The organism is Candidatus Thiodictyon syntrophicum (assembly GCF_002813775.1).
Taxonomy (GTDB): Bacteria; Pseudomonadota; Gammaproteobacteria; order Chromatiales; family Chromatiaceae; genus Thiodictyon; species Thiodictyon syntrophicum.
Map to the genome: position 1 here is coordinate 2,517,391 of NZ_CP020370.1, position 57,671 is coordinate 2,575,061.

The 57,671-nt window shown below is 65.9% G+C and carries 43 protein-coding genes and 2 pseudogenes (2 of these 45 only partly in view); 26 read left to right on the forward strand and 19 right to left on the reverse strand.

Annotation, left to right across the window (positions count from 1 at the left end; genetic code table 11):
* Positions 1 to 344, reverse strand: partial view of a Uma2 family endonuclease gene (locus tag THSYN_RS10575; protein WP_100919107.1) — the 5' portion only. Its footprint begins 520 nt before the window's first position; only the first 344 of its 864 coding nucleotides appear in the window; it begins with the start codon at positions 342 to 344; its stop codon lies off the left edge, out of view.
* 185 nt (positions 345 to 529) lie between these two features.
* On the reverse strand, positions 530 to 2,308 hold the full coding sequence (locus tag THSYN_RS10580) for an AAA family ATPase (RefSeq protein WP_100919108.1): 1,779 nt from the start codon (positions 2,306 to 2,308) through the stop codon (positions 530 to 532).
* 696 nt (positions 2,309 to 3,004) lie between these two features.
* Between THSYN_RS10580 and THSYN_RS10585 the strand changes: the two genes are divergently transcribed.
* Positions 3,005 to 3,541, forward strand: coding sequence for a PEP-CTERM sorting domain-containing protein (locus THSYN_RS10585; RefSeq protein WP_157817591.1), 537 nt, complete (start codon positions 3,005 to 3,007; stop codon positions 3,539 to 3,541).
* Positions 3,542 to 3,756: 215 nt separating this feature from the next.
* Here the strand turns inward: THSYN_RS10585 and THSYN_RS10590 are convergent.
* Positions 3,757 to 5,536: pseudogene (locus THSYN_RS10590) on the reverse strand (AAA family ATPase).
* Between the two features lie 168 nt (positions 5,537 to 5,704).
* On the opposite strand from THSYN_RS10590, the gene miaB reads away from it, so the two are divergent.
* The 4 genes from miaB (at position 5,705) to THSYN_RS10610 (ending at position 9,791) form a co-directional block, all read left to right on the forward strand.
* Positions 5,705 to 7,051, forward strand: a complete 1,347-nt coding sequence (gene miaB / locus THSYN_RS10595) for a tRNA (N6-isopentenyl adenosine(37)-C2)-methylthiotransferase MiaB (RefSeq protein WP_100919110.1) — start codon at positions 5,705 to 5,707, stop codon at positions 7,049 to 7,051.
* A gap of 125 nt (positions 7,052 to 7,176) precedes the next feature.
* On the forward strand, positions 7,177 to 8,229 hold the full coding sequence (locus tag THSYN_RS10600; protein ID WP_100919111.1) for a PhoH family protein: 1,053 nt from the start codon (positions 7,177 to 7,179) through the stop codon (positions 8,227 to 8,229).
* A gap of 186 nt (positions 8,230 to 8,415) precedes the next feature.
* Positions 8,416 to 8,898 (forward strand): rRNA maturation RNase YbeY, encoded by a 483-nt coding sequence (ybeY, locus tag THSYN_RS10605; RefSeq protein WP_100919112.1) that lies wholly within the window; start codon positions 8,416 to 8,418, stop codon positions 8,896 to 8,898.
* On the forward strand, positions 8,895 to 9,791 hold the full coding sequence (locus THSYN_RS10610; RefSeq protein WP_100919113.1) for an HlyC/CorC family transporter: 897 nt from the start codon (positions 8,895 to 8,897) through the stop codon (positions 9,789 to 9,791). The genes ybeY and THSYN_RS10610 overlap by 4 nt, the downstream gene beginning before the upstream one ends.
* A 241-nt stretch (positions 9,792 to 10,032) precedes the next feature.
* Here the strand turns inward: THSYN_RS10610 and THSYN_RS10615 are convergent, their stop codons facing one another.
* Both THSYN_RS10615 and THSYN_RS10620 read right to left on the reverse strand, forming a co-directional pair.
* Positions 10,033 to 10,770 (reverse strand): LrgB family protein, encoded by a 738-nt coding sequence (locus tag THSYN_RS10615; protein ID WP_100919114.1) that lies wholly within the window; start codon positions 10,768 to 10,770, stop codon positions 10,033 to 10,035.
* Entirely contained in the window at positions 10,763 to 11,128 is a 366-nt protein-coding gene (locus tag THSYN_RS10620; protein WP_100919115.1) for a CidA/LrgA family protein, read from the reverse strand. The genes THSYN_RS10615 and THSYN_RS10620 overlap by 8 nt, the downstream gene beginning before the upstream one ends.
* Positions 11,129 to 11,274: 146 nt before the next feature.
* Between THSYN_RS10620 and THSYN_RS10625 the strand changes: the two genes are divergently transcribed.
* The 4 genes from THSYN_RS10625 (at position 11,275) to THSYN_RS10640 (ending at position 17,778) form a co-directional block, all read left to right on the forward strand.
* The gene (locus tag THSYN_RS10625; RefSeq protein WP_100919116.1) at positions 11,275 to 12,666 is read left to right on the forward strand and encodes a hypothetical protein; all 1,392 of its coding nucleotides are present in this window, start codon (positions 11,275 to 11,277) and stop codon (positions 12,664 to 12,666) included.
* A 123-nt stretch (positions 12,667 to 12,789) separates the two neighbouring features.
* Positions 12,790 to 14,931, forward strand: coding sequence for an McrB family protein (locus THSYN_RS10630; RefSeq protein WP_100919117.1), 2,142 nt, complete (start codon positions 12,790 to 12,792; stop codon positions 14,929 to 14,931).
* A complete protein-coding gene (locus tag THSYN_RS10635; RefSeq protein ID WP_100919118.1) occupies positions 14,928 to 16,214 on the forward strand; it encodes an McrC family protein in 1,287 nt (428 codons plus the stop codon). Before THSYN_RS10630 ends, THSYN_RS10635 begins: the two co-directional genes overlap by 4 nt.
* A complete protein-coding gene (locus tag THSYN_RS10640) occupies positions 16,201 to 17,778 on the forward strand; it encodes an AAA-like domain-containing protein (protein WP_100919119.1) in 1,578 nt (525 codons plus the stop codon). Before THSYN_RS10635 ends, THSYN_RS10640 begins: the two co-directional genes overlap by 14 nt.
* Before the next feature lie 31 nt (positions 17,779 to 17,809).
* On the opposite strand, the gene THSYN_RS10645 is transcribed toward THSYN_RS10640, so the two are convergent.
* From THSYN_RS10645 to dapC, 8 genes are all read right to left on the reverse strand, one after another.
* Positions 17,810 to 18,751 (reverse strand): glucosamine inositolphosphorylceramide transferase family protein, encoded by a 942-nt coding sequence (locus THSYN_RS10645; protein WP_100919120.1) that lies wholly within the window; start codon positions 18,749 to 18,751, stop codon positions 17,810 to 17,812.
* Positions 18,748 to 19,821, reverse strand: a complete 1,074-nt coding sequence (locus THSYN_RS10650) for a GNAT family N-acetyltransferase (RefSeq protein WP_100919121.1) — start codon at positions 19,819 to 19,821, stop codon at positions 18,748 to 18,750. Before THSYN_RS10650 ends, THSYN_RS10645 begins: the two co-directional genes overlap by 4 nt.
* 38 nt (positions 19,822 to 19,859) lie before the next feature.
* Positions 19,860 to 20,465, reverse strand: a complete 606-nt coding sequence (locus THSYN_RS10655; RefSeq protein WP_172965260.1) for a 3'-5' exonuclease — start codon at positions 20,463 to 20,465, stop codon at positions 19,860 to 19,862.
* A complete protein-coding gene (locus THSYN_RS33700; protein WP_157817593.1) occupies positions 20,455 to 21,255 on the reverse strand; it encodes a hypothetical protein in 801 nt (266 codons plus the stop codon). Before THSYN_RS33700 ends, THSYN_RS10655 begins: the two co-directional genes overlap by 11 nt.
* 46 nt (positions 21,256 to 21,301) lie before the next feature.
* Positions 21,302 to 22,429: a succinyl-diaminopimelate desuccinylase gene (gene dapE, locus THSYN_RS10660; RefSeq protein WP_100919123.1), complete on the reverse strand. Its 1,128-nt coding sequence runs from the start codon at positions 22,427 to 22,429 to the stop codon at positions 21,302 to 21,304.
* On the reverse strand, positions 22,429 to 22,773 hold the full coding sequence (locus tag THSYN_RS10665) for an ArsC family reductase (protein ID WP_100919124.1): 345 nt from the start codon (positions 22,771 to 22,773) through the stop codon (positions 22,429 to 22,431). The genes dapE and THSYN_RS10665 overlap by 1 nt, the downstream gene beginning before the upstream one ends.
* 254 nt (positions 22,774 to 23,027) lie before the next feature.
* On the reverse strand, positions 23,028 to 23,849 hold the full coding sequence (gene dapD / locus THSYN_RS10670; RefSeq protein WP_100919125.1) for a 2,3,4,5-tetrahydropyridine-2,6-dicarboxylate N-succinyltransferase: 822 nt from the start codon (positions 23,847 to 23,849) through the stop codon (positions 23,028 to 23,030).
* 191 nt (positions 23,850 to 24,040) lie between these two features.
* Positions 24,041 to 25,237, reverse strand: a complete 1,197-nt coding sequence (dapC, locus tag THSYN_RS10675; RefSeq protein WP_100919126.1) for a succinyldiaminopimelate transaminase — start codon at positions 25,235 to 25,237, stop codon at positions 24,041 to 24,043.
* A gap of 225 nt (positions 25,238 to 25,462) precedes the next feature.
* Between dapC and recC the strand changes: the two genes are divergently transcribed.
* From recC to recB, 10 genes are all read left to right on the forward strand, one after another.
* The gene (recC, locus tag THSYN_RS10680; protein WP_100919127.1) at positions 25,463 to 28,909 is read left to right on the forward strand and encodes an exodeoxyribonuclease V subunit gamma; all 3,447 of its coding nucleotides are present in this window, start codon (positions 25,463 to 25,465) and stop codon (positions 28,907 to 28,909) included.
* A gap of 364 nt (positions 28,910 to 29,273) precedes the next feature.
* The gene (locus THSYN_RS10685; RefSeq protein ID WP_100919128.1) at positions 29,274 to 30,443 is read left to right on the forward strand and encodes a toll/interleukin-1 receptor domain-containing protein; all 1,170 of its coding nucleotides are present in this window, start codon (positions 29,274 to 29,276) and stop codon (positions 30,441 to 30,443) included.
* A 198-nt stretch (positions 30,444 to 30,641) separates the two neighbouring features.
* Positions 30,642 to 32,531, forward strand: coding sequence for a tetratricopeptide repeat protein (locus tag THSYN_RS36890; RefSeq protein WP_100919129.1), 1,890 nt, complete (start codon positions 30,642 to 30,644; stop codon positions 32,529 to 32,531).
* A gap of 163 nt (positions 32,532 to 32,694) precedes the next feature.
* The gene (locus THSYN_RS10695) at positions 32,695 to 32,907 is read left to right on the forward strand and encodes a hypothetical protein (protein WP_100919130.1); all 213 of its coding nucleotides are present in this window, start codon (positions 32,695 to 32,697) and stop codon (positions 32,905 to 32,907) included.
* Complete coding sequence (locus THSYN_RS10700) at positions 32,852 to 33,439, forward strand: hypothetical protein (protein WP_216644725.1); 588 nt, start codon at positions 32,852 to 32,854, stop codon at positions 33,437 to 33,439. The genes THSYN_RS10695 and THSYN_RS10700 overlap by 56 nt, the downstream gene beginning before the upstream one ends.
* 506 nt (positions 33,440 to 33,945) lie before the next feature.
* On the forward strand, positions 33,946 to 38,301 hold the full coding sequence (locus THSYN_RS10705) for a tetratricopeptide repeat protein (protein WP_100919132.1): 4,356 nt from the start codon (positions 33,946 to 33,948) through the stop codon (positions 38,299 to 38,301).
* Between the two features lie 140 nt (positions 38,302 to 38,441).
* Entirely contained in the window at positions 38,442 to 39,020 is a 579-nt protein-coding gene (locus THSYN_RS10710) for a type II toxin-antitoxin system VapC family toxin (protein ID WP_216644726.1), read from the forward strand.
* A complete protein-coding gene (locus THSYN_RS10715; protein ID WP_100919134.1) occupies positions 39,017 to 39,220 on the forward strand; it encodes a hypothetical protein in 204 nt (67 codons plus the stop codon). The genes THSYN_RS10710 and THSYN_RS10715 overlap by 4 nt, the downstream gene beginning before the upstream one ends.
* 440 nt (positions 39,221 to 39,660) lie before the next feature.
* Positions 39,661 to 40,161: a helix-turn-helix domain-containing protein gene (locus THSYN_RS36970; RefSeq protein ID WP_335582502.1), complete on the forward strand. Its 501-nt coding sequence runs from the start codon at positions 39,661 to 39,663 to the stop codon at positions 40,159 to 40,161.
* Positions 40,162 to 40,248: 87 nt separating this feature from the next.
* Positions 40,249 to 44,046 carry an exodeoxyribonuclease V subunit beta gene (gene recB / locus THSYN_RS10730; protein ID WP_157817594.1) on the forward strand — a complete coding sequence of 1,266 codons (3,798 nt, stop codon included), beginning with the start codon at positions 40,249 to 40,251 and terminating at the stop codon, positions 44,044 to 44,046.
* A 17-nt stretch (positions 44,047 to 44,063) separates the two neighbouring features.
* Here recB and THSYN_RS10735 read toward each other — a convergent pair whose 3' ends face one another.
* Entirely contained in the window at positions 44,064 to 44,462 is a 399-nt protein-coding gene (locus THSYN_RS10735; protein ID WP_100919138.1) for a hypothetical protein, read from the reverse strand.
* 245 nt (positions 44,463 to 44,707) lie between these two features.
* Between THSYN_RS10735 and THSYN_RS10740 the strand changes: the two genes are divergently transcribed.
* Complete coding sequence (locus tag THSYN_RS10740) at positions 44,708 to 46,423, forward strand: hypothetical protein (protein ID WP_100918684.1); 1,716 nt, start codon at positions 44,708 to 44,710, stop codon at positions 46,421 to 46,423.
* Here the strand turns inward: THSYN_RS10740 and THSYN_RS10745 are convergent.
* Both THSYN_RS10745 and THSYN_RS10750 read right to left on the reverse strand, forming a co-directional pair.
* A complete protein-coding gene (locus THSYN_RS10745; protein ID WP_157817595.1) occupies positions 46,410 to 46,793 on the reverse strand; it encodes a hypothetical protein in 384 nt (127 codons plus the stop codon). The genes THSYN_RS10740 and THSYN_RS10745 overlap by 14 nt on opposite strands.
* 23 nt (positions 46,794 to 46,816) lie before the next feature.
* Entirely contained in the window at positions 46,817 to 47,023 is a 207-nt protein-coding gene (locus THSYN_RS10750; protein WP_100919140.1) for a hypothetical protein, read from the reverse strand.
* Between the two features lie 262 nt (positions 47,024 to 47,285).
* Here THSYN_RS10750 and THSYN_RS10755 point away from each other — a divergent pair, with 262 nt between their 5' ends.
* A complete protein-coding gene (locus THSYN_RS10755; RefSeq protein ID WP_100919141.1) occupies positions 47,286 to 49,043 on the forward strand; it encodes a hypothetical protein in 1,758 nt (585 codons plus the stop codon).
* Between the two features lie 51 nt (positions 49,044 to 49,094).
* Positions 49,095 to 50,120, forward strand: a pseudogene (locus THSYN_RS33705) (transposase).
* On the opposite strand, the gene THSYN_RS10765 reads toward THSYN_RS33705, so the two are convergent.
* Positions 50,076 to 51,191 (reverse strand): hypothetical protein, encoded by a 1,116-nt coding sequence (locus THSYN_RS10765; protein WP_157817597.1) that lies wholly within the window; start codon positions 51,189 to 51,191, stop codon positions 50,076 to 50,078. The pseudogene THSYN_RS33705 and the gene THSYN_RS10765 sit on opposite strands and share 45 nt — an antisense overlap.
* A gap of 130 nt (positions 51,192 to 51,321) precedes the next feature.
* On the opposite strand from THSYN_RS10765, the gene THSYN_RS10770 reads away from it, so the two are divergent.
* Positions 51,322 to 52,719 (forward strand): IS701 family transposase, encoded by a 1,398-nt coding sequence (locus tag THSYN_RS10770; RefSeq protein ID WP_157817576.1) that lies wholly within the window; start codon positions 51,322 to 51,324, stop codon positions 52,717 to 52,719.
* Positions 52,720 to 52,746: 27 nt separating this feature from the next.
* Here the strand turns inward: THSYN_RS10770 and THSYN_RS10775 are convergent, their stop codons facing one another.
* A complete protein-coding gene (locus THSYN_RS10775) occupies positions 52,747 to 53,334 on the reverse strand; it encodes a S10 family serine carboxypeptidase-like protein (RefSeq protein ID WP_100919144.1) in 588 nt (195 codons plus the stop codon).
* Positions 53,335 to 54,104: 770 nt separating this feature from the next.
* On the opposite strand from THSYN_RS10775, the gene THSYN_RS10785 reads away from it, so the two are divergent.
* Entirely contained in the window at positions 54,105 to 55,550 is a 1,446-nt protein-coding gene (locus THSYN_RS10785; protein ID WP_172965261.1) for a radical SAM/SPASM domain-containing protein, read from the forward strand.
* Between the two features lie 190 nt (positions 55,551 to 55,740).
* On the opposite strand, the gene THSYN_RS33710 is transcribed toward THSYN_RS10785, so the two are convergent.
* Positions 55,741 to 56,082, reverse strand: coding sequence for a hypothetical protein (locus THSYN_RS33710; RefSeq protein WP_157817598.1), 342 nt, complete (start codon positions 56,080 to 56,082; stop codon positions 55,741 to 55,743).
* 343 nt (positions 56,083 to 56,425) lie between these two features.
* Between THSYN_RS33710 and THSYN_RS10795 the strand changes: the two genes are divergently transcribed.
* On the forward strand, positions 56,426 to 56,914 hold the full coding sequence (locus THSYN_RS10795) for a hypothetical protein (RefSeq protein ID WP_100919148.1): 489 nt from the start codon (positions 56,426 to 56,428) through the stop codon (positions 56,912 to 56,914).
* 197 nt (positions 56,915 to 57,111) lie between these two features.
* A protein-coding gene (gene nifV / locus THSYN_RS10800; RefSeq protein WP_100919149.1) for a homocitrate synthase crosses the window boundary here: on the forward strand, positions 57,112 to 57,671 show its 5' end (the start). It continues 592 nt past the right edge of the window; only the first 560 of its 1,152 coding nucleotides appear in the window; the start codon lies at positions 57,112 to 57,114; the stop codon falls past the right edge of the window.

The following is a 57,671-nucleotide window of genomic DNA, read 5'->3' on the forward strand; positions in this document are numbered from 1 at the left end:
TTGTCCCTGAGTTCCTTGGGCCCGTTCGACGGCGACTGGACCTCGAAGACCACTTGGGGGGCGATGCCGTCCTCCTCCCACTGTTTGTAGGACCCGCGCGGTCCCTTGGGTCGGCCGAAGACTACCATGGCGTCCGGGGCCATGGGGTTGGCGAGGCGCCGGTCCTGGACCGGATACCAGAAGAGGTCACCGGCGACGAAGACATCCGGCCGGTCGGCGAAGAGGATCTCCAGGTTCTCCTTGATCTTGACGATCCAGTCGAATTGCAGCGTATTCTCCGCCATCGGGGCTCCGTCGCTGTCGGGATAGGGGTCGGCGGGGTCGAAACGGGGCACTGGATTCATGGTGCTGGCTCCGGGCCGGGGGCCCTGTGTCGGTCTGAACTCGCTCTCCAGCATAGCAGCGGCAAGGGGAGAACGACACGGCGTTCGCGGTGTGACCCGTAGGGCGGAACGCGCAGCGGTTCCGCCATCGCCATCATGGGCGCCGCGGCGGATCCCCCCGCGGGCCTGCGCTCCCCGCTCCCCACTCACAGCACCCGCCACACCAGCCGTTCCACCCCCAGTGCGACCACGGCGAGTGCGCGCAGATCCGTGAGACCATGCCGTTCGCGCAGGGTCGCACCATAGACCCGCGCCTGCGCCGCCGCCTCATCCAGCCGGGCCGCGACCACGGGCAGGGCCGCCAGGGTCTCGCGCGACTGCGCCCGCACCTGCTCGCCGGTGAGACCCAGGTCCTTGAGCCCCAGATATTTGAACTCCAGCAACAGGTCCAACGCCTGAAAACGGCGCATGTCCGGGCGCACGATCAGGGCGAGATCCGCATAGCCCCGGTCGGTTTCCAATTCCGAAACCGCCATATAGAGCCGGTCGTCGAACAGCAGGGTGAGGAAGGCGAACTTGACCAGGAGTTCATTGGTCCAGCGGTAGTCGCGGTTGGACAGCACCCGGAAATAGCGTGACTCGATGAAGTCGCACAGGGGGGCCGGGTCGCCGCGCACGTAGAGGGTCTTGGCTGCAGCCTGCGCCGTTTCGCGCTCCTCGTAGCCGGGGAGCCAGAGGTCCCGTAACCGCTCCACATAGAGTGCCCGGGCGACCAGATTGGGGATCTTCAGCGCCAGTTCCCCGAGCAGGCCCCGGTCGGCCAGGGTCAGGACCCCGAAGTAATAGAGCAGCGAGGCCATGAAGGGCTGGTCCTTGACCGCGCGCAGCATGTCCTCCACCCCGAAGCGTCGGGCCAATTGCGGAATAACAACCTGATCGTCACCGCTCAAGGCCGCCACCAGCAGGTCCTCGCCGTGGGGTAGGCGGGCGATATAGGCGAGTTTGTTGCGGTCCATCGCCAGGTTTTCGTCGAGGAGTTGTCGCGGAGGCTGCCCCCGAAGGCTCAGCGCCTTCAGGAAATAGAGGCTCAAGGTCGGATTATAGACGCTCTCGGTGCCGTCCTCGCTGAAGCGATAGCCGTTATAGAAGGTGCGCATGGTCGCCAGCGCCGCGGCGGGCGACCAGGACGCGCCGTCGGCGGCCAGTCGTTCCAGCACCGTGGCGATCTCGGGCTCGGAGAAACCGCACAGGTCGTTGAAGTCCGGCGCCAGATAGATGTTCTCCCCGACGTTATAGCCGCTGGTCATATCGCTCAGGACCACCGGCGAGACCCCGGTGATGAAGACCCGGTCCAACCCCATACCGCCCGCCGCCGCCTTCACCATCTTGAAGACGGTCTTCAGCAACCCCTCGCCATACAGCAGCGATTCATAGTGCCCCTGGCCCCCGCTCTGACCAGGCCCGGCCATCAGCGCCTCATTGGCGAAGTTGTCGTATTCGTCGATGAGCAGATAGAGCTTGTGGGGCGTCTGGGAGACCGCCATCAGGGCCGAGCGCAGCGACGAGAGGGCGTTGTCGGCCTGGATCGTGATGACCGGGGGCATCCGCGCCTGATAGCGCAGGGCAAACTCTGCGATACAATCATTGAGATGCCGATGCAGCGCCGCCTCGATCGCCGTCACCTCACCCTGCGCCTTGACCAGCGAGAAGTCCCACTTCATCACGTAGAACTGGTTGTGCAGCGGCGTCGGGTCCCGCCCGATGGCGAGCCCCCCAAACAGGGCGGCAAACTGGTCCGCCCGATTCAGGTCGTAATAATGCTCCAGCATCGACAGCAGCAGGCTCTTGCCGAAGCGCCGCGGGCGGATGAAGATCAATTGCCGTCCGGCGTCCTCCAATTGGGGAATCCGGTCGGTGCGGTCCTGATACCAGTAACCCTCCTGGATCAGGGTGCCGAAATCGCTCAGACCATAGGGAAATTTCATGATGCCGATGCTCGCGTGCTGGATCAGGGTTCGCCGGTCTTGATCATCACTGCGGCCGGGCTGGGGCGGCCGCGTCGTCAGGCCATTGCCGCCTCACTGCATCAGGGCTGGAAGCCCTGATGACGCGGGCACCGCGATGGACTGGCCGCAGCGCTGATCGCGGGCGGGCCCGCCCCGGTGCGCGCCCGCGCCGGGCAGGGTGCGCGGGCGAGTGCGGCCTTAAGACGCCGACTCAGCATAGCACCCCGGCCGGACCGGCCGGCCCCCCGGGCGGTTGCGGCAGCGCCAGGATTCGACCTCCCGGGGCCGGGCCGGCTCTGGGACGGCCGACTTCAGTCGGCGAAAAGCCGGGTCGGTGTCAGCTTTTTTTACAGCATGGATTTCGCGGTTGCGTCGGCTGGCGCTTCAGGACACTTTCCGTTTTCCTTATGCGTCTCGTAAAAAATTGTTTTGGTTTGTTATTCTTGATGGCAGGGCAGGGCAGGGCAGGGCAGGATGTGGCGCGGATATTGCTTACTTTAAGTAGGGATCGCTCTCACCCCCGCGGACGTCACCAAGGGCCTGGGACCGGCCTGATCCAAGAACGACAAATCCTTAACCCACGCTCACGCGGGAGCCCCCATGTCCAACCTGAACCCCACCCACCCTTACCCGGCTGGCCGATCCGCGGTCGCCGCCCCACTGCTGGCCTCGGTCTTGACCCTGGCCGCCTGGATGCCGGCCGGCCCGGCCGCCGCCGCCATCGTCAACTACAGCATCGCCAATCCGGCCGCCGACGGCTGGACGGGCGGCGCCCTCACGATCGGCAGTCTGAGCGATTCGATCAGCATCCTGCCGAGCCTGATCACCGGGACGGTCAATGGTGTGACCTCGAGCTTCGTTCCGAACCGTGTCGGAAATGGCGAAAGCGAGCTTTGGTATTACAACAACGTCTCGGGAAACCATCTGGATCTGTACAGCACGGATTTTGGTTCCCTGACGGAGACCGCCGCGACTACCTGGCAGAATATCATCACCACCCGTGGCGGCACCTATGCGAATAACTATTTGTATTTTGCCTTCTCTGGGGCCTCGCCCTCGGTAGGCTCGGTCTATTCCTACGATAGCGGCAAAGGCACCTCCGTCACCTTCTCCGTCGAAGTCCCGGTTCCCGCCCCGCTCGCGCTGCTGCTCGCCGCGGTGCCCGCGGTGTGGCTCACGCGTCGCCGCCAGCGCAGTGTTCGGGCGGGGTGAGGGGTGACGCCGCCGTGCGTTGGCCGCGTCGGATCGTGAACTGACCGTCCCCTTAGCCCTCTCTCGTTCCCACGCGGAAGCAGGGGAATGCCGTGCGGGCGCTCCGCGTCCGGTCTTGGCGCTGGACGCGGAGCGCCCGCGCTTGCTCCCGTGCAGGAGCGTGGGAGCCAGAAGGCGTTTCGGGACGGGGCCCATGTCCTGTCCCGCCCTTAAGTTCACAGCACCCGCCACACCAGCCGCTCGACCCCCAATGCCACCACCGCGAGGGCGCGCAGGTCCGTGAGCCCATGGCGCCCGCGCAGCGTGGCGCCGTAGCCCCGCGCCTGCGCCGCCGCCTCATCGAGTCGGGCCGTCACCGCCGGCAGGGCGGCCAGGGCCTCGCGCGGCTGCGCCCGCACCTGCTCGCCGGTGAGTCCCAGGTCCTTGAGCCCCAGATATTTGAATTCCAGCAGCAGGTCGAGCGCCTGAAACCGGCGCATGTCCGGGCGCACGATCAGCGCCAGGTCCGCATAGCCCCGATCGGTCTCCAGTTCCGAGACGGCCATATAGAGCCGGTCGTCGAACAGTAGGGTAAGGAAGGCGAACTTGACCAGCAACTCATTGGTCCAGCGGTAATCCCGGTTCGACAGCACCCGGAACAAGCGTGACTCGATGAAGTCGCATAGGGGGGGCGGGGTCGCCGGTCTGGCAGAGGTGACGCGCCACCGCGACCATGCGGCTGCGATCCTCGTACTCCGGCAGCCAGGTATCGCGCAGCCGTTCCACATAGAGCGCGCGGGCCACGAGGTTCGGGACCTTGAGTATGGTCTCATTGTAGGGCGTCAGCCCCGCCAGGGTCAGGACCCCGAAGTAATAGAGCAGCGAGGCCATGAAGGGCTGGTCCTTGACCGCGCGCAGCATGTCCTCCACCCCGAAGCGCCGAGCCAGTTGCGGAATGACGACCTGGTCGTCGCCGCTCAAGGCCGCGACCAGCAGGTCCTCGCCATGGGGCAGGCGGGCGATATAGGCGAGTTTGTTGCGGTCCATCGCCAGGTTTTCGTCCAGCAGCTGGGCCGGCGGCTGCCCTTGGCGCCGCAGGGCATCGAGGAAATAAAGGCTCAGGGTGGGGTTGTAGAGGCTCGCGGTCGCCTCCGCGCTGAAGCGATAGCCGTTGTAGAAGGTCCGCATGGTGTCCAAGGCCGCGGCGGGGGACCATTCGCCGCCGTCCGCCGCCAGTCGCTCCAGTACCCGGGCGATCTCGGGTTCCGTGAACCCGCACAGGTCGTTGAAGGCGGCCTCCAGGTAGATGTTCGTACCGACGTTATAGCCGCTGGTCATATCGCTCAAGACCACCGGTGAGACCCCGGTGATGAACACCCGGTCCAACCCCATGCCGCCCGCTGCTGCCTTTACCATTTTGAAGACGGTCTTCAGCAACCCCTCGCCGTAGAGCAGCGACTCATAGTGGCCCTGGCCCCCGCTCTGACCAGGCCCGGCCATCAGCACCTCATTGGCGAAGTTGTCGTATTCGTCGATGAGCAGATAGAGCTTGTGGGGCGTAGCGCGCACCGCGCCCAGCAGCGACTCCAGCGAGGAGACGGCATTGTCCGGGCAGAGGGTAATCGCCCGGGTCCACCAGGGCGCATAATCGGCCACGCATTGCGTCACCCGGTCGTTGAAATGCCGATGCAACGCCGCCTCGATCGCCCCGACCTCCCCCTGCGCCTTGACCAGTGAGAAGTCCCATTTCATCACGAAGAACTGGTTGTGCAGGGCCGTCGGTTCGCGCCCGATGGCCAGCCCCCCGAACAGGGCGTCGAACTGGTCCGCCCGGTTCAGGTCGTAATAGTGCTCCAGCATCGACAGGAGCAGGCTCTTACCGAAGCGCCGCGGGCGGATGAAGATCAATTGCCGCCCGGCGTCCTCCAATTGGGGAATCCGGTCGGTGCGGTCCTGATACCAGTAGCCGTCCTGGATCAGGGTGCCGAAGTCGCTCAAACCATAGGGAAATTTCACGGCGGACGTCTCCCGCGTGCCGAACCAGCGGTGCAGCATAGCACCGTCGTTGCGGTACTCGGCCGCCGTGGTGGGCGGGCTGGCCGGTCGCGGTGCCGTCCCCGCGGGACCCGGGTCGGGGCGCGGTGCGTCTGGACCAGGCGCCCGCCTTCCGTTACCCTCAGCGCCATGTCCCGCAAGCTCTACATCCAAACCCACGGCTGCCAGATGAACGAGTACGACTCCGCGCGCCTGGCGGACCTGCTGCGTGAGTCCCAAGGCCTGGTGCTGACCGAGCGGGCGGAGGACGCGGACGTGCTGCTGCTCATCACCTGCTCGATCCGCGAGAAGGCGCAGGAAAAGGTCTTCTCCCAGCTTGGGCGCTGGCGGCCCTGGAAGCTGGCGCGGCCGGACCTGGTGATCGGCGTCGGTGGGTGCGTGGCGAGCCAGGAGGGGGAGGCCATCCGCACCCGCGCCCCCTATGTGGACCTGGTGTTCGGCCCCCAGACCCTGCACCGCCTGCCGCAGATGCTCGATGAGCTGGCGGCGGGCCGGCAGCCCCAGGTCGATGTCTCCTTCCCGGTAGACGAGAAGTTCGACTGCCTGCCCGCGCCCCGGGCGGAGGGGCCGACGGCCTTTGTCTCGGTGATGGAGGGGTGCTCGCGGTACTGCACCTATTGCGTCGTGCCCTACACCAGGGGCGAGGAGGTCAGCCGGCCCTGTGACGAGGTGCTCGCCGAGGTTGCCGCCCTGGCCGGGCAGGGGGTGCGGGAGGTCAACCTGCTGGGCCAGAATGTCAATGCCTACCGCGGGCGGCGCGGTGACGGGGGCGTTGCGAATCTGGCGTACCTGATCCGCCAGGTGGCGGCGATCGAGGGCATCGGGCGCATCCGCTTTACCACCAGCCACCCGCTGGCCTTCTCCAAGTCGCTGATCGATGCCTACCGCGAGGTGCCGGAGCTGGCGAGCTTCCTGCATCTGCCGGTGCAGTCGGGCTCCGACCGTATCCTGGCGGCCATGCAGCGGGGCTACACGGCCCTGGAGTTTCGCTCGCGGATCAGGGCCGTCAAGGAGGCGCGGCCGGACATTCTGATCTCCACGGACTTCATCGTCGGCTTCCCCGGGGAGACCGAGGCCGACTTTGCGGCGACCCTGGCCCTGGTGGACGACTGCGCCTTCGACCTGAGCTACAGCTTCATCTACAGCCGCCGCCCCGGCACCCCGGCGGCGGACTATCCGGACGACTGCCCGCCCGCGGTCAAGAAGGAGCGACTGGCCCGCCTGCAACAGCGCATCGAGTCCAATGCCCGGGGCTACAGCGCCGCCATGGTGGGCACGGTGCAGCGCGTCCTGGTAGAGGGCCCGTCGCGCAAGGACCAGGCCCAACTCTGCGGGCGGACCGACAACAACCGGGTGGTCAATTTCAACGGCACCCCGGCCTTGATCGGCCGCTTCGTCGACCTGACAATCACCGAGGCGCTGCCCAACTCGTTGCGGGGGGTGCTGGCCCAGAGCGCGGCCGACCCTGATCCGTGACACCGGTGCCAAGCTCGGGCGGCCCCGACAGGCCTCGCCGCGCAACGGCGCCCCCACGGGAGCGAGACGGATAATTCACCCTTCACCCTTCACCCTTCACCCTTCATTCTTACATCCTGAAACTCTTGTCTGCCCAACCCCAATCACTCGACCTCGAACTGGCCCCCGCGGACAACCCGCGGCTCGCCAACCTCTGCGGACCCTTCGAGCAACACCTGCGGCTGATCGAGCGCCGGCTCGGGATCGAGATCAGCAACCGCGGCATGTCCTTTCGGCTCATCGGCGAGGGGGCGGCGGTGCACCTGGGGGACCGGCTCCTGCGCGACCTGTATGCCGACACCCTGGCGGAGGTCTTGAGTCCGGAGGCGATCCACCTGTCGCTGCGCGCGCTCGGCGCGGACGAATTGGCGCTGCCCGCGGACAGCCGACTGCCGGAACTGGTCATCAAGACCAAACGGGGGCTGGTGCGGGCGCGGGGGCCCAATCAGCAGGAATACCTGCATGCCATCGCCCACCACGATATCGCCTTCGGCGTGGGGCCGGCGGGGACCGGCAAGACCTATCTGGCCGTGGCCAGCGCGGTCGAGGCCCTGGAGTCGGACCGGGTGCGGCGCCTGCTCCTGGTGCGTCCGGCGGTGGAGGCGGGGGAGCGGCTCGGCTTCCTGCCCGGGGACCTGGCCCAGAAGATCGACCCTTATCTGCGCCCGCTCTATGACGCCCTGTTCGAGATGCTCGGCTTCGAGAAGGTGAACAAGCTCTTGGAGCGCAACGTGATCGAGGTGGCGCCGCTCGCTTACATGCGCGGGCGCACCCTGAACGATGCCTTCATCATCCTGGACGAGGCCCAGAACACCACGCCCGAGCAGATGAAGATGTTCCTGACCCGCATCGGCTTCGGCTCCACCGCCGTCATCACCGGTGACGTGACCCAGGTGGACCTGCCCCGCGGCCAGCCGTCCGGCCTGCGCCAGGCGGTGGAGGTCTTGAAAGACGTGGACGGCATCAGCTTCACCTTCTTCAATGCCCGGGACGTGGTACGCCATGCCTTGGTGCAGCGCATCGTCCACGCCTACGAGGCCTTCGACCGCCCGGAACCGCTGGGGCGGCCCCAAGCTCACGGGGCGCGGCGGACCAGCGAAGCCGAGAAAGAGGATTTGTCCGCAAATGAACGCAAATAAGAGAAAACTGATGCCGGTCTGCAATGGTTGCCCTGAGGGTAAGTGCTCAAACGGGTCTGTCCGTCGGCCAGCTCCGGTCTGGTCGGATGACTCCCCGGACGGCGATTGCCAATCACCCAATAGGTTTTCTTATTTGCGTTCATTTGCGTTCATTTGCGGACAATAATTCTTCTGCGGATCAACACTATGGAGCTCGATCTTGATCTTCAGGTCGCCACCGAGGCGCCCGATCTCCCCGCCGCGGCGGACTTCGCCAGTTGGGCCGCCGCCGCCCTGGAAGGCCGCCGGGAGCGGGCGGCGCTGACGATCCGCATCGTAGACCCGCCCGAGGGCCAGGCGCTCAACCTGCGCTTTCGGGGGCAGGACCGGCCGACCAATGTCCTCTCCTTCCCCTTCGAGGCGCCGCCGGGTCTGCCCGCGGGGGCCGGGCTCGACGCCTTGCTCGGGGACCTGGTGATCTGCGCCGCCTTGGTGAGCACCGAGGCCCTGGAGCAGGGCAAGGCGGCCCCCGCCCACTGGGCGCACCTGGTGGTCCACGGCGTGCTGCACCTGCTCGATTACGATCACCTGACCGACACCGACGCGCAACTCATGGAAGGGCTGGAAACGGCCATCCTGGTCGGGTTAGGATTTCCGCCCCCCTACCTGGAGACCGCAGCCAACCCATGACGAGCGATCGATCGTCCGACGACTCACGACCGCGTAACTGGTTCGATCGACTGACCAAGTTGTTCGGCAGCGAACCACAGAACCGGGAACAGCTCATCCACCTGCTCCAGGAAGCCAAGAGCCGTGCCCTGCTGGATACGGACGCGCTCAGCATGATCGAGGGCGTTCTTCAGGTCTCCGAGTTGCGGGTGCGCGACATCATGGTCCCGCGGGCGGAGATGGTATACGTTCGGCGCGAGGACAGCCTGGAGCGGGTGTTGGAGATCGCGGTCAAGTCCGCCCACTCGCGCTTCCCGGTCATCGGTGACGACAAGGGCGAGGTCGTGGGCGTCATGCTCGCCAAGGATCTGCTGACCTTCTGCGTGGAGAGCGGCCGGCGCCCCTTCAACATCCGCGATCTGCTGCGTCCCACCGTCTTCGTCCCGGAGAGCAAGCGGCTCAATGTCCTGCTCAAGGAATTCCGTGCCAGCCGCAACCACATGGCGGTGGTGGTCGACGAGTACGGCAGCGCGGCCGGCCTGGTCACCATCGAGGACGTGCTGGAGCAGATCGTCGGCGAGATCGAGGACGAACATGACTACGACGAGGGCGCCGAGATCTTCCGCCGCGGCAAGAACGAGTATAGCGCCAAGGCCCGCACCCCCATCGAGGACTTCAACGCCTATTTCGACACCGACCTCTCCCACGCGGAGTTCGACACCATCGGCGGCCTGGTCGTCAATGCCTTGGGGCACCTGCCCAAGCGCGGCGAAGCGGTCGAGATCGCCCCCTTCCGCTTCACCGTGATGCGGGCGGACAGTCGGCGGGTGTACCTGCTGAGTATCGAGCGGCTCGACGTGGTGCCTGATGAAGGCGAGGGCAAGCGCCCCAGTTCTAACGAGACTTCGCCTTAGACCGACGAATCAGCGGCCACAAAGTCAGCATCAAGGACCGTGCCGGCTCGTTAAAAATGGACAGGATTAACAGGATTTCGCAGGATTGACAGGATTTCCGGACGTGCCGATGACGGCAATCGCAACGTTCTTATCCTGTTAATCCTGAAAAATCCTGTTAATCCTGTCTAATTTCCAACCGGCCACTTGGACCTTCAAGTGTAACCGGGCCGTCAGGGGCATCCTAACTCGCGGACCCGGCTTACCCCGCGCCGACCAGCCCGATCCAGCGCAGCAGCGGCGGCAGCAGCAGCGCCGTGGCAAAGGCCGACAGGGCCATGGCGAGGCCGGAAAAGGCACCCATCACCGGGCTCACCTGAAAGGCCCGGGCAGTCCCGATCCCGTGTGCGCTCAGGCCCATGGCAAAGCCCTTCACCGCGTCGTCGCGGCACCCCAGGAGCCGCAACAGCCCGGGGCCGAGCACGGCCCCGACGATCCCGGTGCTGACCACCAGCACGGCGGTCAGGGACGGCAGCCCCCCGAGCTTTTCGCTGATGCCCATGGCGACCGGCGCGGTCGCCGACTTGGGGGCGAGCGAGATCAGGGTCACCGGGTCCGCCCCGCACAGGACCCCCAGCCCGACGGCGGAGAGCGCGGCCGTTACCACCCCGACCAGCAGGGCGACCAGGATCGGCAGGGCCAGGGCCCGCAGCCGCTCGCGCTGCCGGTAGAGCGGGATGGCGAGTGCGACGGTGGCCGGGCCGAGCAGGAAGTGGACGAACTGAGCGCCGTCGAAATAGGTCTGGTAGCGGGTCCCCGTGAGTTGAAGCAGCCCGATCAGCAGGGCCACGGTGATCGCCACCGGGTTCAACAGCGGGCTCTCCCCGCCCAGGCGATAGACCTTGAGCGCCGCCAGATAGCAGACCAGGGTCGCGGTCAGCCACAGCAGCGGCGAGGCCGACAGATAGACCCAAATCTCGGTCAGCGGCCGGTCATTCATCGCCGCCCTCCCGGCGCCGGGCCAGCAGGCGCTGCATCCCCGCCATGGTCAGGGCCGTGACCGCCAGCGTGATCAGGGTGCCCAGGATGAGGGCCGTGGTGATCGCCGCCCACTGATCGCGGACCCGCTCCCAATGGATCATGACCCCCACCCCGGCCGGGACGAACAACAGCGACAGATTCGCCAGCAGCGTATCCGCCGTCCGCCCGACCCGCTCGGAGACCCCGCCGCTGCACCACAGCCAGGCGAGCAGCAACAGCATCCCCAGCACCGGGCCGGGCACCGGCAGGCCGGTGACCAGCACCGCCACCTCCCCGGCAAATTGACAGATCAGGATCAGGGTCAAGGCCTCGACCAACGCACACCCCCGCGGGGTCTGGCCCCGGTCGCATCGAACATCAGACCCGTCATTGGAACCGCAAAGGCGTACTCAATGCAAAGACCGCGCGCGCTTCCCGCTGCGGCGGTCTATCCTTGGCGACGAACCCTTGGCAGGAGCAGCCCATGCGATTTTTCAACATCAACGTCGAGATGGCCCAGAGTGCCCGGGAAGATGTCGGCCGGGCGATACGTGCCATCCTGGGCGAGGTCGCCTCGCGGGCCAGGACCCACCTGCACGACGACTGGCTGGACCGGCACTGGGTCGAGATCCTTGAGCAAAGCGGCGCTGAGCGGGCCTTCACCGAGATCCTCACCCGCTGGGCCGCGCACAGTGACCGGCCGCTCGTGCTCCTGATCGACGAGATCGACGCACTGATCGGCGACAGCCTGGTGGCCGTGCTGCGCCAACTGCGTGCCGGCTACGACAAGCGCCCCGGTGCCTTCCCCCAGACTGTGGTTCTGTGCGGCGTGCGCGACGTGCGTGACTACCGCATCCACTCTGCGCGCTCCCAGGAGATCATCACCGGCGGCAGTGCCTTCAACATCAAGGCCGAGTCGATCCGACTGGGCAACTTCACGGCCGCCGATGTGGCCACCCTCTACCGCCAGCATACCGAGGAGACCGGTCAGGCCTTCACGGCCGAGGCCCTCGCCCTGATCTGGGACCTGACGCGCGGTCAGCCCTGGCTGGTGAATGCGCTGGGCTACCAGCTCTGTTTCCGTAATCCGATCACCCGCGAGCGTTCCGTCACCATCACCGTCGAATTGGTGGAGCAGGCCAAGGAGGTCCTGATCGCACGCCGCGACACGCACCTCGACCAACTCGCCGATAAGCTCCGCGAGCCGCGGGTGAGACGGATCGTCGAGCCGATGCTCACCGGGGGCGAGGTCCAGCAGTCGGCCCATGAGGACGATGTGCAATACGTCACCGATCTGGGCCTGGTCGGCCGCGCGTCCGGGGTGCTTGCGATTGCCAATCCCATCTATCGTGAGATCATTCCTCGGCAACTGACCGCGGTGCAACAGATCGATTTCGAGGCGCAGTACCAAAGCGCCTGGTTCATCGGCCCCGACGGGCGCCTCAATCTGCCCAAACTGCTGGCCGCCTTCCAGGTCTTCTTCCGCGAGCACTCCGAGCACTGGATCGAGCGCTTCGACTACAAGGAGGCCGGCCCCCAATTACTGCTCCAGGCCTTTCTGCAGCGTATCGTCAATGGCGGCGGGCCTATCGAGCGCGAATACGGGCTGGGGCGGATGCGGACCGATCTCTTGATCCTGTGGCCCTATGGCGTCGGTCAGGTGCAGAAGGCGGTGATGGAACTGAAGATACTGCACAAGGGGCTTGCCCGGACGATCGCCGCGGGGTTGGCGCAGACCTATGAATATCGGGACCGCTGTGCCGCCGATGAGGCCCATCTGCTGATCTTCGACCGCAGCGAGCGGGCCTGGAGCGAGAAGGTCTTTCGGCGTAGCGAGCAATTCCAGGGGGTTGCGATCGAGGTCTGGGGGATGTAGGGCGTCATTCGATTCCCTTCCCAGACCTTTCTTGCGTTACTCTATCAGTTAGACAGACGGGCTCGTGCAAGCCACCCAGAGGGGCCCTTCGCCAGGACACACAGCAATGAACCAAACCCTGCCATGCAAGACGCATTGAATCAGTACCTAAGTCGCCTGCGGGCCGCGTTTCCGACCTTCGTGACTTTCGGCGAAGGAAGCAAGGATCTCGACGCGGAGGAGCGGAGAGACAAGATCGAACTGGTTGAGGTCTTCCAGAACGAGGTTGCCCCTTCGCTCAAGGCGCTGCCCAACGACGAGGGCGCCCTGGCCCAGACCGGTGCTGATGTCATCACCCTGTTTACTCGTAAGTTGAGTAACGGCGCTCCGCAGTATCTCGTCGGCTATCGTTACACCGGACCCTTGCAAAAGCTCACCGCGAGCGACCGGGTCAGATTCGCCATCCTGACCGCGGACTTGCTGTACGGTGATGAGCCACTCGTGGGGCGTGTGGACCGGTTCGTGCCAGGCCTGCGGGCGCTGCTCGCGGACAGTGCCCCGGCCACGGGTTGGTCGGCGATGTCGCGCAGCGTCACCAGTCTCCTGCTCATGGTATCGGACCCGAGCCGGCACGTCATCATCAAGACCAGGGAATTCAATCGCGCCCTAAAGGCATTCGGCCATGAGCCCATGCCCAACCGCGCCTTGACCGGCGAGGACTATCTATCCGTCCAGTCCTGGCTGTTCGGCCTGCGCGACGCCATGACGGCAGCGGGACTCGGACCGCGGGACCTGATCGACGTACAAACCCTGATCTGGGTCGGCGACGTGAATTACAGCCAGGACGACACGAATCGGCAGTATTGGGTCCTGGGCGCCTACTGGGACAATAGTGACGACATGACCCAAACCTTCGTCACCGAAGGTCGCTGGGAGAATGGGTTTGAGGATCAGTACGAAGAAAAGGTGAAGCAGGTACGTACAGGCGATCGGGTGGCCATTAAGAATTCATACACAAGAAAATACAATCTGCCCTTCGACGGTCACGGATGCAGCGTCTCCTGCATGGATATCAAGGCCGTCGGCACCGTCACCAACAACGCGGACGATGGGCATAACCTCACGGTCGAGTGGGACGCCGACTTTGAGCCGGTAACCATCTATCAGTACACCTACCGCACAACCATTGAGCGCATCCAAGACCAGACGGCTATCCCTTGGATATTCAATGGGGTTCCGCAGCCGCTGGACGCGCTGGAGGCTCACTATCGGAAGAAGGCCCAAGAGGAAGATCAGCCGTCCGGCGGCCCGGGTTCCGTCCCTGTGAACCCTGAGGACGGTGTCATGACCGCGATCAACACCGACACCTCAGTAAACCGCATCTATTACGGTCCGCCTGGATGCGGAAAGACCTATAGACTACAGCAGACGCTGATGCCCAAGTATCGGGACGAGCGAGGGGCTCGCTATCGCTTCATTACCTTCCACCCCTCCATGAGCTACGAGGAGTTCGTCGAAGGGTTGCGCCCCATTGTCGACGAGACCACCAAGGAACTCAGGTACGAGGTTAAACCCGGCATCTTTCGAGAGATCTGCGAGCTGGCTGAAAAACACCCGAGGGAGCGTTATGCCCTATTCATCGACGAGATCAACCGGGCCAATATCGCCAAGGTGCTGGGCGAGCTGATCACCCTGATCGAGCCGGATAAGCGGATTCGGGCTGACGATGGCCAATGCGGTATACACCTGATCCTTCCCTACTCCCGGCTGTCGTTCGGCGTGCCAGCCAATCTCGACCTCTACGCCACCATGAACAGTGCGGACCGCTCCATCGCCTTGCTGGACACGGCGCTGCGCCGCCGCTTCCAGTTCGAGGAAATCGGCCCGGACCCGGACCTGCTGCCCAGGGATGTCGAGGGGATCGACGTGGCCGCACTCCTCAAGACCCTGAATGAAAGGATCGAACTGCTGGCCGATAGAGACCACCGGCTTGGTCACGCCTATTTCATGGGCGTCGCAACGCTGGCCGACCTCGACCGGGTGTTTGCGGAACACGTTCTGCCGCTGCTTGTCGAGTACTTCCACGACGATTGGGGCCAAATCGCCCTGGTGCTCGTCAATCGCACGCTCGGGCGGAGCGAGTTCGTCACCACCATGGAGTTGAGCCCGGGGCAGGTGTTCGGCAAGGGCTGGGAGGCGTACGCGACCCGCCGATCTGAGGTCTTGCTGCGTCACCGCTTGGTCTCGGAGTTCACTCAGGCGATGTATCTCGGTCTACTCGCTTGAGCGGTCATCACCTCGTCGTTCGCGAGCACCAAACCATTCTGCTCGCACCCAAGGGGCCATTGTCGCGCGCGGCCCACGCGGCCTATCTCGCCCGCATCCCGATGCTGCCGAGCGGCGTGCTGACGCCAGTCCACGAGGGGCTGCGCACCGGCTCCCACTGCGGCTTGATTCAGGCGGGTCAATGGACCTTGGAAATCCTGCCGAAGATTTACGACCTTGAGGGACCGCTGCCCGACCGGGGCGCGTTGGTGCGGATGCTCGCCGCCTGTTTCGATATCCCGATCTGGCTGGACGGCCCGGTCCGCAGCAACCTCGCCGATGACCTGCTCACGGTCGTAATCCGCGCCTACCTGGAGGAAGGCCGGCGTCAGTTACGGCAGGGTTGGATCAAATCCTATGTCGATCAGGAGGACCGGCTGACCCGACTAAGAGGACGACTCAATCTCAGCGAGCAAGTGCGGCGTGGACGTGCCGCGGCCCATCGACTGCACTGCGTCTTCGACGAACTCACGATCGACAACGATTTCAACCGAGTGGTTTGCGCCGCGCTCGTCCTTGCCCAAGTCCGGCTCCCGGTCGGTTCCAGGCTCAGGATCCAGGCCGATCAACTCGCCTTGGCCCTGGCCGACGTTGGGCAACTTATGCCGGACGAAGCGCTAAGGACTCGACTCCCGCAGCACCGACTCGTGCAGCGTTACGATCGCCTCCTGTTGATGGCGTCCTGGCTCCTGCGCCTGTTGGGTCCCGACGTTCATGGCGGTCCGCAGGAGGGCCTGGGTCTGATCTTCGACATGAACCGGCTCTTTCAGGAGACCGTCGCGATAGCCCTGGAGGCGGCCATCCGGTGGCATCCGCTGCGGTCGCGCCTGCGTCTGACCCGTGAGCGGCCGATACGACCGCTGGTAACGGATGCATCCGATACCGGACGCTTCATGATGATACCGGACCTCTGTCTATGGCTGGATGAGACGTTGATCGCCATCCTGGATACCAAGTGGAAACGGCTGTCGCCCTCCCAGGATGAGCACAAGGCCGGTATTGCCCAGGCGGATCTCTACCAGTTGCTCGCCTATGGCTACACCTACGGTTGCAAACGTTTGACGCTGATCTATCCTTACCACCCCGAAATGAAAGACTGGACCCTTCCCCGGTTCAGCTATTGCTCCCCAGCGGGGGCAGACATTGCGCTCCAGGTCGCTACCTTTGATCTGGATGCGTCCAGAAATGCAGCTGAACAACTGCTGGACCAGCAGATCGGAGGATTACTCCATGCGATTCTTTAACAATGCCGGTCCAGTCAACTGCGCCGACCATTATTGCCTGGACCCGCTCCACCGGATCGACCTTGATGCGATCGAGTCCCTGATCGGGCAGCACCGCTATTTCATCCTCCACGCCCCGCGCCAGACCGGCAAAACATCGTCGCTACTGGCCCTGGCGCACCATTTGAACAGCGGGGAGCGTTACCACTGCGTCTACATCAACGTCGAGCCGGCCCAGGCGGCGCGTGAGGACGTGGCCGGGGCAATGCAGGCGATCCTGAGCGGATTGGGGAGTTGGGCGCGGCACATCGCGGGCGACCCCTATCCGGGCGAGATCTGGCCCGGGGTCCTGGCGGAGGCGGGCGCCTACGACGCCTTTGGTGAGGTGCTTAGCCGCTGGGCCATGCACAGCGACCGGCCCTTGGTGCTCCTGATCGACGAAATCGACGCGTTGATCGGGGACACCCTGATCGCCGTGCTGCGCCAACTGCGCGCCGGCTATGCCAAGCGCCCCGCCGCCTTCCCCCAGACCGTGGTCCTGTGCGGGGTACGCGACGTACGCGACTACCGCATCCACTCTGCCCGCTCCCAGGAGATTATCACCGGCGGCAGCGCTTTCAACATCAAGGCCGAATCGATTCGCCTGGGCAACTTCACGGCTGCGGACGTCGCCTCCCTCTACCGCCAGCACACCGCCGAGACCGGTCAGTCCTTCAGCCCGCAGGCCATTGCCCTGATTTGGGATCTGACCCGCGGCCAGCCCTGGCTGGTCAATGCCCTGGGCTACCAGCTCTGTTTCCGCGACCCGACCACCCGCAACCGGGCGGTCACGATTACCGCCGCGCTGGTCGAGCAGGCCAAGGAGACCCTGATTGCGCGCCGCGACACCCACCTCGATCAGCTCGCCGACAAGTTGCGCGAGCCGCGGGTGCGGCGCGTTATCGCCCCCATTCTGGCCGGCGACAACGCGCCGGGTCAGTTGCCGGTGGATGACGTGCAATATGTCCGTGATCTCGGTCTCATCACCACCGACGGCCAGCTCGAGATCGCCAATCCGATTTACCGCGAGGTCATCCCCCGGGAGTTGACCTATACCACCAGCCTCACCATCACCGAGCAGCCCGCTTGGTACATTGCCCCCGACGGCCGCCTGGATCTGCCCAAACTGATCGCTGCTTTCCAGGTCTTCTTCCGCGAGCATTCCGAGCATTGGATCGAGCGCTTCGACTACAAGGAGGCCGGTCCGCAACTGCTGCTCCAAGCCTTCCTGCAGCGCATCGTCAATGGCGGCGGACGCATCGAGCGCGAATACGGCCTGGGGCGGATGCGCACCGACCTCTTCATCCTCTGGCCCTATGGCTCAGGCCAGGTGCAGAAGGCGGTGCTGGAACTGAAGATCCTGCACAAGGGGCTCGCGCAGACGATCGCCGCGGGTTTGGCGCAGATCTACGAGTATCGGGACCGCTGCGGCGCGGATGAGGCCCATCTGCTGATCTTCGACCGCAGCGCGCGGGCCTGGAGCGAGAAGGTGTTTCGTCGCAGCGAGCAATTCCGGGGGGTTGGGATCGAGATCTGGGGCATTTAGGGGTGGCGCAAGGGATGGGTTTCGCTGCGCTCTACCCATCCGGGACTACTTGGCCAGCCGCGGCGCTGGGCCGCGGGATCAGCCGCTGCGCGTCCATCACCATCCGCCCGTCGTGCCAATCCAGATGGTGCAGGGCGCGCCAGTCGCTGCTCGCCGCCGCGTTCGCCTGCCAGATGGGCCTTTCCCGAAACCGCTTCGGGGTCAGTTCCAGGACCTCGTTGAGCGCCAGGCCAAAGCCGTAGCGGGGCACCGAGACCTGGGCCGGGCGCAGCAGTCGGCCCGCCTGGTCGACGAAGACCCGGCCCGCGGGGCGCGCGCCGACATAGTCGCGCACCAGTGGGTTGCCGGGATGAGGGGTCCAGCGGTCACTGAGCGGGGACTCGGCGTGGAAGGCGAAGAGTGAGTCGTTGATCCGCGCCCGGCCCTGGCGGGCACTGCACAAGAGCCACCAGCGGCCCTGGTGCTCGAACAGGGTGGCATCGGCCGCCTGGAGGCCGTCGAGCAGGGTGCCGGCCCGGGTCCAACCGAAGGGGAAATTGTGGCAGCGGTAGAGGTCGACCCGGCGTGCGGCGGCGGACTCGGGGACCATGTAGAGGTCGCCCTGAAAGCTGAACAGGAAGGGGTAGGAGAGGTGGCGGTCCTCGTCCAGGACCGGCACCGCCGGCCCCAGGGGGTTCAGGTCCGCCCCCAGTTCCAGGGCGCTGATCCGTCCGCGCCCGGTGTGGAAGGGGTATTCCTCCATGAAGATGAAGCGCCGCCCGGCCTGCGACCAGGCGAAGGGGTCGGCCCAGAAGCAGTCCGCCGGGGGATAGAGCGGGGTCAGGCCTGCCGGGTCCGGGGTGCACCAGGCGTTGCGCTCACACTCGCCGGCGAGTAGAAACCACTGGGGCCAGTGGGTCCGCTCGTCGTGTTCATCGCGGCGCTTTTGCCAGGCGCGGGCGAGGCGCTGATGGAGGTGTCGCAGCGCCTTCATCCGCCGTCTCCGTCGCCTTGGGTAACATAGAGCCCGGCGCCGGCCGACGGGAGGGCGCGGATCAGCAGCGGCTGGGCCCGACCGGACTTGGTGAGCCGCGGGCCGAAGCCCATGGACCCCAGGCAGGCCGCGATCCCGTCCCCGCAGGCGAAGGTCTCCACCCGCTCGGCCCGCTGCGCGCGCAGCCGGTACAAGGCCCCGCCGATCAGGGCGCGGAGCGCCGCGGGGTCCCTCGGCGCGGTCAACAGGTCCACGAGCTTGGCCCAGCGCCGCCGCCCCTTGTCATAGGTGAGCAGGACGCAATAGCCGCGCAGACGCTCCCTGTTGCCGACGGTGATGACCTGATAGTCGTTGAGCGGGTGGCGGCGATATCGCCAGTTCAGGGTCGCGGCATCGCGCCGACAGATCGCCGGGTACTGGCCCCGGACCTCCTCCCAGAGGCGATCGAAACGCCCGTCGAAGCCACCCTCCAGTACCTCCAGCGGCAGCCGCGGACGGGGGCCAAGGGGCAGTCCCAGGTCGGCCGCCGCGCCGAGCAGGCGGCCGAGCGGCACCCCTAGGGACCGTTGCAGGGTATGCCGCAGCGAGACCCGCCGGTGCATGGACCCGCTGCCCGCGGCGGCCGTAAAGCCGACCCGCTCCAGGATCGTCGTCATGGGGTCGGAAATGTGCTTGCCGAATTGGATCCGACTCGCGGCGGGGTGCTCGAACAGGGCCGCGGCAATCCCCCGCGAGAGGTCGGGTCCGGCGGTCGGGGCCTGGCGCCGGTGCTCCTTCAGCGCCTGGCGCGTCAGGCCCCAGTGCACCAGCACATCCACCAGCCAGCAAGCGTTCACCGGCTCCCCGCCGATATGCAGTCCGGCGGGAATGGTGCCCAAATTGCCGATGATCTCGCCGCGCCACGCAGCGACGATCCCCCGATAACCCGGGGTCGGCAGCCGCGGGTCCTGGTGCCACTGCCAATCCCACAGGCGCTCGGCGCGCGCCGCGGGCTCGGGCCCGAAGACCTCGGCGATGCGGGCGATGATCTGGGGGCGGTCAGCGTCGGTGGCGGGTCGGATCTCGATCATTGCGGATTAAGGCAAGATGGAAGATTTCAATCGGTGTCTTAGTCTCTTGTTAACGAATGCGCGCGAACCTCCACCCTGCTTGAGGGCGCGAGAGGGAGAAATGGTGCGCCCAGCATATCCAGAAGCTTGATTACCAACTCACGGGTAGCAAGCGCATCGCCTAATGCGGTGTGCCGTGCGTGCGAGGCGACAGCAATTCCAAAGTGCTCAAACGCGCCATCTGAACTTAGGGCAGACGACGGAATTCTACCTTGCAGGAATAGCAAGTATAACATGGTGTGCGTGTCTAATGCGCGGCGGGATACCGCTTCCAATTCGTCTCTGCCCCCGAGAAAAGCCAATTTCCGCAGAAACGCTACGTCGAAGCCGATGTTGTGCCCGATGGGGGTTACGACCTCTCCATGGAATTCCTGCGCGAGATAACCTTCAATAGCAGCGCAGGCTGCTACGGGGGATACTGCCTGTGATTCCCATGTCTCAGCGAATTTTTGGAAGTTGGCTTGTGCAAACGGGTTCCATTGCGGGGCGGGCGGACGTACATAAACGACGAACGAACGCGTGGCATCGTTGAGTGGAACCAGCCCGACCGCAAGGACATCGTTACGAATTGGGTTGGCCCCCGTTGTTTCGATGTCAATGATCACCAGGCTTTGGGTCAGAAGAGTCGTCATGTTTTGGACCATAGATGAGTGAGTAGGCTTCGGTGATGATCGTGTTCCCGAACATTTCCCAGTGATACATATAGCTTCCGGAGAAGCCCCAAGCAATCAGCACTGAGCCGCCGAGAAGAAATATCAGAAGTAACCAATTGGGCTGGGAACCGTTTGCCCAAAACGTGATGAGCGCGCCAATCAGAGTGAGAACAGAAATCCAAAATAAAACCGCGCTGGCAGTTGCCACTGATCTGTGAAATGTATACTTATTCTGGTATGTTGCAACCAAGGATGACGCCAACTCCCGAGATAGGAAGCTCTTGACGACCGGGTAGAAATGACGCCACTCAAGGTCTACGCCGCTTGACGCGAATTCTTTACGTACTGCCTCAAAGAGCGGCCGAAGTCTCGGGTCGAACGAATGCAAGGGTTTGGGAATGCGAAGAACAAGTGTGAGCGCCACCCTCGTGGCCCAGTTGTCACCCCGTCCATGTACTGACGGCCCCGACCGTCCGATCCAGAGCAGAATGTGTCCAAGGAAATACCAGATGGCAATCAAAGGTATGGACACGCCTATTCCGCTGGCAAGGCTAAGCGCATCAAAAAGGTTTCGCAATCCAACTATTGTGAACTCAGGAAGTGTGTGAAAGCTCCACACCGGCGCTAAGGAGCCCAGCGCAATCCAGGAGAGCAGCAGAAACAAGCTCACAACGATTCCAGGTAATAATACCCCAAATACTTCATAGCTCAGATTGGTTAGTCTTGCGAGCAGTTCGTTCATGGCTGCGGCCGCCCCTGGTTTGATTCGGTAAGGTATCGGTGTCGAGTCACCCCAAGAGCGACTTCAAAATGACTTCATATATCTTGGATAGATCTTCCAGGTCCGCCACCGCGACACACTCGTCCACTTGGTGAATGCTGGTGTTGAGCGGCCCGAACTCGACCACCTGGGCACCGGTCGGGGCGATGAAGCGTCCGTCGGAGGTGCCGCCGCTGGTCGAGGCCTCGGTGTCAATCCCCGTGATCGCGGTGATCGCCGCCCGGGTGGCGGCCACCAGTTCGCCCTCCGGGGTCAGGAAGGGGTGGCCGGAGAGGCGCCAGGTCAGGTCGTAGGCGAAGCCGCCGGTGTCCAGGATGGCGCGCACCCGCTGCGCTATGACCTCCGGGGTCAGTTCGGTGGAGAAGCGCAGGTTGAACTGGGCGCTCAGGTGGCCGGCAATCACGTTGTCCGCGCCGGTGCCCATGGTCAGGTTGACGACTTGCAGGCTGGTCGGCGGGAACCGGGCGTTGCCCTGGTCCCAGACCTCTGTGCACAGGGCGGCCAGGGCCGGGGCGGCGGCGTGGAAGGGGTTGTCGGCCAACAGGGGATAGGCGACATGGCCCTGTTTGCCGTGCACCGTCAGGAGCCCGGTGAGGCTGCCGCGGCGCCCGACCTTGATCTGGTCGCCGAGGCGCTCCCGGCACGAGGGCTCGCCGACCAGGCACCAGTCGATGTGCTCGCCCCGGGACTCGAGGCGCTCCACCACCTTGACGGTGCCCTCGGTGGCCAGGCCCTCCTCATCGCTGGTGATGAGAAAGGCGATGGAGCCCCGATGGTCCGGGTGGGCCGCGACGAACCCCTCCACGGCGGTAACCATGGCCGCGATGGAGCCCTTCATGTCCGCGGCACCGCGGCCGTACAGCAGCCCGTTGCGAACGTCCGGCTCAAAGGGTTCGCTCGCCCAGTCCGCGGCCGGTCCGGTCGGCACCACGTCGGTGTGGCCGGCGAAGCAGAACAGGGGGCTGGCCTGGCCGCGCCGCGCCCAGAGGTTGCTGACCGCGCCGAACGGCATGGGCTCGATCCGGAAGCCGAGGGCGGCCAGCCGGGCGGCCAGCAGGTCCTGACAGCCCGCGTCGGCGGGGGTAAGGGAGGGCCGGCGGATCAGTTCGCGGGCGAGTTCGAGGGTCGCAGACATCAGCCGAGCAGCTCCGCGTAGGTGGACTCGGAGAACCCGAGCAGGCGTGCCGTGCCGGTGTCGAGCAGGGGACGGCGGATCACGGCGGGATGCTCCAGCATAACGCGTATGGCCGCTTCCTGGTCGATGCCGTCGCGCACGGCCGGCGGCAGGGTGCGCCAGGTCGTACCCCGGCGGTTGATGAGGGCCTCCCAGCCCAGTTCCGCGACCCAGGCGCGCAACCGGGCCTCGTCGAGTCCGTCGCGGCGATAGTCGTGGAAGCGGTAGGCGACACCATGGTCGCCCAGCCAGCGCCTGGCCTTCTTCATCGTGTCGCAGCTCGCGATGCCGTAAATGACCATCATCCTATCCCACCTATCCCCAAGAACGGTTCACTGATAAGTTAAACAAGTGCATTAAGAGAATGCTCTTACGTCGTTGTCGTTGTCGTAATCGAGGTTATCGTCGTGCCCCGGATTCTCTCGCACCCAAAAGTGGGTCGCCTGTCCGACTACGACTACGATTACGACAACGACAACGACAACGACAACGACAACGATGGTGCTTGTGTTTAACTTGTTCTTGACGCGTTACCTATCCCCTATCCCAGGCCGCCCGCTCAGATATCACGCAACAACTCATTGATCCCGACCTTGCCCCGGGTCTGCTCATCCACCTGCTTGATGATCACGGCGCAGTAGAGGCTGTGGCTGCCGTCCTTGGCCGGCAGGTTGCCGGGGACCACCACGGCGCCGGGCGGGACCCGTCCGTAGAGGATTTCGCCGGTCTGGCGGTTATAGATCTTGGTGCTCTGGCCGATGAAGACGCCCATGGAGAGCACGGCCCCGGCGCCGACGATGACGCCCTCCACCACCTCGGAGCGGGCGCCGATGAAGCAGTTGTCTTCAATGATGGTAGGCGCGGCCTGGACCGGTTCCAGCACGCCGCCGATGCCCACCCCGCCCGAGAGGTGTACGTTCTTGCCGATCTGGGCGCAGGAACCGACCGTCGCCCAGGTGTCGACCATGGTGCCGGAGTCCACATAGGCCCCGATGTTTACATAGGACGGCATCAGCACGCAGGAGGGGGCAATGTAGGCGCCGCGCCGGGCCGCGGCCGGCGGTACCACGCGCACCCCGGATTCGCGGAATTCCCGCGAGTTGGTGTCGGCGAACTTGGACGGGACCTTGTCGTAATAATTGGTAAAGCCGCCCTTCATGAAGCTGTTGTCCTCGATGCGGAAGGACAGGAGCACGGCCATCTTGATCCACTCGTTCACCACCCAGTCCCCGTCGCGCTTTTCCGCCACCCGCAGTTCACCGCGGTCCAGACGCTCGATCACCTCCATGACGGCGTCATGGACGTGGGTCTCGACATTGCGGGGGTTGATGTCGGCACGGCGCGCGAAGGCCTCGACGATGATGGCTTGGGTGTCGCTCATGGATGGCTCCGGTTGGATGTAGGTAAATGAACTGAAAGAAAGAAAATAAAGCCGCAAATGAACGCAAACGAACGCAAATGAAGATATCGCTATTGTCACAATCACCGGCAAGGTGAGTCCCCGGCTAAGCGCAAGTCAATGAATCATCTGTGTTCATCTGTGTTCATCTGTGGATAATTGCTCTTTCCAGGTTAAAGGCGCTCGACAAAGCCGCGGATGCGCCACGCCGCCTCGATGCACTCGTCGAGCGGCGGCACCAGGGCGAGGCGCACCCGGTCGGCGCCCGGGTTGTAGCCATCCACGGTGCGCGACAGGAAGCTCCCCGGCAGCAGGGTCACCGCCTCTTCGGCAAAGAGGCGGCGGACGAACTCGGTGTCCGGGATCGGCGTGTGCGGCCACAGATAGAAACCGGCGGGCGGGGCCGTGACCGGCAGCACCGGGTCCAGGATCCGGACCACCGCGGCGAACTTCTCACGATACAGGGTGCGGTTGGCGCGCACATGGGCCTCGTCCGACCAGGCGGCGGCGCTCGCGCTCTGGGTCGGCAGCGGCATGGCGCAGCCGTGATAGGTGCGATACTGAAAGAAGCGCTCGATCAGGTCCGCGTCCCCGGCGACGAATCCGGAGCGCAGGCCCGGCGCATTGGAGCGCTTGGACAGGCTGTGGAAGCAGATGCAGTGCTTAAATGCCTGGTTGCCCATGGCCGCGGCCGCCTGGAGCAGCCCCGGGGGCGGGGCGGACTCGTCCAGATAGAGCTCCGCGTAGCACTCGTCGGCGGCGATCACAAAGTCGTGGGTCTGCGCCAACTCGATCAGTCGGGTCAGGGTCGGAAGATCGAGCAGGGCCCCGCTCGGGTTGCCCGGCGAGCAGATATAGAGCAACTGGCAGCGCTCCCAGGTGGCCGCGTCCACCGCGGCGAAGTCCGGGATGAAGCCGTGCTCCGGCCGGCAGGGCAGGAAATGCGGCTGGGCCCCGGCGAGCAGGGCCGCGCCCTCGTAGATCTGATAGAAGGGGTTCGGCATCAACACCAGCGGCGAGCGGCCAGGGTCCACCACCGCCTGGGCCAGCGCGAACAGGGCCTCGCGGGTCCCGTTGACCGGGAGTATGTGGCGCTCCGGGTCCAGGAGCCCCGCGGGCAGCGCGAAGCGTGCGGTCAGCCAGCGGGCAATGGTCTCGCGCAGCGCCGGCTGCCCACGGGTCGTCGGGTACACGCACAGACCGTGCAGGTGGGCGATCAGGGCCTCGGTGATCAGCGCCGGGGTCGGATGCCGCGGCTCACCGATATAGAGCGCGAGCGGCGTCCGGTCGGACGGCGGCGTGAGGCCGGCCTTGAGTTGACTGAGCTTCTCGAACGGGTAGGGCTGCAGCAGCCCGAGGGCAGGGTTCATGGGGTCTCAAGTGCCTGCGGGTTCGCGCCGACGCGGCAACGGTGGGCGAAAGGCCGCTAGTATAGGCCAAGGCCCCGGGCCGCTCCACGCCGCGCTAGGGGAGGCGTCGCCTGCCAGCTAAGCTGCGACGCCCGCCGGAGCCGGGCACGCGATGCGTACCCTACAGCGACAGCGCCCGGACGTTCTCACGGACCGGGCGTCGTTGTCGTTGTCGTTGTCGTAATCGTGGTCGGATTATTCGATTACGACAACGACAACGACAACGACAACGTACCCGCGATCTCGGTCACTACATCAGTTCTGATCGCACCCCGCGGCCGGTTGCCTGAGGACTCGCGCAATGGGTCCCCCTGCGGTGACAATGGCCCCCGCGTCGCCGCCCTTGTCGCCACCAGGTCCGCCCACCCCATGCTTGAGATCTACCACAGCAACCGCCTCGAGGTCCTGCTGGACCACCTGGTCGCGGTGCTCGACCGGCCGCCCGCGGACCCCTTCGGCGAGGAGTTTCTGGTCGCCCAGAACCAGGGGATGGCGCGCTGGCTGGCGCAGGGGCTGGCGCAGCGGACCGGGATCGCGGCCAATCTGCGCTTTCCGCTGCCGGCGCGCCTCGTCTGGGACCTGCTCGGGTGCTGGTTCGCGGACCTGCCGCCCCAATCGGACTGGGACAAGGACCGCCTGGTGTGGCGGATCTTCGCCTGGCTGCCGCAACTGGTCGCGGACCCCGCCTTTGCCGAGCCCGCCCGCTACCTGGTCGGCGAGCCGCGGGAGCTCAAGACCTACCAGTTGGCGCGGCGGGTGGCGGACCTCTTCGACCAATACCTGGTCTATCGCCCCGAACTGGTCCTTGAATGGGAGCAGGGGGCTAGCCTCAAGCCCGACCAGGACCACTGGCAGTCCCGCCTCTGGCGCCTGCTGGCCGCGCAGATCCAGACGCCCCACCGCGCCGCCCTGTTCGCCCGCCTGGACCGCGCCCTGACCGAGGGCGTTGCGCCCCGCACGCCCCTGCCGGAGCGCGTCCTGGTGTTCGCCCCCACCGCGCTCCCGCCCATCTATTGCCGGGTCCTGGTGGGGCTCGCCGGGCTGATCCCGGTCCATCTGTTCGTGCTGAACCCCTGTGACCAGTATTGGGCCGATATCGTCGATGAGGGGCGGCAGGCGCGCGGGCGCGCCCGCGCCCTGGTCACCGGGACCCCGGACAGCACCGCGCTCCTGGATCTCGGCAACCCGCTGCTCGCCTCCTGGGGCCACGGGGGCATGGGCTTCCAGGACCAACTGATCGAGATGGGCGGGGACGAGATCCCGGACTTCCGGGAGCCGGACCAGGGCTGCCTGCTCGGCCTGATCCAGGGCGACATCCTGGCCCTGCGCGACCGGCGCAGCCCGGACCCGGCGCACCGCACCCCGCTCGACCCGACGGACGACTCGATCCAGGTCCAGGCGTGCCACGGGCGCCATCGGGAGGTCCAGGTCCTGCACGACCGGCTGCTGCGCTGCTTCGCGACGCTGCCGGGGCTCAAGCCCCGGCAGATCATCTGCATGGCCCCGGACATCGACAGCTATGCCCCGCACATCGACGCGGTGTTCGGTGCCGCGCCGGCCGTGCGGCGCATCCCCTGGTCCATCGCCGACCGGCGCCTGTCGGCCGAGCAGCCGCTGCTGGGCGCGGTCACGGAACTGCTCGGGCTGCCCAACTCCCGCCTGGGGGCGGCGCAGGTGCTGGACTGGCTGGAGGTACCGGCCATCGCCCGGCGCTTCGCGATCGAGCCGGCGGATCTCGCGCGCATCCGCACCTGGGTGACCGAGACCGGGGTGCGCTGGGGCCTGGACGCCGCCATGCGCGCCGACCTGGACCTGCCGGGCGAGGACGCCAACTCCTGGGCCTGCGGCCTGCGGCGCCTGTTCCTGGGGCTGGCCCTGCCGCCGGGCGACACCCTCTACCGCGGCGTCCTGCCCTACCCGGACCTGGAGGGCGCCGAGGCGCTGGCCCTGGGCGGGCTCCAGGAGTTGATCGAGACCCTGGGGCACTGGCGCCTGGCCCTGGCCCGCCCGCGCACCCTGGCGGACTGGGCGGGCGCCGTCAACCGCCTGCTCGCCGACCTGTTCGAGCCGGACGAGGACGAGGAGGACCTGCTCCAACCCCTGCGCGCCGCGCTCGACCAACTCGGGCGCAACGGCGCCGCGGCCGGCCTCACGGCCCCGGTCGGGCTCGACATCCTGCGCGCCGAGGTCGGTGCCGTACTGGACGCCGCCACCCCCGCCCAGCGCTTCCTGACCGGCCGGGTCACCTTCTGCAACATGGTCCCGATGCGCAGCATCCCAGCGCGCGTCCTGTGCCTGCTCGGCATGAACGGGATCGACTTCCCCCGCGACCAGCGCCCCCTGAGCTTCGACCTGATGGCCGCCGCCCCGCGCCGCGGCGATCGCGCCCGCCGGGAGGACGACCGGCACCTGTTCCTGGAGGCTGTGCTGTCCGCCCGCGAGCGGCTTTATCTCTCCTATCTGGGCCGCGACCAGCGCGACAACGCGGTGCGGGTCCCCTCGGTGCTGGTCGACGAACTGCTCGACTACTGCCGCGGCGCCTTCCGCTTTACCGACGGGGTCGACCTGCTGGAGCGTCTGCTGGTGCGCCACCCGCTCCAGCCCTTCTCGCGGCGCTATTTCGACGGCGCCGACCCGCGCCTGTGGAGCTACCGGGACGACTGGTGCCGCGCCGCCCAGGCCGGGCGCACCCCCGGCTCCGACTGCTTTGCCCCGCTCACGGCGGCGCCGGACGCCGCCCGGGAGACGGACGCGCCCGTGCCGGAGTTGGAACTCGATGACCTGATCCGCTTCCTGCGCCTGCCTGCCGAGTGGTTCCTGACCCGCGGCCTGGGTCTGCGCACCCCGCAGGACGAGGCGGCCGTGGCCGAGGTCGAGCCCTTCGTACTCGACGGCCTCACCGGCTGGGGCCTGCGCCAGCGCCTCCTGGCCCTGGCGGGGGAGGGCCGGCCCGACAGCGAGGCGCGCGCCCTGGTGCTGGCCGGCGGCGATCTGCCCCACGGCGCCGCCGCCGAACTGCTGCTGGACGCGCAGGCCGGGCGGGTCGCGGCCTTCCGCGACGGGCTGGCGCCCTATCTGCGGGACCTGCGCCCGCCCCTGGACCTGGGGCTCGCCATCGGCGGCCTGCGGCTCGTCGGCTGGGTGGATGGGGTCACGGGCGGGGGGCGGGTCGCCTGGCGGCTCGGCCGGCAGCGCGCCCAGGACCTGGTCGCCCTGTGGGTGCGGCACCTGGTGCTCAACCACCTGGCGCCCGCCGGGGTCGAGCCGCGCAGCACCCTGATCACCGAGAGCCAGGACCAGCGCACCGGCGCCTTCGGGCTTGCCGTGCTGACCCTGGAGCCCGTCCAGGGCGCCCTTGGGCACCTGGAGCACCTGCTCGCCCTGTTCCAGTTCGGCCAGTCGGCCCCCTTGCCCCTCTACCCCGAGACCTCCTGCGCCTTCGCCCGCTCCGGCTGGGACAAAAAGACCTGGGACGCCTGGGAGGGCGGCTTCGGCGGCGGCTCCGGCGAGTCGCAGAATTGGGCGGTGCGCACCGCCCTGCGTGGGCGCGACCCCATCGACCAGACCTTCGAGGCCCTGGCCCACCAGGTCTTCGACCCCCTGTTTGCCGCGATCCAGGACGACGGCGACTGAGCGCCCGGACCGGCGCGGACCCTGCGGGAGCGGTCTTCAGCCGCGACCAGGCGCCGCGGCAACCCGCGACGCCGAGTCAACTCGCGAGGCCCGGTCGCGGCTGAAGACCGCTCCCACGGAGGACGCTACGGTAACCTGCGACCCTGAGGCAGGTCGTAGGGTCCGCTGTGCGGACCTTCCGCCGCGAGGTTAGCGCGGGATTCGGTCCGCACAGCGGACCCTACGGCGACCTCGCGCCGTAGGGTCCGCTGTGCGGACCAGCGATCTCGCGCCATAGGGTCCGCTATGCGGACCAGCGACCTCGCGCTAAGCCCAGTCGGTTACAATCCCCCGCAACACCCCATGTTGAGACCAGGACAGGCCCATGTCCGACGCACCGCCCGCTCGGCCGCTCGAACTGTTCATCAGCTACGCGCACGAAAACGAGCCGGTCAAGGACCGCCTGCTGAAGCACCTGGCGACCCTCCAGCGCCAAGGCCTGGTAAGCACCTGGACCGACCGGGCCATTCCACCCGGCAGCCGGTGGCGAGAGGAGATCGAATCCGCCATGGCCCGCGCCGACGGCGCCATCTTCCTGGTCGAGGAGCACTTCCTCGCCTCGGGCTTCTGCATGGATGTCGAGGTCCCCGCCTTTCTGGAGCGCCGGGCGGCGCAGGGAACCCTGATCCTGTTCGTCCTCACCCAGCACTGCAACTGGCCGGCGATCGACTTCATCCGCGCCACCCAGATGCTCCCGCGGGACGCCAAGCCGATGCGCGCCTTCCGCCCGCAGGCACTCGCCTATACGCATGTCGTGCAGGAGATCGGCAAGGCGTTGAGCCGCCACCGCGCCGCCCACTCCGGACCCGCCCCGCAGCCAGTCGTCGGCACCCTGGAGACCCGGCAGTCGGAACAGCCGGCCGACGACCTGACCCAACGCCTCGCAAAGGTCCTCGCGCGCCTGCCCGGCCGCACCGACCGCCTCTTCGGCCGCGAGCGCGAACTGGCCCGGCTCGACGCCCAACTCGGCACCGCAAATGGCGCCCGGCGCGGCGTCCTGCTCTGCGTCGCCCCCGGCGGCATGGGCAAGTCCGCGCTCACCCGCTGGTGGCTCGAACACCACGCCTGGCCCGCCGGTACCCGCTTCGTCGGCCACTCCTTCTACTCCCAGGGCAGCCGCAACCAGAGCACCAGCGCGCGCGGCTTCCTGCTCACCGCCCTGGCGGGGCTCGGGTGGGAGCCCACCGGCGGCGGGGCCGAGGCATCCGACTACGACCTGGGCGAGCGGCTCGCCCAGACCGCCGCCCGCGCCCCGGCGGACGCGCCCATCGTCCTGCTGCTGGACGGACTGGAGCCGCTGCAACAGGCGTCCACCGACCCCGACATCGACGGCAGCGTCAAGGCATCGCCGACGGGCCCGGCTTCATCCAGTTCGATCTCAATGCCCTGCGCCCCGACGGCGCCCGCGCCTTGCTCCAGTCCCGCGGGGTCGCCGGCAGCCCCGACGAACTGGACGCCCTGGCCGAGCGCTGCGACCGGCACCCGCTGGCCCTGACCCTGGCGGCCGAGTTCGCCCACACCTTCCTGGACGACAGCGCCGCCGCCTTCCTGGGGTGGGATTGGCCTGGGAGCGCGGGCGTCCCGCCCGCGCGCGGGCAGGATCTTGCCGGGGCGCGTAAGAGCATCGAGGACCTGGGGCGTCCCGCCCGCGCGCGGGCAGGATGCCCGCGCTCCCATCCACGCGGCGACCATCATGGGCTGGTTCGACTCCGAGCTGGCCCACGGCGGTCAGACCCTGGACCGGGAATTGGTGCAGTGCCTGGGGCTCTTCGACCGCCCGGCCCCCTGGGGTGCGCTCCTGGCGCTCAAGTCCGCCGAGCCGCCCATCCCCGGGCTGACGGAAGCCCTGCGCGACGCGGACGACCGGGCTATCGCCGAGTCACTGGCGCGGCTGCGCCAATGGGGGCTGGTCGACTGCGACCCGGCCGCGGCCGAACCGGATCTGGACGCCCACCCGCTGGTGCGCGAGCGCTTCGGCGCCCGGTTGGAGGTCGAGCGGCCGGATGCCTGGCGGGCGGCGCATCGGTGCCTGTTCGACTGGTTTCGGTTGGTGCCGGGGGAGGAGTGGCCGGATGGGCTGGATGGGCTGGAGCCGCTCTACCGCGCGGTGGGGCATGGGTGCCGGGCGGGGTTGTATGAAGCCGCGCTACGGCTCTTTCGGGACCGCATCCGCCGCGTCAAGCAGCACTATAGCCTGTTCCAACTCGGTGCCATCTCGGCGGACCTGTCGGCGCTCGCCGGTTTTTTCCCGGCTGGCTGGTCCGAGCCGCCAGTGACCGGGGACCTGCCCGAGCCCGCCGCAACCTGGTTGATTGCCAACGTCGCCTTCTGTCTGATGTCGCTTGGCCGGCTCGAAGAGTCGTTGGGGCCGCGACAGACGGAGCGGGATCACTGGCGCGAGTCTGGCGACTGGGATAAGTTTTGTGGCTCGTCGAGCAACCTCATCGACCTTCAAACCCCGCTGGGGCGATGGGTTGAGGCCGAGCAGACTGCGCGGGAGTCAATTGAGGCGTCCTGCCGGATAGCAGATGCGTTCGAGGCCAAAGGTTCCAGGCTCGTGGCACTCGGTTACCTCGGCCGGGTCCTGCAGGGTCAGGGTCGGTTCGCAGAGTCGGCGAGCGCCTTCGCCGAATCGGATGCGCTGGAAGCGGAACTGTCGCCCAGCCATCCGACCCTTGTTGGTCTGTGGGGATTCGACTTCGCCCAATTGCTGCTCGAGCAGGCCAAGGATAGGCGCGATCGGCGTGCGGTTGTTAATCGGACGCGGACCTCGTTGGCGTACGACGAGCCAACCGGGCATCTGCTATCCCTGGCACTCGACCACTGCATGATCGGCCAAGCAATCGCAGCCGCAGGGGGCCCCGAATCTCATACGCAAGTCGGCGCTGCCCTGGACCGGGCAATCGCGACCATGCGCCGGGCAAACCGCGTCGACCGCATGCCCCTCCTGCACATCATCCGTGGCCAGAATGACCGCGATCAGCACCGTTTGGGGCAAGCCCAATCCGACCTGGACGCCGCCCTCTCCATCGCCCGCCGCGGCAACATGCAGACCTATCTCGCCGACTGCGCCCTACTCGAAGGCCACCTGCACCTGGACCGCCTCACCCGCCCGACCCCGGCGCCCGCGACCGCCGCGCCGATCTCCGAGCGGGCCGCCGCGGACTCGCCCGCAGGCGGTTCGGGCTTGCCTGATATCTGCGTGCCGGCACCGAGCGAGCATCCATGGCACCGGGTTCCGGCATCCTGCCGGAACGACGACCAGCTAGACCGGAGCGGGTTACCAGGCCCCGACTGCGCCCCAACCGACCCACCCGCCGCCGACCCCATCCCGGACGCCGCCCGCGCCTGGGCCCAGGCCCACGAGATCATCCGCCGCACCGGCTACGGCCGCCGCGAGACCGAGCTTTACCTGCTGGAGGCCCGCCTGCGCCACCACCAGGGCCGCCCGGACCAGACGCGCGAGGCCCTGGCCCGCGCCCGGTCGCGCATCGAGGCCATCGGCCAGTGGGGCCTCTGGCCGCGCCTCACCCAGGTCGCCGCCGAGCTTGGCGTCCAGGTCCCCGAGCGGCCCCCGGAATGACGCCCATGATACTGGCGACGATCGCGCGAGTGGCATTGGTCGCGGCCTGGGGGCCGCTCCTACCGCGTAGGAGCGGCCCCCAGGCCGCGACGGGCTGCCGCAAAGCCGGTGCCTGGCGTTATGATCAGCCCCAACGATTGCTTGCAGGCATCGGTAGTCACCCATGACAATCCGCAGAACCATCGGCCGCCGCACCCAGCGCCCCATCGGCGTGGTGGCACCACCCACCCCCGCGGAGATCGCCTGGCGCGAGGCCATGGCGCAGACCCGCACCCGGGTCCCCAAGGGTGTCTTTCGCTACCCGACACACGAGGCCGCCAATGCCGATTGGGAAAAATGGCAAGCCGAACTGGTTGCAGCGACTCTTCGGCGCTAAGCCGTTGCAGGCGCCGGGACCGGCCGCCGACGGATCGGCGGACGACTACACCCGTCCCGCCACCTGGGAGGATGTCCAGACGACCGTCCGCTTGCTCAACCGTGCGCGTGTGCGCTATGTGCTGGTCGGCGGCTATGCCCTGGCCGCCAACGGCTATGTCCGGATGACGGTTGACATCGACATCGCGGTTGCCCCCGATCCCGAAAATTCAGCCCGCTGGATCGCCGCGCTGGCCGAACTGCCGGATGGCGCGAGCAAGACCCTGAGCGGTGAATCAGACCCCTTCGAGGGAGACTATCTGCACGCGATCCGCCTCAACGATGAATTCACGGTCGACATCATGCCCTCGGTCGCAGGGATCAGCTTCGCGGAACTGGAACGACATATCGCCTGGCTCGACCTGGACGGCGAAGCGGTGCCGGTACTGGACCTGGCGGGTCTCTTGAAGACCAAGCAGGGCGTTCGCCCCAAGGATCAGGCCGACGCCCGCATCCTGCGCGAGGCGTTGCGGCGGCTGGAGGGCAATCCGTGACTCCGTTCGCCTGCGACCCGGCCTGACCGTGGGAGCGGTCTTCAGCCGCGACTCGAGGCCGCGGTAACCCGCAACGCTGAGGCGACTTGCGAGGTCTGGTCGCGGCTGAAGACCGCTCCCACGGGGTCCCGGCCGGAGATGGAACCTTCGCCGTGACCTCCCCGTAGCCCGGATGGAGCGCAGCGCAATCCGGGGCGGCCCCCACGGATACACGAGTCATCCGCGGGTTGCGGCGCGGACCTGGATTGCGCTGCGCTCCATCCAGGCTACGGGTCTGCGGCAAGCGCCGGCACTGGGAGCGCCGCACCCCAGTGCGGCGACGCCCGCGCCAACGCCCGCGGCCTTGGGTGTGCTCGCGAGACCGTCGCCGCACTGGGGTGCGGCGCTCCCAGTGGGCCGAGCCCTGAAGCGCCGCACGCCCCGGGGTCGGACCCAGGCCGCCGCTTCACCAGCACCCGCAAAAGGGCTTACTATCGGCGGAACCGGATCACACAGGGAGCCCCCGGATGGCCGCCGAGCTCAATCTCCAATTCCCCGACGCCGATCATGTGGTCGTCAGCCTCGACGGGCTGGCGTCCGGTCCGCTGCCCTTCGCGGACCCCTTCACGCCCAAGGACCACGCGGACATCGCCTGGTACATCGAGACCTACGGCGCCCGCGCCCTGGGCGACCCGGACGACACCGAGGCGGCGCGCATCCGCGCCCGGCTGCCGGAACTGGGCAAGAGGCTCTTCGCGTCCGTCTTTGCCGCGGACCAGGCGAAACGGGCCTTCTTCCGCTTCCAGGAGTCGGAGCCCCAGTCCCCGAACCCCACCGGCACCGCGCCGCCGACCCGGCTCATCACCATCAGCGCCTTGGACCCGACGGTGCTCGCGCTCCCCTGGGAACTGCTCCACGACACGACGGCGCCGGACGGGACCTACCTCTTTCACGAACGACTCTCCATCCGCCGTCGCGTTCCCGGGGCGACCGGCGGGCGCCAGCCCTTCCCGGTCGCGCCCAAAGAGCGCCTGCACCTCCTCTTCGTCGTCAGCCGCCCCGCGGACGCCGGCTTCCTCGACCCGCGCCTGGACCCGCGCGCCGTGCTGGACGCACTCGACGCCGAGGCCCCGGGCCGCGTGACCTGCGAGTTCCTGCGCCCGCCCACCCTCGCGGCCCTCACCGACCGGCTGGGCCGCACCGACCTGCCGCCCGTCGATTGCCTGCATTTCGACGGCCACGGCTGCTTCGACCGCGCGGGCAATCTGCCGGCCCGCCATCACGCGGCCGGCGGCAAGTCCGGCGCCCCCGCCGAGTCAGTCCAGAAGGACCAGGGCGGGCCGGGCGAGTACCCGCCCGACACCGGCTACCTCCTCTTCGAGGACGCCGCGGGCGGCACCGACTTCGTCCCCGCCCACCGCCTGGGCGAGACCCTGCACCGGCGCCGCGTCGCCCTGGTCATCCTCTCCGCCTGCCAATCCGCCGCCGTTGCCGCCCAGGACCCCGCACACCCCGAGGCCCCCGCTCAAGAAACCAACGAATCAAACGACCCGGCGGGCCAGCGGCCCGCCGAGCTGGGCAGCGTGGCGGCGCGCCTCACCGCCACCGGCATCCCCGCCGTGCTCGCCATGACCCACTCGGTCCTGGTCGCGACCACCCGCACCCTGTTCGGCGAGGTCTACAAACAGCTCGCCCGCCGCCGCACCCTGGGCGAGTCGCTCGACGCCGCGCGCCTGCGCCTGGCCCAGGACCCGCGCAAGTACCAGCTCCAGCGGGGCGAGGAGCGGGTCTGGCTCAGTCTGCAGGACTGGTTCATCCCGGCGCTGTATCAGATGGGGGAGGATTTGCCGTTGTTGCTGCCGGGAGCGGCGGAGGGTGATGGCCTGGATGCCCCGCGGGCGCGCGCGGGCGGGACGCCCACGCTCCCGGAAACCGGCTTCCACGGCCGCCGCCGCGAACTCTGGGCGATCGAGCGCGCCTTCTCCGCCCCCGCCGACACCCCCCAGGCGGCCCTGCGCCTGACCCTGACCGGCTTCGGCGGCCAGGGCAAGACCGCGCTCGCGCTCGAGGCCGGCCGCTGGCTCAAGCGGACCGGGCTCTTCGACGCCGTCGTCTGGGTCGACTTCGCCCGCGAGCAGGGCCGCGACGCCCTGCGCGCCGCGCTCAACGCCATCGGCGCCGTGCTGGACACGACGCTCGCCGACGCCGACGCCGCCCTGGAGGCCCTGCGCCGCACCCCCACGCTGGTGATCCTCGACAACCTGGAGCCCCTGGCGGCCCCCGACCTCAAGCCGGCCCTGGACGAACTGCTGGACGCCGCCGCCGCCTGGTCGCAGCTTCAGTGCCGCGACCCCCGGCACCGCGGCACCCGCATCCTCTGCACCACCCGCCAACCGGAGCTTGACCACCCCGCCTTCCGCGCCGCCGGGACCCGGGTCCACCGCGCCATCCCGCTCGCCGGTCTGGGCAGCCGCTACAATCCGGACGACGCGCTGGAGTGGTACGCCGCCCTGGCCCTGCTGCCCCCGCTGCCGAGCGTCCCGGCCCCCGGGCGCGCCGCCCTGATCGACCTCTTCGAGCGGGTCGCCTTCCACCCGCTCTCCATCCGGGTGCTGGCGCAGCAGCTCAAGGACCGCGGGCCGGAGGCCTTGGGTGAGCGCCTGGAGGCGTTGCTCAAAGGCGCCGGGGCGTCCCGCACCGACGACGCGGGCGGGACGCCCGCGCTCCTTCGCGCCTCCATCCAACTCTCGCTCGACCGCCTGGACCCAACCGCCCGCGCCCTGATCCCGCGCCTGGGGGTCTTCCAGGGCGGGGCCTGCGAGGACGACCTGCTCGCCATCACCGGCCTGGGCGTACCGGACGAGGCGCCGCCGGACGCGCAGGGCCGCGCCCAGTTGCAACTGCTCCTGGACGCGCTGGCGTCCGGGGACCTGGGGCCGGTCCTGCGGGCGAGCGGGATGCCGGAGGGCACCGTCCTGCCGCCGGAGGTCCTGGCGCAGATTCGCGACCAGATCGCGGCGCAGGTCGATGAACTCCGCGCCCGGCTCGAGGCCCCAACCCCGGCCCCGGCCGCGGCAGGGGGTAGCGGAGAGGCGGTCGCCTGGACCCAGGTCCGCGACCAGCTCGTGGCCGCGGCCCTGATCGAGCCCGAGCCGCTCCCCGGCGTCCGCTGGCCCTACCTGCGCTTCCACCCCAGCCTGGCCCCGCTCCTGTGGTCCGAACTGGACGCGCCCGAGCGGGCGCGGCTCGCCGCGGCACACCGGGCGCGCTATGCGCTGACGGTCCGGTACCTGCATGACGAGGACGAAAAGCACCCGCACCAGGCCCGGGCCATCGCCCGGCTGGAACTGCCCAACCTGATCCACGCCTGCCATGGCGCACTGGCCGCGGGGGAGGCGGGGGCGGGCGAGTTCGCCACCTGCCTCAACCGGTTCCTGGGCGCCTTCGGGCTCGGCCGGGAGTCCGACGACCTGCTCCGGCGCGCCGGAGCCGCCGCCCGGGTGGACGACCTGGCCGACTGGTTCCTGGCCGAGTCCAACCGGGGCGAGCGGCTGCGCACCACCGGCCGGATCGGCGAGGCCATGGGGTGCTTCGAGTCGCTCCTGGCCCGGCTCGGTGAGGCACCGGGCTATCAGCGTGCCCTCACCCTGGGTCGGCTCGGCCGTTGCCTGAGGGCTGGCGGCCGACCGGACCTGGCCGCTGTGCGCCAACGGGAGAAGATCGCGGTGCTGGACCGGCTGGAACAGACGGATCAGGTCAGGCGCGAGCGCGGGGTCGCACTGACCGACCTAGCCGATGCGCTCACTGATAGCGGCGACTATGCCGGGGCGCGGCGGGCCTATGAGGACGGGTTGGAGGTCATGAAGGCCCAGAACGACGAGCGCTCGCTGGGCGCAATCCTCGGACAGCTCGGCACCCTGGCCATGCGGGAGGGCCGGCTGGACGAGGCGGAGCGCCGTTACCGCGAGGCCCTGGACCTCTTCCAGCGACTGGGCGAGCCGGCCAGCGAGGCGGTCATCTGGCACCAACTCGGCATGGTCTACCGGCGGGCGGGCCGCTGGGACGACTCGGAGCGTCACTACCGCGAATCGGCGCGGATCGAGGAGCAGCTAGGCAACCTGGCCGGTGCCGCCCGGACCTGGAACAACCTCGCCAACGTCACCAGGAACGCCGATAGACCGGAGGCGGCCGAGCACTGGTACCGCAAGGCCATCGACGGCTCTCGCGCCTTCGGTGACCCGGTCAACCTGTCGAAGGGGCTCAAGAACCTCGCCGACCTGCTCCAGTCCCAACCCACCCGACTCGCCGAGGCCAGGCGCCTGGCGGAGGAGTCGCTGGCGATCAAGGAGACCCTGGACCCGGGCGCGGCCGCGATCTGGAAGACCCACGAGCTACTCGCCCGGATCACCGACCGCGAGCGCGCCGCCGCCCCGGACCCCGCGACCGGCGCCGCGCTGGCCGCCCAGTCCAGCGCCCACCGCCGCCGCGCCCGCGCCGCCCTGCGCGCCTTCCCCGGCACCCGCCACCGGCTCCAGCCCCACCTGCCGCTGATCCGCCTGGTCGCGCAGGCCCTCGCCGCCCCGGCCCCCGGGCCGGCCGGCCGGCTCGCCCGCCTGCCCCTGATCGGCCGGCTGCTCCGGCGCGCACCCGCCCCCGGCCCCGCCGCCGCGCACCCCCAGGCCGCCCTGGAGCAGGCCCTGGCCGAACGGGAGGCCAACGGCTGGACCAACCTGGCCGCCGCCATCCGCCTGCTGCGCACCGGCGAGCGCGACCCCGACACCCTCTGCGCCGCCCTGGACCAGGACGACGCCGTCATCATCGACACCATCCTCCAGGCCATCGCCGACCCCGCGACCCTCGCCGCCCTGAGCGACGAGGCGTAGCATGGCCCAGCCGGGCGCGGCGTCCCCGTGCGACCCGTCGCGGCTGAAGCCGCTCCCACAGCGTCGCTGCGCGACCTTCAAGGCATCGACCTCCGGTAGGCGCCGTCGGCTCCGCACGCGGGCGCCGGGCTGGATGCGCTATGCTTCACCGCCATGCGGTCCCGGCCGTCCCGCGCCATGCGCCGGGCTCCGCACTGGGAGCGCCGCGCCCCAGTGCGGCGCGATCTCGCATCGTTAACTTACGCAGCCACGCCGGCTCGATGCCAATGAGAAAATTTCGCGTTTATCTGGATAATTGCTGCTTTAACCGCCCTTACGACAGCCAGGCATCCGAGTTGATCAGGCTCGAAACCGAGGCCAAGCTGTATATCCAAGGCGCGATTTTGTCCGGTCGTCTGACGCTGGTCTGGTCGTTTATTCTGGATTATGAGAATGCGGCAAACCCATACCCGGAGCGGCGTGAAGCCATCGTCGAGTGGAAGGCGCTCGCCAGTCACGATGTCCGTCCGCTGGAGGATATCCGGGAACGCGCCAATGCGATCTCCGCTCTGACTGGCATCAGACCTAAGGACGCTCTGCATCTGGCTTGCAGTATCCACGCCGACTGCGACTATTTCATCACGACCGATCGAGGATTGCTGAAGAAGGCCGTGCGTGTACCGGACGCAAAGGCCATTGGTCCCCTGGACTTTCTGATTCTTATGGAGGGCATGGAATGAAAACCGACCAACTGATCCGCCACGAGGGCATGTTGGCCTTGCGCAAGCATCTTGGACTCGTCGAGTCCGAGCGCTTCATCGCCTTGGTCCGTCGTGAGCCGTTCGACTACACCGAGTGGCAGCAGGGACTCTGGCAGGAGCGCACGGTGGACGATTTATTCGAGGCGGCGAAGAACCTGGCGTCGGCTTCCGGCACCTGACCAGCGGTGAAAATGGGGCCATGAAAATGGACCCGCTCCATCCAGGCGACGAAGAGCGCCCTCACGCAATGCCGACACAGTCTCCTGCCTTGGGAACGCGTCGGAAACCGCAGATCAGGCCGAGACCCGGCGGGAGCGGCTTCAGCCGCGACGCGACCGCGCAAGCTGTCCTGGCCTCGTCGCGGCTGAAGCCGCTGCCACTGGGGGACCTGGGCGGTCGACATCGCCCCTGCGCGACCGCTGGTCCGACTGAAGCCTCGACCTCCGGTGGGGGCGGCCGCTCACGGACGCGGGCGCCGGGCTGGATGCGCTATGCTTGTCAAAACTACGGCAACGCCGTATATTATGTGATATGAGAACAGTCGCTGAAACTGACATCTTCGTCAAGTATGCAGCGGACCTATGGGCAGACGACGAAAGAAACGAGTTCATCGTCTGGCTTGCTTCACACCCTGAAGCGGGAGATGTTATCCCGGGTTCCGGAGGATGCAGAAAGGTTCGATGGTCAAGACCGGGAACCGGCAAGCGAGGCGGCGCCAGGGTTATCTATTTCCTGGCTCATAACGCGGCGATTTGGTTACTCATTGTTTACGCTAAATCCAAGTTCGACAACTTGCCAGCAGCATTTCTTGCCAAACTACGGAGCGAGATTGAAGATGCCTTCAGAAACTGAGAAATTTCAAAATGATTTACTCGAATCCGTCAGGCAGATGAAGAGTGGGAAAGCCGCTCGCGTTACCCACATTCAAGTTCCTCAAGCGGCGGAAGCACGATCGAAAATCGGGCTTTCCCAACCGGCATTCGCACGTCTGCTGGGCGTTTCACCTCGCACCGTCCAGGACTGGGAGCAAGGCCGACGCGAACCCACGGGCGCCGCGAAGATGCTTCTCCGGGTTGCGGTCAGTCATCCCGAAATACTGCTTAAGCTCCAAAATTCGTAACGGGCGCGGCGTATGAGATGATCTTGGCCGGCAAAAGGCTTCAGCCGGATGCGGCGCCTTCTTCGCGGACTGATTTCGGCACCCGGAATGAATCAACCAAACCCCAACCAAGCCGCCGGCACCCCGCTCGACCCCCTGACCATCCCCCTCACCGGCCTGCACCTGATCGAGGCGAGCGCCGGCACGGGCAAGACCTACGCCATCGCCCACCTGGTCCTGCGCCTGATCCTGGACGCGGGTCGGCGGGTGGACGAGATCCTGGTCCTGACCTTTACCGAGGCGGCGACCGAGGAGCTGCGCGAGCGCATCAGCAAACGGCTGCGCGAGGCGCGGGCGGCGCTGAAAGGGGGGGACGGGTCCGGGACGGACTCGCTCCTGTGCGCGACGCTCGCGGGGCAGCCCGACCAGACCCTGGCCCTGGCCCGCCTGGACGCGGCCATCGCGAGCCTGGACCGGGCGGCCATCCGCACCATCCACGGGTTCTGCGGCCGGGTGCTGAAGGACTTCGCCTTCGAGAGCGGCGCCCCCTTCGACGCCGAGTTGATCACCGATGAGCAGGACCTGCGCGCCGCCGCCGCCCAGGATTTCTGGCGGCGCCGCATGGCGCGGGCGGACGCGGCCGAGGCCGCCTGGCTGCTGGATGAGTGGCCGCAAGGCCCGGCCAGCCTGCTCGCCACCCTGGCGCCCTACCTGGGCCGCGCCGCGCCGCTGCTGCTGCCGGCCCCGGGGGCCGCGGAGACCGGCGAGGAACTGAGCGAATGGTCCCGCCTGCAAGCCGAACTCCTGGCCCTTCACGCGGAACTCGCGGGCGCCTGGCCCGGTGCCCGTGAGGCGGTCACGGCCATGCTCCGCGACAACCCATCGCTCGCGCTGACCAGCTACAAGCCGGCCGCCGTCGAGGAGGCCATCGCCGCCATGGACGCCTGGTGCAACGGCCCGCCGACCGGCCAGCCGCCCGCGCGTCTGGCGCTCTTTACGCCCGAGAAGCTCAAGGGCGCGACCAAGAAGAAGGGGACGACCCCGGAGCATCCCTTCTTCGCCCGCTGCGAACGCCTGGCCGCCATCGACCCGGAGACCCTGGCCCGCGCCCGCCGTGCCGCGGTCCTGGCCGACGCCTACCGGGCCTTGCGCACGGATCTCGCCCGCCTGAAGGACGAGCGGCGTGTCATCTATTTCGACGACCTGCTGACGCGCACCGCGCAGGCCCTGGCCGGTCCCCGCGGTCCGGCCCTGGCAGCGCGCATCCGCGGCGCCCACCCGGTCGCACTGATCGATGAGTTTCAGGACACCGACGACCTCCAGTACGGCATCCTGCGCGCCATCTACGGCGGCCAGGCGGCGACGGGGCTGTTCCTGATCGGCGACCCCAAGCAGGCGATCTACGGCTTCCGCGGGGCCGATATCTTTACCTACATCGCCGCCCGCCGACAGGCGCAGGGGGCGGGGCAGGTCCACACCCTGGACACCAACCGCCGCTCCGCCGCGGCGCTGGTGGCCACGGTCAACCGGCTCTTCGGGCGGGTCGCGGCGCCCTTCATCTTCGAGCCCGATATCCGGTTCGATCCGGTCAATGCCTGGTCGGACGCGGACCGGGAGCCGCTCCTGATCGCGGGGCAGCGGGCCGCGGCCCTGGTCTTTCGCTGGCTCCCCCTGGGGGCGGGGGCGGCGACCAAGAAGGGCGACCGGATCCCGGCCGAGGCGGCGCGCGATCTGGCGGTCGGCGACTGCGCCCGCCAGATCGCCGACCTGCTCCAGGGCGCCGCCGCTGGGACCACCCGGGTCGGCGAGCGTGCGCTGCGCGCCGGGGACATCGCCGTGCTGGTGCGCAAGCATGGCGACGGGCTGCTGATCCGCGACGCGCTGGCGGCGCTCGACATCGGCTCGGTCAGCATCGGCCAGCAGACGGTGTTCGACTCGGCGGAGGCCGAAGACCTGGCCGCGCTCCTGGCGGCACTGGCGCCGGGGGCGGGGGAGGCGCGGGTACGCACCGCGCTCGCCACCCGGCTCCTGGGCTGGACCGCCGCCGAGCTGGGCGCGCTGGGCGGGGGCCTCGGCGCCGGGCCGGCGGCGGGCGCGGCGGCGGCGGAGGCGCGCTGGGGCGAGGTCCTGGGCCGCTTCGGCGGCTATCGGGAGGTCTGGCGCAACCGCGGCTTCATGGCCGCGCTCGATGCACTGATCCAGGGTGAGCAGGTGCCGGAGCGGCTGCGCCGGGGGCCGGACGGGGAGCGTCGGCTGACCAATCTGCTGCACCTGGCGGAACTGGCCCAGGCTGCCTCGCGTGAACACCAGGGTCACGAGGGGCTCACGCGCTGGCTGGCGGACCGGCGTCGGCCTGACGGGGACAGCGGCGGCGAGGCCGCGCTGCTGCGCCTGGAGAGTGACGAGAACCTGGTCCAGATCGTCACCTTCCACAAGAGCAAAGGCCTGGAATACCCGGTGGTCTTCCTGCCCCTGCCCTGGTCCAAGGGGCGCGGTGCGGGCAAGCAGGAGCCGGTCGCCTTCCATGACCGCGACACCCTGAGCGCCTGTCTGGATCTCGGGTCGCGCGACCAGGAGGCCCATCGGGCACTGGCGGCGCAGGAGGACCTGGCCGAGCGCCTGCGCCTGCTCTATGTCGCCGTGACCCGCGCCCGGCACCGCTGCGTCATCCATTGGGGGCCGGTGAACCAGGCCGAGGGCGCGGCGGCCGCCTATCTGCTGCACCAAGGCCCGGACGGGGCCCCGGCCGCCGGGCGCATGGCGGCCCTGACCGATACCGAACTGCGCGCCGAGGTCGAGCGCCTGGGGGCGGACCTGGCGCCGCCGCTGGCTGGGTCCATCTGCATTGAAGACGCGCTGAGCGAGGCGCCGCCCGGCGCCCCCGCGGGGGCCGCCCCGGGGCCGGTGCTGCGAGCGGCGGTCTTTGCGGGGCTGATCCCGGACGACTGGCGGCTCCTGAGCTTCTCCGCGCTGCTCCAGGGTCGGGATGTGGAGCGGCCGGACTATGACCGGGTCGCACCGCTGCCGGACCCGGATGCGGGGGAGGGCGTCGCCGCGTCGGTGCCCGACCCTGAGTCGGCACCCGAGCCCGACCCGGCCGCGGTCGCGGTCGCGGCCCAGGCTGAGCAGGCTATCGACCCGGTGTTCCGCTTTCCCCGCGGGACCCGCGCCGGGCATTGCCTGCACGACCTCTTCGAGCACCTGGATTTTCGTGACGCCGTCGGCCCCGCCCTGGCGCAGGCGACGCAATCGGCGCTCGCCCGGCACGGCCTGGAGGCGCGCTGGGCCGAGACGCTGGCGGAGTTGGTCGACCGGGTCCTGGACACGCCGCTCGACCGGGACGGCCTGCGGCTGCGCGGCCTGGCCCCGGCGGATCGGCGCAACGAACTGGAGTTCCACTTTGCCATGGACGGGTTCGACCCCGGGGCCCTGGGCGCGGTGCTCGCCGCGCATGGCGTGCCGACCCTGGGCGCGGGCGGGCCGGCGGGGGCGGGCAGCGCGGCGCTGTCCGGCCTGATGAAGGGTTTCGTGGATCTCGTGATGCGGGTGGACGGCCGCTTCTACATCCTCGACTACAAGTCCAATCACCTGGGCGACAGCCTGGACGACTATGGCCCCGCGGGGCTGGCCCGCGCCATGCTCCAGCACGGGTATCATCTTCAATACCTGATCTATACCGTGGCACTGCACCGCTATCTGCGCCGTCGTCTGCCCGGCTATGACTATGACCAGGCGATCGGCGGGGTGCGTTATCTCTTCCTGCGCGGGATGCGGCCGGCGGCCGGACCCGACCGGGGGGTCTTTGCCGCCCGGCCGGGGCGGGCCTTGATCGCGGACCTGGATCGGCTTTTTGGCGCTGCCGGTCAATACCAGACCGGCTTGGCGCCAGCGCGCAGCAATCGATAGGACCGGTACGGTGACGACTAGGCGAACAGTTGTCTTGGGCCTGGGGCAACTGCGCGCGCGCGGGGCATGGCGACTAGGTACAGGCCAAGGCAGAGCAGTGTCCAGAGCGGCGGCTCGGGGGCCTCGGCGACACCCCTGGCGCCCGCCAGTGCCCACAGGGCGGCGGACTCACCTCCCGCCACGGTCAGCGTAAAGCTACCCGATTCGATCCAGTTGACGGGGTGAACATCGTTCTCGGCGTCAGCGTAGAGCCCCTCGCCAATGCTGACCTGCCCGGCTTCGTCGCCGATGATCCAGTCAGACTGGGCCACCGCGGTGATCCCGTCACCGTCGAGCAGCGCAATGACGGCGGCATAGAGGTCATAGGTGAAGCGCAGCTCGGCCGTTTCGGTTCCGGCGTTCTCGATGGAGATCACACCATCGGTCTCGATTCCAGACTCGGCGTAACCCTCGCGGTAGGATGTTCAATCTGACCCAAAAAGGCGCTGAAAAGCCCATGCAAGAAGCGTGTTGCCGGGAAGGCCCGGCTGTCGGTTCTGTGCTCGGGTGGGTACGATGACGGTGCGACACTAGCTCATGCCCAGCCCTTGACAAACGGCGAACGGTTGGCCAGCCTACTGGCGCGGTGATCTGACCGCCTTGCCGGAGCGCGCACGACGTGATGAACGCATTCAAGAGCCCAGTGAGCCGTCTGGCCAACCTGTTCCAGCGGTCACGTGATGCCTGGAAGGCGAAAGCGTTGGAGCGGCAGCAGCGCCTGCGGGCCGCGGAGGTCAAGATTCGGGATCTGGAGCACAGCCGCGCGCAGTGGAAGGCGCGTGCGCTAAAGGCGGAGCGTGGGCGAACGGGCGCCGAAGAGGCCGCGGCGCCGGCGGCTGACGAACCAGTGGATGAGCCACCACAGCTTGCGCTGTCCCCGCCGGTCGGCCATCACTATTCGGTCATGGTCATGCAGTTGACCATGCGGCTGTATCTGCACGCGGGGCTTGGCAGTCGCGGCGTGGCGCGGGTCTTGAATCTGTTCGGCGCGACATTCCCGGTGGCGGCGCCAGCCCACACCACGGTGCTGAACTGGATCTATCGCTGCGGTCTCGCGATCCTCAATCGCCAACCGGAATGGCGCACGGATTGGATCTACGTCGCTGATCATACCATCGCCTTGGGGGCATCCAAGTGCCTGGTAATCCTGGGTATTCCGGTGAATGCACTGGCTCGGAGCGGTTACAGTCCGGGTCACGGCGCCATGCAGGTGCTGGCCGTGGAGATCACCACACACAGCACGGGGGCGTGGGTCGCGAACGTGCTCAGGCGCGTTGCGCAACGCACCGGTCCCCCGGTCCAGATCGTTGCCGACCACGGCAGCGACCTGCGCAAGGGCATCGCCTTGTTTCAGGAGCACGCCACTGCCTGCGTCTATACTTATGATATTTCTCATCTGATCGCGACGCTGCTCAAGGCCGAGATGGGCCGGGACGCGCGCTGGGAGTCCTTGCTGGCGCACTGTCGCAACGCCTGGTCAGCCTTGCAGCAGACCGATCTGGCCTTCTTGCTGCCGCCTCGGCAGCGCCTCAAGGCGCGTTTCATGAATCTGGATGTCCAGGTGCGGTGGGCACAACGGCTCCTCGCCTACCATGATCGCGGCGACTTCAGCGCGATCCGCGCGCAATACGTCCTGAAGTGGCCGGCATGGGAGCACCTGTGCGCGCGGTTCGGCGCCGCCCGGGCGCACCCATTGCGGGCCATCGTCGGCATTCGCTATCCCGACCGGGCGGCTTTTTGCCAGGCACTGCAGACACACTCAGACCTCGAGAGTGATACGCTCGACGATGTGTTCTGGCAGCAAGCGGACGCTGGGTACAGCCGCTTCCTTGACGGCTTTGCCTGGCTACTGTCCTACCGGGATGACCTGGTGGATTACGCGCAAATGATGGCGCAATCCAAGCTGATTCAGTCGCACCTCAAATCCAAGGGCCTCCAGCGGGGCTCCCAGGAATCACTCCAGGCCACGCTGCCACCGCAGTCAACGCTCACCCCACGCACGGCGGCCTTTACCCAACAGATGCTCGCGAAGGTGGCAGTGGAAGCCGCCAAGATCCCGACTGATAATGTCTGGCTGGCATCCTCCGATATCATCGAATCGGTCTTCGGGAAATACAAATGCTTCACCGCCAGGGGGCCACTCAAGGAGATCGGCAAGCTGCTGCTTGCGATTCCTGCCTTCATCGCCGACCTGGCGACTCCGTTGATTCGGGAGGCGATGGAATCGGTGCGTACGATTGATGTCGAGCACTGGGCGCAAGCGCATATCGGTGCGTCGATGCTGGCCCGGCGTCGGCATGCTCTCATTGATTCGTTATCAAACACTAAAACTGTATGAAGATAATTTGTGAAATAGGTCCGATATTGAACACCCTACCCTCGCGGTGACCCGCCTGACCGAGGCTGCGGGCGTATTGGATCAACTGATCGTCGATTCCCATCGTCAACATCCGGGTCGGATGCAAGGTCGCTTCCGACTGGGCGGCCCCATTGTCCGTGGTGAACTGATATTGATCGGAGATGCTTGCTGAAGCCTTGACGGTGAGGCCGTCGGGGATCGACATGACCGCGTTCACCAAGGTCAGGGTCAGGGTCACGCGGGTGATCGCCTCGTAACCCGCCGTGGCGGCCTGAGCGGCCCCCGGGATGGCCGCGGCTGCCAGCACCCAGGACAAGGCCAGGGCGAGCAGTCTGTGCATTGAACTCATGGTAACCTCTGGGCAATGGAGATTCAGGGTTTGGTGCCGGCCATCCAGGCCGTCACGTCGTTGAGCAACTTCTCGGGCATGCCCGCGGAGACCGCGTGCCCGGCGTCCGGATAGGCCGGGAACCAGATCGTTTGCCTACGTGGGAAGATGGAGCGCAGCTTGGCGAAGGAAAACGTCTGGTATTGGATTCTAATCGTCGCGTCCCCCGTTCCGGCGCTGTCATATTGCACGTCTACACTCTTTACCAGCTCGGGATAGCTTCTCAAGGAAGGGGGGAGCGCCGGGGTAGGGTGTTCAATCTGACCTAAAAAGGCGCCGAAAAGTCGATGCAAGAAGCGTGTTGCCTGGAAGGCCCGGCGGTCGGTTCTGTGCTTGGGGGAGTACGATGACGCGTGCGCCACTTTCTCATGCCAAGCCGTTGACAAACGACGAACGCTTGATCAGTCTACTGGCGCGGTGATCTGACCGCCTTGCCGGAGCACGCACGACGTGATGAATGCATTCAAGAGCCCAGCGAGCCGTCTGGCCAACCTGTTCCAGCGATCACGTGATGCCTGGAAGGCGAAAGCGTTGGAGCGGCAGCAGCGCCTGCGGGCCGCGGAGGTCAAGATTCGGGATCTGGAGCACAGCCGCGCGCAGTGGAAGGCGCGTGCGCTAAAGGCGGAGCGTGCGCGAACGGGAGCCGAAGAGGCCGCGGCGCCGGCGGATGACGAACCAGCGGATGAGCCACCACACCTTGCGCTGTCCCCGCCGGTCGGCCATCACTATTCGGTCATGGTCATGCAGTTAACCATGCGGCTGTATCTGCACGCGGGGCTCGGCAGCCGCGGGGTGGCGCGGGTATTGAATCTGTTCGGCGCGTCACTCCCGGTGGCGGCGCCAGCCCACACCACCGTGCTCAACTGGGTCTATCGCTGCGGTCTCGCGATTCTCAATCGCCAACCGCAATGGCGCACGGATTGGATCTACGTCGCCGACCATACGATCGCCTTGGGGGCGTCCAAGTGCCTCGTCATCCTGGGTATTCCGGTGAGTGCACTGGCCCAGAGCGGTTACAGCCCGTGTCACGGCGCCATGCAGGTGCTGGCCGTGGAGATCACAACACACAGCACGGGAGCGTGGGTCGCACAAGTGCTCAGGCGCGTTGCGCAACGCACCGGTCCACCAGTCCAGATCGTTGCCGACCACGGCAGCGACCTGCACAAGGGCATCGCCTTGCTTCAGGAGCACGCCACTGCCTGCGTCTATACTTATGATATATCGCATCTTATTGCGACGCGGCTCAAGGCCGAGATGGGCCGAGATGCGCGCTGGGAGTCCTTGCTGGCGCACTGTCGCCGCGCGTGGTCGTCCTTGCAGCAGACCGATCTCGCCTTCTTGCTGCCGCCTCGGCAGCGCATCAAGGCGCGTTTTATGAATCTGGATGTCCATGTGCGGTGGGCACAACGCGTCCTCGCCTACCATGATCGCGGCGACTTCAGCGCGATCCGCGCGCAATACGTCCTGAAGTGGCCGGCATGGGAGCACCTGTGCGCGCGGTTCGGCGCCGCCCGGGCGCACCCATTGCGGGCCATCGTCGGCATTCGCTATCCCGACCGGGCGGCTTTTTGCCAGGCACTGCAGACACACTCAGACCTCGAGAGTGATACGCTCGACGATGTGTTCTGGCAGCAAGCGGACGCCGGGTACAGTCGCTTCCTTGACGGCTTTGCCTGGCTACTGTCCTACCGGGATGACCTGGTGGATTACGCGCAAATGATGGCGCAATCCAAGCTGATTCAGTCGCATCTCAAATCCACGGGTCTTCAGCAGGGCTCCCAAGAATCACTCCAGGCCACGCTGCCACCGCCGTCAACGCTCACCCCACGGGCGGCGGCCTTTACCCAACAGATTCTCGCGAAGGTCGCATTGGAATCCGCCAAGATCCCGACTGATAGTGTCTGGCTGGCCTCCTCCGATATCATCGAATCGGTCTTCGGGAAATACAAATGCTTCACCACCAGGGGGCCGCTCAAGGAGATCGGTAAGCTGGTGCTTGCGATTCCTGCCTTCATCGCCGACCTGGCGACTCCGTTGATTCAGGAGGCGATGGAATCGGTGCGTACTATTGATGTCGAGCAGTGGGCGACAACGCACCTCGGTGCGTCGATGCTGGCCCGGCGTCGGCGTGCTCTCATTGATTTTGTGTCAAACACGAAAACTGGCATGGTTCAGTTTAATTCCTGTTTACAGACATTGAAATATATGTAATATATCTAGTTCGGCGCGGGTTTCGTCACTTTTTGAATAAGTGAGAACTTCTTGAACGGACAATGGACATGCCCTCATTGCAATTCACAGAATTGTCGCATCACAAGACGTATCAAACCGGTCATAACGGTACGCGTTTGCTGTGGCGATGTCAAAGTTGCAATAGGCTCTTTCCGAGACCAAAGCCACCCTTATCGAGGGCTCAGGAAACCGACCAGCTTCATCATTCAAGTGCTCAAAACGCGCACTGAGGGGATCGGCTTGAACGCCGCCTGCCGGGCCTTCGCGATTGCGAAGAATACGTTGCTCCTATGGGAGCGTCGCCTGGCCGATTGCAAGGATGTGCTGGTCATATATGCCCTGACGCACACCTTTATTGAGCAACTGATCGAAGGTGATGAGCTTTATACGAAAGTGAATAGGAATGTCCCCCCGGAGGATTGTGAAGGCTGGACGATCGTACTGATGGAAAGGGCAAGTCGATTTATCTGGGCGCTTCAGTGCGGGAAAAAGGATCGCAGCCTATTTTCATATGCCATACAAATACTTAGAGATGTCATCCTGCGTACTGGCGATGTCACTCTAGTCACCGACGGGGAACGTCGGTATGGCAATCTCCTGTTTGAAATTTGCCACGAAGTATTGCGAACCGGAAAACGCGGCCGCCCACCGAAAGTGCTTCGTCGCGGTGTGAAGGTGCGCCTTAAGAATAAAGGGAAAGGAACTGATAGAACGGGGCACTCGCGTCCCAAATACGAAACCCCTCATCCGGAGCATCCAGAAACCGATCAAGATGTGACGCCAGCCGATATTCATGCTAATCATTTGGAAGCATCGAACGCTTCATTTCGGCGAAAGAATTCTGCTTATCGCCGCCGAACGAATACGTACGCGAAGAGCATTTCTGGTTTGCAAAGAACATTGGATATGTTGTGGATTGTCCATAACTTTATTCGCAGCCACTTCACGACAAAACAGGTTCCTGCGGTGGCTCTGGGATTCTCCAGCAGGGACTCTCGTGGGATGAGGTCCTTAGAGTTCGACAGCCCAGGTTATAAAAATACTACAAAAACATAAGGATAAGGAAGAACCAAACTGAACCAGTGCCCGAAAACTGCATGAATTTAATTTGCGATATAGGTGAGATATTGAACACCCTAGCGCCGGGGTGTAGACCATGACGTCGAGTCCGGCGTTGGTGATCATGGTCTTGACGAACGGCAGATTTTCCAGGAAGAGCGCGCCATAACGGTTGGACTGCGGGGTTATGTCGTAGTTCATTGCCGTCGCCGAGTTGGTGTAAAAGGCGTTATAGACACCGAGCGGAGGGCAACTGATGAAGTTGAGAATCGGCGGCAGTCCCCATCCGAATTCCTCAAAGAAGAACCTGCCGAACGTCGGGTCGGGGGGGGTCGACGCTTCGTATTGTGCCCATGCGTCGCCGAGCACCTGCGGCATAACCTCCATCCACGGGCGCTCCGTGCCCGGAAGCGCCCCGGGTTCCGCGTCCCCTTTTGGATAAGGCTCAGTCTTGACGTTGTAAGGGAACCAGGAATGCCCGTCGTAGTCGAACGCGTAGCGGTTGTTGATGTAGAAGCCATCGATCCGCGTCACGTCAAAATCGAGCAGTTCCGTCACCGGCTTGGTCAGAATCAGACGGCCCCAGGTCCACACCGTCACCGCGAGCTCGGAATAGGCACCGTCGGCTCCCTGGTTTATCAGTGTCCGCTTTGTATGGTAGGGTGAGATGTCCAGATTCAACATGACGAACCTGATCGCGTTTTCGGCCTTATCGCACGGAGGGGCGTCACGTGCGGTGGAGCAGCGCTCGAAAATCGTGCCCTTGCGCGATGCGAGTTGATCGATCGGCGAGTTCGCTTCCTCGTACAGGTCCCCGGTGACTTGGGACTGGTTGGCCCCGGTCAATTGCGGCTGGATCAGGATTTGTCGCCCGAATTGCCTGGCGATGACGCTCGGGGCATAGACCGAGCCCTTGGGCTTTTGGTGGCGCTGGTCCAGGAAGGCCTGGACCTCCTTGGACAGTTGCGGATCGACATAGATGTCGTCGCTGCCGTCGCCGTAGCGACGATAATTGAGCAGCAGGTTGAGCATGGTCGTGACGCGGGTGCCGCCATAGCTCTCGCCCACCAGCACGACCGGGTTATTGCGGATATCCGGGTGTGCGTTAATTTTACTTTGTTAAATTGCAATAGGCCATTGAATTTGATATAATTTTAGCAGCGGTAAAAATATATTCGGAGCGTGTAAGAGAAGCCTGGTGAATAAAACAAACTATGGTCAACCGGACTATGCTTTGAAAAGGATAGTAAAGCATCTATCAAATCATCTTGAAGGCTATCATGAATGCTTTCTGACCAAAACTTCCGATGGTTATGAGTTATGTCGAGGTTACATCAACGGCCTTCTGAAAACAGAGTCTGGTAAGCGTAACATCGAACGCCTTAACGAAGAGATCGAGATGCCGGATAACAGCTATCAGCAGCTTCAACACTTTATCACGGATTCCCCCTGGTCTTCAGAGAGAGTCATGCGCTTAGTTGCCCAAAATACATCTGATCTGTATGCCGACCAACACGACTATCGCTCTCGTGACGTCGGTTATATTATTGACGAATCCGCACATCTAAAGAAAGGCAACTATTCGGCGGGTGTTTCCAGACAATATGCTGGGGTGGTCGGAAAAGTGGATAACTGCCAGGTTGGCGTCTACGCGAGCTTAGTTTGGCAGTGTCACAGCACGTTGGTTAACTGTCGCCTCTTTCTACCAGAGTCATGGACCAGCAATCCAGAGCGTTGTGAAAGAGCGGGCATACCTCCTGACGCGCGTGCTTTCAAGACCAAGCTGGAACTGGCGCTCGATATGGTGACAGCAGATATGGCGGCAGGCGTGGAATTTGGCTGGGTCGGTGGAGACGGCGTCTACGGACATGGATGGGAATTAAGTAATGCTATAGATAACATGGGCTTAACGTTTGTTTTCGACGTTCATTGCAATCAGCTAATTTATACCGTTGAACCAACGATTTCAGTTCCTGAGAAGAAGCCTGGGCCGGGTCGCCAACCGACGAAGCCACAAACAGATATAGATCCCATAACGGTGAAGAACTATGGCACTTCTCTAAGTTCTCATGCATGGCGAAACGTTACAGTTCGCGATGCGGTTAAGGGGCCGTTGACGCTCTCAATTCATGCGGAAAGAGTGTGGGTCTGGGATGGCAAAGGTGATCGTGCAATAGAGCGAGTCTTGGTAATAAGCCGAAATCTGGCCGACAATAAGATCAAATACTCGCTAAGCAACGTTGACTACATGGAGACACCGATTGAAAGGCTAGCATACATGCAAGCCCAACGATATTGGGTGGAGCGTGCCTTTCAGGAGGCTAAATCCGAAATCGGGATGTCTGATTATCAAGTTAGGAAATGGAATGCCTGGCACCATCATATGGCACTTGTCATGCTCTCACTCTCCTTTATCGTAAAAGAGCGTATTACGCACAAACTTGAATACCCTTTATTAAGCTGCCGGGACGTTCGGCTGATGATTATCGCGTTACTAACGCAGGATGAGGCTATGGTTGAAAAGCGTATTGCACAAATGGCGGTCAGGCATGATCAACGGCGTAGCGATATCGAGCGGCGTTACAAGATAGCCTAGCCAGGCTAGTTGAAAAGCGGCCAGAATTCAAGTTAACAAAGTAGAATTAAGGAAGCGCAACAGCACCCGTACCAGCTGGGCCGCATCGATATAGGGGTTGAAATTCTGGGCGTCGTAGAACCCGAACGTGTAGTCGAAATCGGTGGGGCTGAGATTGTATGAGTAGCCGGTGGCGGGGGCGTCGATGTAGAGCAGATGGCCCATGCGCGTCCAGGAATACGCATTGAGCGAGGTGGCTGCTTGCTCGGGCGTGGGACCCCAAGGCTCCGGGTGCATCGAGCGCGGACCCGTATTGGTGCTCAAGAGACCCTCGCAGGTCGGACAGCCCGGTCCACCGTTGAAGAAGACGAACAGGGGCCTGGTCGCGGGGTTCTGGTTGGCGTCCGGATCGGCGGGGTGGAAGTTGTAGAAGATCTCCGCCCGGGAAGAGGTGAAGTCCAAGTGTTCGGTCTCCTTGCGGAGCTTGAACGTGATCTGCTCGACATGGGAGTAGCCGGCCTCCGGGGTGAGGGGCGCGGCCGACGCACCAGCGGCGCTGACACAGAGAGAGAGTCCGAAGGCGATGGTGGCGAGGGCGGATGACCCTTGCCGTAACAATCTCAAATAGCTTGCCATTATACTGCGCACCTAGCAAATCGTAAAGGGATTGATGCGATAACGCGCGGGCACTGGCTCCGGGTGCAGCGGGATCGGGTCGCGCACCGCGGCCGATAGCCGCGTTTGCCGGTAAACTGAACCTTGGTCAGCCCGCGACCGCTAGTGTAGACCACTGCCGGTATTGCGTACTGATAACTCGCTTGCACTCCTGAGGCCCTGGTGTCGCACCGCGGGCACCGGGATCGCGCGTGGCTTCCCTGTCCCGGACTACGACCGGGTCGCCGCGCTGCCGGAGGATGCGGGGGAGGGCGTCGCAGCGCCCGCGCCCGATCCTGAGTCGGCGTCCGAGTTCGACCCGGTCGCGGTCCAATGGAGAAGGCCATCGACCCGGTGTTCCACTTTCCCCGCGGGACCCGCGCCGGGCACTCCCTGCACGACCTCTTCGAGCACCTGGATTTTCGTGACGCCGCCTGCCCGGCTATGACTATGACCAGGCGATCGGCGGGGTGCGTTATCTCTGTCCTGCGCGGGATGCGGCCGGCGGCCGGACCCGGCCGGGGCGGGCCTTGATTGAGGACCTGGATCGCCTTTTTGGCTGCACCGGGGCATAGTCCTGGCGGGGCCTGACAGGTCCGCGCAGCGGACCCTACGAGGACCAGTGCCCCCGCCCTTGACTGCGCCATCAGTAGGGCGTATTTTCCCCGGCGTTCGGAAGGCATCACCCAAGCAAGGGGCGGTCAGCGATGAGCTTTGGCGTTTCAAGCCCCACTGGGGGGAGTAGTGGAACGGTGGAACAATTCAGAGTCGCCGACCGGCTTGCCCTGCTAGAGCGCGCCGGTGAGCATATCCTGTTCAATCCCGGGCGGGTCAACCCGATCTACTTCCCGCGGGGCGGTGAAGAGGCGCTGACACTGTTGCAGCGATTGCGTGAGGCCGGACCCCTGACGCGGCAGGCGCCGGACCTTTGCCCGCCCGACCTGTTCGATTTCTTCGTGGCCCACGGCCTGCTCGTACCCACGGCATCCCCCGTGACCGTCGGCGGCGCCTGCCGGTGCCAACCCGGCGCCGGACTCGCGCCGGCCAGAAGCCTGTATCTTCTACTCACGCACGCCTGCAACCAGGCCTGCCTGTATTGCCTCAACGGGCGCAGCACCTATCATGAGGCGCCGGTGCTCGTCATGTCGGCCGCGGTGGCCCGTGATGCCCTACGCACGGTCTGTGAATCGATTGCCGCCGACGGCCGGATGGAGGTCGTTTTTTTCGGCGGTGAGCCGCTGCTCAACTGGCCCCTGGCCAAAGAGGCCATCGCCTACTGCGAGGAGGTGCTGAAGCCGGCCCATCCCGGCCAGACCTTCCACTATCACCTCACCACCAATCTCACCCTGTTCCCGGATGACCTGGTCGCGCTGGCCCGTCGCCATGCGATCAGCTTCCTGGTGGACATCGACGGACCGGCGGAGCTTCACGACCGGATTCGGCCCCTGAAGGCCAGCGCCCGGCACGGCAGCAGTTTCCGCAAGAGCGCGGAACACATCGGCCGTTTGCGGGATGCGGGGCTGGAGATATCGTTGCGTGCGACCGTGACCAGCCACAACCACGACCGGCTCCCGGAGGTGGCACAGACGCACCGTGCCCTGGGGGGCTCGGGCAGCGCATTTGTGCCCTTGAACGCGGTGGACTCGGACGAATGGATCATGCCGCTGGACCTGTGCCCGGACCCGGCGCTCTATGCCCAAGGCCTGCGCGAGGTCTATCGTGAGCGGATCTGGCCGGTTACCTCGCTGTTTCCGTTCAATGAATACCTGACGCGGTTACGGCCGAATCACCAGCCGGGCCTGGGCTGCGGCGCACCCTACGGCAACACGCCGGTGATCACGGCCGATGGCCGCATCTTTTCCTGTATCTATCTGGTCGGCATCGAGCGCTTTGCGCTCGGCGAACTGGCCCGCAACGATTTTCCACGCCCGGCGGTCACGGCGCAGATGCAGGCCATCGCCGCCAACCCGACCCGGCCGGAATGCGTGGACTGCGACTATCGTCAGTTGTGCGGCGGCGGCTGCCCGGTGGGCAAGTTCATCATCGCCGACAATCCGCACGCCACGCCTGCCATCCGCCGCTACACGCAGGACGTGGTGTGCGCGACCAGCAAGACGGTGTTGACTGAATTGTTGTGGGATCAGGCGCAGGGGGACATTTCTCAACAGGCCCGAGGCGATTTCAGGGGGCAGCGATGAAGAACGAGGTTGATGACGCCCGTGACGCGAACCTGACCGCTGGATCGCCATCGGCAGGCGTAGCGACGGCGGGGCGGGAAACGCGGCCGATGGTGGTGTGGGGGACGATCGCGGCGGTGTCCTTATTCGGTGCAGGTGCGGCCCAGGCCATGGTGGATAGTCATCGCACCAGGGCCGCCGTTACGCTTGATCAAGTCGGGCGAGGCGGCGCCGGGGAGTTGGCATGGAACTGCACGGGCTGCACGGATTGCGTGCAGAACAATGCCCCGCCATGCACGAGTTGCACAAGCTGTACGAGTTGTACAAGCGGTTGTACGAGTGGTTGCACGAGCAGTTGCACGAACTGTACAGACTGCACGAGCTGTACGAACTGTAAGAGTGGTTGCACGAGCAGCTGCACGAGCAGCTGCACAAGCAGTTGCACGACCAGTTGCACGCAGAGTTGTACCGGTGGTTGCACGAGTGGTTGCACGACCAGTTGCACGCAGAGTTGTACCGGTGGTTGCACGAGTGGTTGCACGACCAGTTGCACGCAGAGTTGCACCGGTGGTTGCACAGGTGGTTGCACGGCTGGTTGCACGGCGGGTCGCACGAGCGGCACGAAAAGCACCATCAACGGGAGCTAGGGTCGGCTCTGCGACAGGCACCCCACGGAGGCCGTGTCGCAAATCCGTCAAGGACCGGTGCTGCGTGCGCTAAGCAACTGATCAGAAAAGTCGAAGGCCGTGGCACGCTGTTTGCTCAGGGCTTTCCAAACGGAATCGGAAGCGAACCCACGTCAGCCCCTCGTCCCCCTGTCACCATTAACGACACAGCCTTTGCTGCATTTCGGATGCGGCGCGACTATTGAACAGAAAAGACTGTCGGAGGAGCACTTGTGCGACCTCTTCCTGCAACTGTGCGACTTGGGTCAACTCTACGGTACACGGGGGCTTTCTTTTTCTCTCACGTTTCGCACCAAGCGATTCCTGACCGAGCATCCTTGTGCCGCTTACGTCTGCAATGGGGCCCGCTGTCACCGTGGAGTGGCCAAGGAAATCAAGAAGCTCGTGATCCGGGAGGATGGCACCGTGTTCCCTGAAAGCCCAATGCTGGACCCTCGTTTCGCGCTCGGCAGCCTGTACGAAGACCGGCTTGGGGGGCTGGTCGCCAACTACTTTGCCGACGGGTATGCGCAGTTCGACCGCCTGTGCCGGTCGGTTTATCAGACCGTGATACCGACCTGGACCTCCCCCCTGATCCCCTGGAACGAGATCCTGTGCGAGCGCAGTTGGACCTTCGCCGACGCGGGCGCACCGGACGGCACCTGTCAGGTGCTGGATCAGTTGACCAGGACCCGGATTGGGCAGTCGGCATCCGCTTAGGCGGGCCATACCGTCTCCAGCCGGGGCGTTACGCTGCCGGTTTCGGCGGTAGGCTCTGCGACAGGCGCCCCCTGTCGGGCTTGTCGCAAATCCGTCAGGGACCGCTGCTGCGTGCACTAAGCAACTGATCCAAAAAAATCGAAATCTATGGCACGCGGTTTGCTTAGAGCTTTCCAAACGGAACCGGAAGCGAACCCATGTCAGCCCATCGACCGCTCGTCACCATCAACGACACGACCCTACGCGACGGCGAGCAATCCGCCGGCGTGGCCTTCTCACTGGCGGAGAAGCTTGCGATTGCCCGCGGGCTCGCGGCTATCGGGGTCCCGGAACTCGAAGTCGGCATTCCGGCCATGGGCGAGGAGGAGCGCGACTCCATCCGTGCCCTGGCGACATTGGATCTGCCGGTCCGCCTCATGGTATGGGCGCGGATGCTGCCCAAGGACCTGGAGCAGTGCCGGGGGCTGGGGGTGGACCTGGTCGACCTGTCGATCCCGGTCTCGGATCAGCAGATTCAAGGCAAGCTCGGGCGTGACCGCGACTGGGTACTGCGCCAGATCGCCTACGAGGTGCGGGCCGCCCGCGACCTGGGGTTTGAGGTCTGTGTCGGCGGCGAGGACGCCTCCCGGGCCGACCCCGGGTTTCTGTGGCTGGCGGCCGAGACCGCCCAGGCGGCGGGGGCGACCCGGTTCCGCTTCGCCGATACCATGGGGATGCTGGAGCCCTTCGGGGTCTTCGAGCGCATCCGGGCGCTGCG

Bases quoted from the DNA above. Each gene is read 5' to 3' on its own strand.
- ybeY (WP_100919112.1), top strand. From the start codon at position 8,416: ATGGAGCTCGATCTTGATCTTCAGGTCGCCACCGAGGCGCCCGATCTC.
- THSYN_RS10625 (WP_100919116.1), top strand. From the start codon at position 11,275: ATGCGATTTTTCAACATCAACGTCGAGATGGCCCAGAGTGCCCGGGAA.
- recB (WP_157817594.1), top strand. From the start codon at position 40,249: ATGAATCAACCAAACCCCAACCAAGCCGCCGGCACCCCGCTCGACCCC.
- THSYN_RS10685 (WP_100919128.1), top strand. From the start codon at position 29,274: ATGTCCGACGCACCGCCCGCTCGGCCGCTCGAACTGTTCATCAGCTAC.
- THSYN_RS33700 (WP_157817593.1), bottom strand. From the start codon at position 21,255: ATGAACGAACTGCTCGCAAGACTAACCAATCTGAGCTATGAAGTATTT.
- THSYN_RS10700 (WP_216644725.1), top strand. From the start codon at position 32,852: ATGCCGATTGGGAAAAATGGCAAGCCGAACTGGTTGCAGCGACTCTTC.
- THSYN_RS10665 (WP_100919124.1), bottom strand. From the start codon at position 22,773: ATGATGGTCATTTACGGCATCGCGAGCTGCGACACGATGAAGAAGGCC.
- miaB (WP_100919110.1), top strand. From the start codon at position 5,705: ATGTCCCGCAAGCTCTACATCCAAACCCACGGCTGCCAGATGAACGAG.
- THSYN_RS10740 (WP_100918684.1), top strand. From the start codon at position 44,708: ATGAACGCATTCAAGAGCCCAGTGAGCCGTCTGGCCAACCTGTTCCAG.
- THSYN_RS10755 (WP_100919141.1), top strand. From the start codon at position 47,286: ATGAATGCATTCAAGAGCCCAGCGAGCCGTCTGGCCAACCTGTTCCAG.
- THSYN_RS10710 (WP_216644726.1), top strand. From the start codon at position 38,442: ATGCTTCACCGCCATGCGGTCCCGGCCGTCCCGCGCCATGCGCCGGGC.
- THSYN_RS10645 (WP_100919120.1), bottom strand. From the start codon at position 18,751: ATGAAGGCGCTGCGACACCTCCATCAGCGCCTCGCCCGCGCCTGGCAA.
- THSYN_RS10580 (WP_100919108.1), bottom strand. From the start codon at position 2,308: ATGAAATTTCCCTATGGTCTGAGCGATTTCGGCACCCTGATCCAGGAG.
- THSYN_RS10630 (WP_100919117.1), top strand. From the start codon at position 12,790: ATGCAAGACGCATTGAATCAGTACCTAAGTCGCCTGCGGGCCGCGTTT.
- THSYN_RS10715 (WP_100919134.1), top strand. From the start codon at position 39,017: ATGAAAACCGACCAACTGATCCGCCACGAGGGCATGTTGGCCTTGCGC.
- THSYN_RS10745 (WP_157817595.1), bottom strand. From the start codon at position 46,793: ATGAGTTCAATGCACAGACTGCTCGCCCTGGCCTTGTCCTGGGTGCTG.
- THSYN_RS10615 (WP_100919114.1), bottom strand. From the start codon at position 10,770: ATGAATGACCGGCCGCTGACCGAGATTTGGGTCTATCTGTCGGCCTCG.
- dapE (WP_100919123.1), bottom strand. From the start codon at position 22,429: ATGTCTGCGACCCTCGAACTCGCCCGCGAACTGATCCGCCGGCCCTCC.
- dapC (WP_100919126.1), bottom strand. From the start codon at position 25,237: ATGAACCCTGCCCTCGGGCTGCTGCAGCCCTACCCGTTCGAGAAGCTC.
- THSYN_RS10705 (WP_100919132.1), top strand. From the start codon at position 33,946: ATGGCCGCCGAGCTCAATCTCCAATTCCCCGACGCCGATCATGTGGTC.
- THSYN_RS10610 (WP_100919113.1), top strand. From the start codon at position 8,895: ATGACGAGCGATCGATCGTCCGACGACTCACGACCGCGTAACTGGTTC.
- THSYN_RS10640 (WP_100919119.1), top strand. From the start codon at position 16,201: ATGCGATTCTTTAACAATGCCGGTCCAGTCAACTGCGCCGACCATTAT.
- THSYN_RS10695 (WP_100919130.1), top strand. From the start codon at position 32,695: ATGACAATCCGCAGAACCATCGGCCGCCGCACCCAGCGCCCCATCGGC.
- dapD (WP_100919125.1), bottom strand. From the start codon at position 23,849: ATGAGCGACACCCAAGCCATCATCGTCGAGGCCTTCGCGCGCCGTGCC.
- THSYN_RS10775 (WP_100919144.1), bottom strand. From the start codon at position 53,334: ATGGCAAGCTATTTGAGATTGTTACGGCAAGGGTCATCCGCCCTCGCC.
- THSYN_RS36890 (WP_100919129.1), top strand. From the start codon at position 30,642: ATGGGCTGGTTCGACTCCGAGCTGGCCCACGGCGGTCAGACCCTGGAC.
- THSYN_RS10650 (WP_100919121.1), bottom strand. From the start codon at position 19,821: ATGATCGAGATCCGACCCGCCACCGACGCTGACCGCCCCCAGATCATC.